This window comes from Rhodococcus sp. FW305-130, assembly GCF_058788335.1.
The window spans coordinates 1,010,979-1,067,366 of record NZ_JBYTAP010000001.1 but is presented as its reverse complement, the minus strand read 5'-3'; the positions used below and the strand labels follow the sequence as shown (position 1 = coordinate 1,067,366).

At 62.5% G+C, this 56,388-nt stretch carries 56 protein-coding genes and 1 pseudogene (1 of these 57 cut by a window edge); 21 read left to right on the top strand and 36 right to left on the bottom strand.

Translation table 11 applies throughout. From position 1 onward, the window contains the following. Nucleotides 1-150, bottom strand: the 5' portion of a protein-coding gene (locus AC3WQS_RS05220) for a hypothetical protein (protein WP_306490524.1). 42 nt of this gene lie to the left of the window's left edge; the window shows 150 of its 192 coding nt (coding positions 1-150); the start codon lies at nt 148-150; its stop codon lies beyond the left edge, outside the window. Between the two features lie 55 nt (nt 151-205). Here AC3WQS_RS05220 and AC3WQS_RS05215 point away from each other — a divergent pair, with 55 nt between their 5' ends. Further along, nucleotides 206-514, top strand: a complete 309-nt coding sequence (locus AC3WQS_RS05215; RefSeq protein ID WP_283301934.1) for a hypothetical protein — start codon at nt 206-208, stop codon at nt 512-514. Nucleotides 515-529: 15 nt separating this feature from the next. On the opposite strand, the gene AC3WQS_RS05210 is transcribed toward AC3WQS_RS05215, so the two are convergent. The 7 genes from AC3WQS_RS05210 to AC3WQS_RS05180 form a co-directional block, all read right to left on the bottom strand. Then, nucleotides 530-1,204, bottom strand: coding sequence for a pyridoxine/pyridoxamine 5'-phosphate oxidase (locus AC3WQS_RS05210; RefSeq protein ID WP_046378961.1), 675 nt, complete (start codon nt 1,202-1,204; stop codon nt 530-532). 25 nt (nt 1,205-1,229) lie between these two features. After that, on the bottom strand, nt 1,230-1,730 hold the full coding sequence (locus AC3WQS_RS05205) for a nuclear transport factor 2 family protein (RefSeq protein ID WP_020970307.1): 501 nt from the start codon (nt 1,728-1,730) through the stop codon (nt 1,230-1,232). Nucleotides 1,731-1,827: 97 nt separating this feature from the next. After that, nucleotides 1,828-2,469 carry a TetR/AcrR family transcriptional regulator gene (locus AC3WQS_RS05200; RefSeq protein ID WP_020908585.1) on the bottom strand — a complete coding sequence of 214 codons (642 nt, stop codon included), beginning with the start codon at nt 2,467-2,469 and terminating at the stop codon, nt 1,828-1,830. A gap of 21 nt (nt 2,470-2,490) precedes the next feature. Next, the gene (locus tag AC3WQS_RS05195) at nt 2,491-4,227 is read right to left on the bottom strand and encodes an ABC transporter ATP-binding protein (protein WP_483634183.1); all 1,737 of its coding nucleotides are present in this window, start codon (nt 4,225-4,227) and stop codon (nt 2,491-2,493) included. Next, nucleotides 4,224-6,089, bottom strand: coding sequence for an ABC transporter ATP-binding protein (locus tag AC3WQS_RS05190; RefSeq protein WP_492711584.1), 1,866 nt, complete (start codon nt 6,087-6,089; stop codon nt 4,224-4,226). Before AC3WQS_RS05190 ends, AC3WQS_RS05195 begins: the two co-directional genes overlap by 4 nt. Continuing rightward, entirely contained in the window at nt 6,086-6,955 is an 870-nt protein-coding gene (locus AC3WQS_RS05185; RefSeq protein WP_492711585.1) for an ABC transporter substrate-binding protein, read from the bottom strand. The genes AC3WQS_RS05190 and AC3WQS_RS05185 overlap by 4 nt, the downstream gene beginning before the upstream one ends. Nucleotides 6,956-7,010: 55 nt before the next feature. After that, nucleotides 7,011-8,393, bottom strand: a complete 1,383-nt coding sequence (locus AC3WQS_RS05180; protein ID WP_046378963.1) for an MFS transporter — start codon at nt 8,391-8,393, stop codon at nt 7,011-7,013. Between the two features lie 84 nt (nt 8,394-8,477). Here AC3WQS_RS05180 and AC3WQS_RS05175 point away from each other — a divergent pair, with 84 nt between their 5' ends. Beyond that, the gene (locus AC3WQS_RS05175) at nt 8,478-9,116 is read left to right on the top strand and encodes a TetR/AcrR family transcriptional regulator (protein WP_046378964.1); all 639 of its coding nucleotides are present in this window, start codon (nt 8,478-8,480) and stop codon (nt 9,114-9,116) included. Between the two features lie 71 nt (nt 9,117-9,187). Then, nucleotides 9,188-10,162 (top strand): ABC transporter substrate-binding protein, encoded by a 975-nt coding sequence (locus AC3WQS_RS05170; RefSeq protein WP_492711586.1) that lies wholly within the window; start codon nt 9,188-9,190, stop codon nt 10,160-10,162. 1 nt (nt 10,163) lies between these two features. On the opposite strand, the gene AC3WQS_RS05165 is transcribed toward AC3WQS_RS05170, so the two are convergent. From AC3WQS_RS05165 to AC3WQS_RS05145, 5 genes are read right to left on the bottom strand one after another with little or no spacing between them, the layout of a single operon-like run. Continuing rightward, nucleotides 10,164-11,204, bottom strand: coding sequence for an ABC transporter substrate-binding protein (locus AC3WQS_RS05165; RefSeq protein WP_046378965.1), 1,041 nt, complete (start codon nt 11,202-11,204; stop codon nt 10,164-10,166). Then, nucleotides 11,201-12,052 carry an ABC transporter ATP-binding protein gene (locus AC3WQS_RS05160; RefSeq protein WP_044479581.1) on the bottom strand — a complete coding sequence of 284 codons (852 nt, stop codon included), beginning with the start codon at nt 12,050-12,052 and terminating at the stop codon, nt 11,201-11,203. Before AC3WQS_RS05160 ends, AC3WQS_RS05165 begins: the two co-directional genes overlap by 4 nt. A gap of 23 nt (nt 12,053-12,075) precedes the next feature. Next, complete coding sequence (gene fepG / locus AC3WQS_RS05155; RefSeq protein WP_042952533.1) at nt 12,076-13,125, bottom strand: iron-enterobactin ABC transporter permease; 1,050 nt, start codon at nt 13,123-13,125, stop codon at nt 12,076-12,078. Beyond that, the gene (locus AC3WQS_RS05150; protein ID WP_020970315.1) at nt 13,122-14,249 is read right to left on the bottom strand and encodes a Fe(3+)-siderophore ABC transporter permease; all 1,128 of its coding nucleotides are present in this window, start codon (nt 14,247-14,249) and stop codon (nt 13,122-13,124) included. Before AC3WQS_RS05150 ends, fepG begins: the two co-directional genes overlap by 4 nt. Continuing rightward, nucleotides 14,246-15,133: a siderophore-interacting protein gene (locus AC3WQS_RS05145; protein WP_020970316.1), complete on the bottom strand. Its 888-nt coding sequence runs from the start codon at nt 15,131-15,133 to the stop codon at nt 14,246-14,248. Before AC3WQS_RS05145 ends, AC3WQS_RS05150 begins: the two co-directional genes overlap by 4 nt. Nucleotides 15,134-15,391: 258 nt before the next feature. On the opposite strand from AC3WQS_RS05145, the gene AC3WQS_RS05140 reads away from it, so the two are divergent. Beyond that, on the top strand, nt 15,392-17,050 hold the full coding sequence (locus AC3WQS_RS05140; RefSeq protein ID WP_230544055.1) for an ABC transporter ATP-binding protein: 1,659 nt from the start codon (nt 15,392-15,394) through the stop codon (nt 17,048-17,050). Further along, complete coding sequence (locus AC3WQS_RS05135; RefSeq protein WP_020970317.1) at nt 17,047-18,804, top strand: ABC transporter ATP-binding protein; 1,758 nt, start codon at nt 17,047-17,049, stop codon at nt 18,802-18,804. Before AC3WQS_RS05140 ends, AC3WQS_RS05135 begins: the two co-directional genes overlap by 4 nt. A 43-nt stretch (nt 18,805-18,847) precedes the next feature. Here the strand turns inward: AC3WQS_RS05135 and AC3WQS_RS05130 are convergent, their stop codons facing one another. Beyond that, nucleotides 18,848-19,672, bottom strand: a complete 825-nt coding sequence (locus AC3WQS_RS05130) for a helix-turn-helix domain-containing protein (protein WP_003946247.1) — start codon at nt 19,670-19,672, stop codon at nt 18,848-18,850. Nucleotides 19,673-19,811: 139 nt separating this feature from the next. Here AC3WQS_RS05130 and AC3WQS_RS05125 point away from each other — a divergent pair, with 139 nt between their 5' ends. Continuing rightward, nucleotides 19,812-21,302, top strand: coding sequence for an acetyl-CoA acetyltransferase (locus tag AC3WQS_RS05125; protein ID WP_097387080.1), 1,491 nt, complete (start codon nt 19,812-19,814; stop codon nt 21,300-21,302). A gap of 66 nt (nt 21,303-21,368) precedes the next feature. On the opposite strand, the gene AC3WQS_RS05120 is transcribed toward AC3WQS_RS05125, so the two are convergent. Beyond that, complete coding sequence (locus AC3WQS_RS05120) at nt 21,369-22,607, bottom strand: HNH endonuclease signature motif containing protein (protein ID WP_492711589.1); 1,239 nt, start codon at nt 22,605-22,607, stop codon at nt 21,369-21,371. Nucleotides 22,608-22,881: 274 nt separating this feature from the next. Here AC3WQS_RS05120 and AC3WQS_RS05115 point away from each other — a divergent pair, with 274 nt between their 5' ends. Beyond that, the gene (locus tag AC3WQS_RS05115; RefSeq protein ID WP_019744692.1) at nt 22,882-23,379 is read left to right on the top strand and encodes a TetR/AcrR family transcriptional regulator; all 498 of its coding nucleotides are present in this window, start codon (nt 22,882-22,884) and stop codon (nt 23,377-23,379) included. On the opposite strand, the gene AC3WQS_RS05110 is transcribed toward AC3WQS_RS05115, so the two are convergent. From AC3WQS_RS05110 to AC3WQS_RS05095, 4 genes are all read right to left on the bottom strand, one after another. Further along, a complete protein-coding gene (locus AC3WQS_RS05110) occupies nt 23,376-25,184 on the bottom strand; it encodes an ABC-F family ATP-binding cassette domain-containing protein (RefSeq protein ID WP_003946255.1) in 1,809 nt (602 codons plus the stop codon). The genes AC3WQS_RS05115 and AC3WQS_RS05110 overlap by 4 nt on opposite strands. Then, nucleotides 25,184-26,119 (bottom strand): 4-(cytidine 5'-diphospho)-2-C-methyl-D-erythritol kinase, encoded by a 936-nt coding sequence (locus tag AC3WQS_RS05105; protein WP_060939748.1) that lies wholly within the window; start codon nt 26,117-26,119, stop codon nt 25,184-25,186. The genes AC3WQS_RS05110 and AC3WQS_RS05105 overlap by 1 nt, the downstream gene beginning before the upstream one ends. An 81-nt stretch (nt 26,120-26,200) precedes the next feature. Then, nucleotides 26,201-26,977, bottom strand: coding sequence for an ABC transporter permease (locus AC3WQS_RS05100; RefSeq protein ID WP_019744694.1), 777 nt, complete (start codon nt 26,975-26,977; stop codon nt 26,201-26,203). A 37-nt stretch (nt 26,978-27,014) separates the two neighbouring features. Continuing rightward, nucleotides 27,015-28,010 (bottom strand): ABC transporter ATP-binding protein, encoded by a 996-nt coding sequence (locus AC3WQS_RS05095; RefSeq protein ID WP_097387078.1) that lies wholly within the window; start codon nt 28,008-28,010, stop codon nt 27,015-27,017. 96 nt (nt 28,011-28,106) lie between these two features. Between AC3WQS_RS05095 and AC3WQS_RS05090 the strand changes: the two genes are divergently transcribed. Further along, nucleotides 28,107-29,075, top strand: coding sequence for a helix-turn-helix transcriptional regulator (locus tag AC3WQS_RS05090; RefSeq protein WP_492711591.1), 969 nt, complete (start codon nt 28,107-28,109; stop codon nt 29,073-29,075). Nucleotides 29,076-29,172: 97 nt separating this feature from the next. Here the strand turns inward: AC3WQS_RS05090 and AC3WQS_RS05085 are convergent, their stop codons facing one another. Continuing rightward, complete coding sequence (locus AC3WQS_RS05085; RefSeq protein ID WP_003946232.1) at nt 29,173-29,376, bottom strand: cold-shock protein; 204 nt, start codon at nt 29,374-29,376, stop codon at nt 29,173-29,175. A gap of 314 nt (nt 29,377-29,690) precedes the next feature. Here AC3WQS_RS05085 and AC3WQS_RS05080 point away from each other — a divergent pair, with 314 nt between their 5' ends. From AC3WQS_RS05080 to AC3WQS_RS05070, 3 genes are read left to right on the top strand one after another with little or no spacing between them, the layout of a single operon-like run. Continuing rightward, entirely contained in the window at nt 29,691-29,900 is a 210-nt protein-coding gene (locus AC3WQS_RS05080) for a heavy-metal-associated domain-containing protein (protein WP_003946267.1), read from the top strand. Nucleotides 29,901-29,907: 7 nt separating this feature from the next. After that, nucleotides 29,908-30,822 (top strand): DUF8832 domain-containing protein, encoded by a 915-nt coding sequence (locus AC3WQS_RS05075; protein ID WP_020908605.1) that lies wholly within the window; start codon nt 29,908-29,910, stop codon nt 30,820-30,822. Further along, nucleotides 30,822-33,083: a heavy metal translocating P-type ATPase gene (locus AC3WQS_RS05070; RefSeq protein WP_205906573.1), complete on the top strand. Its 2,262-nt coding sequence runs from the start codon at nt 30,822-30,824 to the stop codon at nt 33,081-33,083. Before AC3WQS_RS05075 ends, AC3WQS_RS05070 begins: the two co-directional genes overlap by 1 nt. 58 nt (nt 33,084-33,141) lie before the next feature. On the opposite strand, the gene rsmA is transcribed toward AC3WQS_RS05070, so the two are convergent. Genes rsmA through AC3WQS_RS05055 form a run of 3 tightly spaced genes read right to left on the bottom strand, consistent with a single transcriptional unit; the run spans nt 33,142 to nt 36,336 of the window. Further along, nucleotides 33,142-34,041: a 16S rRNA (adenine(1518)-N(6)/adenine(1519)-N(6))-dimethyltransferase RsmA gene (gene rsmA, locus AC3WQS_RS05065; protein WP_003946263.1), complete on the bottom strand. Its 900-nt coding sequence runs from the start codon at nt 34,039-34,041 to the stop codon at nt 33,142-33,144. A 9-nt stretch (nt 34,042-34,050) separates the two neighbouring features. After that, the gene (locus AC3WQS_RS05060; protein WP_020908607.1) at nt 34,051-35,178 is read right to left on the bottom strand and encodes a resuscitation-promoting factor; all 1,128 of its coding nucleotides are present in this window, start codon (nt 35,176-35,178) and stop codon (nt 34,051-34,053) included. Between the two features lie 33 nt (nt 35,179-35,211). Beyond that, complete coding sequence (locus AC3WQS_RS05055; protein WP_492711592.1) at nt 35,212-36,336, bottom strand: resuscitation-promoting factor; 1,125 nt, start codon at nt 36,334-36,336, stop codon at nt 35,212-35,214. Between the two features lie 236 nt (nt 36,337-36,572). Here AC3WQS_RS05055 and AC3WQS_RS05050 point away from each other — a divergent pair, with 236 nt between their 5' ends. Together AC3WQS_RS05050 and AC3WQS_RS05045 are read left to right on the top strand one after the other, a co-directional pair. Then, nucleotides 36,573-38,021 (top strand): amino acid ABC transporter substrate-binding protein/permease, encoded by a 1,449-nt coding sequence (locus AC3WQS_RS05050; protein WP_019744701.1) that lies wholly within the window; start codon nt 36,573-36,575, stop codon nt 38,019-38,021. Further along, a complete protein-coding gene (locus tag AC3WQS_RS05045) occupies nt 38,018-38,785 on the top strand; it encodes an amino acid ABC transporter ATP-binding protein (RefSeq protein WP_019744702.1) in 768 nt (255 codons plus the stop codon). Before AC3WQS_RS05050 ends, AC3WQS_RS05045 begins: the two co-directional genes overlap by 4 nt. Before the next feature lie 36 nt (nt 38,786-38,821). Here the strand turns inward: AC3WQS_RS05045 and AC3WQS_RS05040 are convergent, their stop codons facing one another. Then, nucleotides 38,822-39,211 (bottom strand): DUF6578 domain-containing protein, encoded by a 390-nt coding sequence (locus AC3WQS_RS05040; protein WP_020970326.1) that lies wholly within the window; start codon nt 39,209-39,211, stop codon nt 38,822-38,824. A 77-nt stretch (nt 39,212-39,288) separates the two neighbouring features. Further along, nucleotides 39,289-40,116, bottom strand: a complete 828-nt coding sequence (locus tag AC3WQS_RS05035) for a TatD family hydrolase (RefSeq protein ID WP_492711593.1) — start codon at nt 40,114-40,116, stop codon at nt 39,289-39,291. A gap of 21 nt (nt 40,117-40,137) precedes the next feature. Here AC3WQS_RS05035 and metG point away from each other — a divergent pair, with 21 nt between their 5' ends. Together metG and AC3WQS_RS05025 are read left to right on the top strand one after the other, a co-directional pair. Next, the gene (gene metG, locus AC3WQS_RS05030; RefSeq protein WP_019744705.1) at nt 40,138-41,736 is read left to right on the top strand and encodes a methionine--tRNA ligase; all 1,599 of its coding nucleotides are present in this window, start codon (nt 40,138-40,140) and stop codon (nt 41,734-41,736) included. 81 nt (nt 41,737-41,817) lie between these two features. Continuing rightward, on the top strand, nt 41,818-43,065 hold the full coding sequence (locus tag AC3WQS_RS05025) for a DUF2786 domain-containing protein (RefSeq protein ID WP_202022975.1): 1,248 nt from the start codon (nt 41,818-41,820) through the stop codon (nt 43,063-43,065). On the opposite strand, the gene rsmI is transcribed toward AC3WQS_RS05025, so the two are convergent. Beyond that, nucleotides 43,062-43,892 (bottom strand): 16S rRNA (cytidine(1402)-2'-O)-methyltransferase, encoded by an 831-nt coding sequence (rsmI, locus tag AC3WQS_RS05020; protein ID WP_021332320.1) that lies wholly within the window; start codon nt 43,890-43,892, stop codon nt 43,062-43,064. The genes AC3WQS_RS05025 and rsmI overlap by 4 nt on opposite strands. Nucleotides 43,893-43,915: 23 nt before the next feature. Between rsmI and AC3WQS_RS05015 the strand changes: the two genes are divergently transcribed. Continuing rightward, nucleotides 43,916-45,475, top strand: coding sequence for a dolichyl-phosphate-mannose--protein mannosyltransferase (locus AC3WQS_RS05015; protein ID WP_024487795.1), 1,560 nt, complete (start codon nt 43,916-43,918; stop codon nt 45,473-45,475). A gap of 54 nt (nt 45,476-45,529) precedes the next feature. Here the strand turns inward: AC3WQS_RS05015 and AC3WQS_RS05010 are convergent, their stop codons facing one another. From AC3WQS_RS05010 to AC3WQS_RS04995, 4 genes are all read right to left on the bottom strand, one after another. After that, nucleotides 45,530-47,164: a BCCT family transporter gene (locus AC3WQS_RS05010; protein ID WP_019744709.1), complete on the bottom strand. Its 1,635-nt coding sequence runs from the start codon at nt 47,162-47,164 to the stop codon at nt 45,530-45,532. An 84-nt stretch (nt 47,165-47,248) separates the two neighbouring features. Beyond that, a complete protein-coding gene (locus AC3WQS_RS05005) occupies nt 47,249-47,680 on the bottom strand; it encodes a DoxX family protein (protein ID WP_020908616.1) in 432 nt (143 codons plus the stop codon). A gap of 48 nt (nt 47,681-47,728) precedes the next feature. Then, entirely contained in the window at nt 47,729-48,088 is a 360-nt protein-coding gene (locus tag AC3WQS_RS05000) for a GntR family transcriptional regulator (RefSeq protein ID WP_020970329.1), read from the bottom strand. Between the two features lie 25 nt (nt 48,089-48,113). Further along, nucleotides 48,114-48,797, bottom strand: a complete 684-nt coding sequence (locus tag AC3WQS_RS04995; protein WP_020970330.1) for an SDR family oxidoreductase — start codon at nt 48,795-48,797, stop codon at nt 48,114-48,116. Between the two features lie 94 nt (nt 48,798-48,891). Here AC3WQS_RS04995 and arsC point away from each other — a divergent pair, with 94 nt between their 5' ends. Beyond that, nucleotides 48,892-49,245 carry an arsenate reductase (glutaredoxin) gene (gene arsC, locus AC3WQS_RS04990; RefSeq protein WP_020970331.1) on the top strand — a complete coding sequence of 118 codons (354 nt, stop codon included), beginning with the start codon at nt 48,892-48,894 and terminating at the stop codon, nt 49,243-49,245. 10 nt (nt 49,246-49,255) lie between these two features. On the opposite strand, the gene arcA is transcribed toward arsC, so the two are convergent. Then, nucleotides 49,256-50,473: an arginine deiminase gene (gene arcA / locus AC3WQS_RS04985; protein WP_492711601.1), complete on the bottom strand. Its 1,218-nt coding sequence runs from the start codon at nt 50,471-50,473 to the stop codon at nt 49,256-49,258. Between the two features lie 99 nt (nt 50,474-50,572). On the opposite strand from arcA, the gene AC3WQS_RS04980 reads away from it, so the two are divergent. Further along, nucleotides 50,573-51,061, top strand: a complete 489-nt coding sequence (locus AC3WQS_RS04980; RefSeq protein ID WP_020970333.1) for a heme-binding beta-barrel domain-containing protein — start codon at nt 50,573-50,575, stop codon at nt 51,059-51,061. Between the two features lie 5 nt (nt 51,062-51,066). Beyond that, nucleotides 51,067-51,546, top strand: a complete 480-nt coding sequence (soxR, locus tag AC3WQS_RS04975) for a redox-sensitive transcriptional activator SoxR (RefSeq protein WP_019744715.1) — start codon at nt 51,067-51,069, stop codon at nt 51,544-51,546. Here the strand turns inward: soxR and AC3WQS_RS04970 are convergent. From AC3WQS_RS04970 to AC3WQS_RS04960, 3 genes are all read right to left on the bottom strand, one after another. Further along, nucleotides 51,532-52,014, bottom strand: coding sequence for a DUF2505 domain-containing protein (locus AC3WQS_RS04970; RefSeq protein ID WP_020908621.1), 483 nt, complete (start codon nt 52,012-52,014; stop codon nt 51,532-51,534). The two genes, soxR and AC3WQS_RS04970, sit on opposite strands and share 15 nt — an antisense overlap. A 48-nt stretch (nt 52,015-52,062) precedes the next feature. Next, on the bottom strand, nt 52,063-52,908 hold the full coding sequence (locus AC3WQS_RS04965; RefSeq protein WP_020908622.1) for an SDR family oxidoreductase: 846 nt from the start codon (nt 52,906-52,908) through the stop codon (nt 52,063-52,065). A 142-nt stretch (nt 52,909-53,050) separates the two neighbouring features. Next, nucleotides 53,051-53,194 (bottom strand): hypothetical protein, encoded by a 144-nt coding sequence (locus tag AC3WQS_RS04960; RefSeq protein WP_162267916.1) that lies wholly within the window; start codon nt 53,192-53,194, stop codon nt 53,051-53,053. Nucleotides 53,195-53,686: 492 nt separating this feature from the next. Between AC3WQS_RS04960 and AC3WQS_RS04955 the strand changes: the two genes are divergently transcribed. Next, entirely contained in the window at nt 53,687-54,103 is a 417-nt protein-coding gene (locus AC3WQS_RS04955; RefSeq protein WP_003946231.1) for a helix-turn-helix domain-containing protein, read from the top strand. Between the two features lie 42 nt (nt 54,104-54,145). On the opposite strand, the gene AC3WQS_RS04950 is transcribed toward AC3WQS_RS04955, so the two are convergent. After that, on the bottom strand, nt 54,146-55,147 hold the full coding sequence (locus AC3WQS_RS04950) for a hypothetical protein (protein WP_020908623.1): 1,002 nt from the start codon (nt 55,145-55,147) through the stop codon (nt 54,146-54,148). Beyond that, entirely contained in the window at nt 55,144-55,644 is a 501-nt protein-coding gene (locus AC3WQS_RS04945) for an ImmA/IrrE family metallo-endopeptidase (protein WP_003946241.1), read from the bottom strand. Before AC3WQS_RS04945 ends, AC3WQS_RS04950 begins: the two co-directional genes overlap by 4 nt. A 178-nt stretch (nt 55,645-55,822) precedes the next feature. Between AC3WQS_RS04945 and AC3WQS_RS04940 the strand changes: the two are divergent. Next, nucleotides 55,823-56,388: pseudogene (locus AC3WQS_RS04940) on the top strand (hypothetical protein); the annotation flags it as partial.

The window sequence follows — 56,388 nt, the reverse complement described above, 5'->3', positions numbered from 1 at the left end:
AGCCAGTAGTTCCGCGAGTAATGGTTCTGCGAGCAACCTTTCCACGGGTAACGGTTCTGCGAGCAACCTTTCCACGAGCAACGGTTCCAGCAGTGCCACCGCCACAGCGGATTTTCTGTCGACCGCACCCAAGCAATCGGATGCATTCACGTTTCCGCTTCCTGCCCGAACCACGGCCGCACACAGCAGCGGAGAGGACCTTTCAGTGCCAGCTTCAACACGCGAATCATCGAGGACACTCGAGACTCGGAGTCGCACCGTCGTACGGCGCGACGCGATGGGCGTAGCCGCCGTTCGAGTGGCCGGTCGACTCACCCACACCGAACTCATCGCGAATCAGGCCTCACCCTCGAGCACGCATTCCTCCGATCCCACGATGGATCTGGACGAGTTGCTCACGATGCTCGGCAGCTACCTGTTGTCCTCGGGGTTCGAACATCCCGAAATCCACGCCAAGCTCGGTGGACAGTCGATCGTCGTCAACCTCGTGTCGCCGGAGATCAGCGCCAGCTGATCTCGACCCAGCTGTTCAGGGCCACAGCACTGCTCGTGTCCATGCTCGGTCCGAGCCGCGCCGGTACAACCATCGCTGATGCCGACGCCCGGAGTCTGCCTGCCAGAACTCGACAGACTCCGGCTCGAGGCACCACGCACGCCAGTCCTTCGACACGAACCCCGGGTCGTCACTGATTCTTGCTTCCGCAGCGGCTACCGAGGCGTCGTACGCCCCTAAGTCTTCGAGCACCTCGCTCTGCTTACTTGCCGTCGCCACCGCCCTCGCAGTGACGGAGCGTTCGACGAAGTCTCGGCTTCGAAGTGCGTCGTCGCCCTCGCGAACCAACCCGCGAATCCGGACCTGCTGGCCCGTCTCACGCCAGTAGAAGGCGAGCGATGCTCGCGGATTTTCTTTCAGCTCAATGCCTTTCGGCGAAGCAGCTGAACCAGAAAACCAGAACCCGCCCTCGGTCACGTCCTTGAGGATGAGGAAGCGGGAATCGGGCATACCGTCACTGTCGACGGTCGCGAGCGCACACACGTGTGGCTCGACGACGCCGAAGGCCACGGCCGCACGGAGCCAGTCGAGGAACAGCTCTCCCGGCTTTTCCGGAAAATGTTCAGGCGCGGGCGGCGGAGTTCCGGTCAGTGCGGGGATTCCGCGAATCCACGTCCGTACGTCAGGCAGCGAAAAATCTGCATCAACCATGAGCCGACTCTAATCGCCGGCGGCCTCAGGAGACGTTGCGAACTACCGAGTCGCCGAACGACGGTTGCTGCAGCAGCGCCCACTTGTTGGACGTCAATCGGAAACTCGGCATGTCGGCGAGCGCCACCACCGATTCCCAGGTCCGCTCGTAGCTCGTGTGGGAGATTCGCCATTCACCGTCGCTGCAGCGGGTGTATCTGTCGTGATAGAAGGCCGATCCGCGAAGAAGCATGCCGTCTTCGGGGATCACCACAGTGTCCGCGAGGCACCAGATCCCGGTTGCGGTGTCTCCGTCGACGTCGATCTCGGGTTGCCCGCACTGATGTTCAGTGATGACGTGTGATCCGAGGGTGTTCTCGAGGAAGGAGACGAACGAATCTCGGGAATCGAAACTGAGTTGTTCTCCGTAGATCGCGGTGGCGTCGACGGTCAGAGTGTCGGCAAATTCGACCCACGATTTGGTGTCCAAGGCGCGTGCGTATCGGTACTTGAGTCTTTGGATGAGAACAATCGCTTCGAGATCCATGATCCCCGCCTCCCGGTGCAGCAACCACCCGTCCTATGTGTGCACATTAGCCTGTATCACGCCGAAACGGGCATTACTCTCAAAGCTAGTAGAAATGTCAGCCGATAACACGCTTTTCCAGGCCGTCGAGCATGATCGTGATCTTCTCGTCCAACCAACCTCGCCCGTGCCACGTCGATTCGTCGCCGATCCCCTCGACCAACGACTCCGACGCATTCCAACTCTCCTGATACGCCTGGCGCGCAGAACGCGAATCCGCGGAGCTCACGGTCTTGTCCATTGCCGCCATCATTGCGAACTGCGTCATGGTCACCTCGGAGATGAAGTCCACCGCCAGGACCGCGTCGTGTGGTGTGAAACCCTGCGCAGTCAACGAACCGACCAGTTTCTCCACGATCTCGATTATCGCCGGTGGCGTGCCCGGAACTGCGAGACCGACCTGGGCTAGACCTGGATAGCGCTCGAACGAGGACCACAGAACGTCGCACAAATCCTTCAGAAACTCACGCCACGGACGATCCGTGTCCGGCCATACAGTCTGACGCACAACGTGATCCGCGCAAGCCCGCAGCAGCGCTTCACGGTCCGCGAAGTAGCGATAAAGTGCAGAATGACTGACGCCCAGACGTTTTGCCACACTAGGCATGGTCAATTCACTCAGATCACCAGCCAGGGCGGCCTCGACGATGTCCACTGTCGACAACGTCGGCGGCCGCCCCGTCTTCTTTCCGGTTTGCATTCTGCTCAGCCTGCCACCTGCTCAGCCCGCTACCAACCGCCATCCCGACGCACGGTGGCGCTGGTTCCAGAACGCGGCGTAGTTCCCACCGGCTGCGAGCAGAACTTCGTGGGTTCCCACTTCGACGATCGAGCCGTCGTCACCGAGCACGATGATCTGGTCTGCGGCCACGACGGTCGACAGTTTGTGAGCGATGACCAGCAGTGTGCTTTCATTGGCGAGTTCCTGCATCGCACGCTGTACATGGGCCTCGTTCTCGGGATCGAGCGCGGCCGTCGCCTCGTCGAGCAGAACGATAGGTGCGCGTTTGAGGAGTGCGCGCGCGATGGAGACCCGCTGCCGCTCTCCACCGGACAGTGCCGTCCCACCCTCACCGACACGGGTGTCCCAACCCCGCGGAAGTCGCTCGACGATTTCCGCGACGCCCGCGATCCGAGCCACGTCGAAGACCTCATCGTCCGTGGCTTCGGGGCGACCCAGGCGGATGTTCGCGATCAACGTGTCGTCGAAGAGGTACACGTCCTGGAAAACCAAGGACAACTGCGACATCAGATCGGCACTCGTGAGGTCCCGCACATCGACGCCGCCGACACGTACCACCCCCGAGTCGACGTCGTAGAAGCGCGAGATCAGCCGAGTGACGGTGGTTTTGCCAGACCCTGACGGACCGACCAACGCCGTCAGCGACTTCCGCGGCACCTCGAAGGAGATGTCCCGCAGCACCTGCCCACCGTCCGCGTAGCCGAAGTCGACGGCGTCGAACTGCACGGCCGTCTCCCCCGTCGGCTGCCCGCTGGTATCGGGTTCTACCAGTGGTTCCACTTCGAGGATCTCGGACATCCGACGGATTTCGTTGCGTGCCATTCTGATTGCACCGCCGAACTCGCCGATCTCACCCAGCGGTTGGATGAACCGTGCGGTCAGGCCGAGTAGCGCGATCAACGTGACAGGGTCGATGTCGCCGCCGAGCGCGAGGAATGCACCCAGGATGATCACGGCAGAGAAGACGAATTGCAGGGCGATCCCGTTGACCACGGACCCGATCACCACGAACCACAGTTGTGAACGACCCGCAGTGTGTTGCGCTTCGATCGCGTCGTCGAGCGGTTCGTACACCCCGTGGGTGCGTCCGAAAGCACGCAGGACCGGTTGGCAACGAGCGTATTCGAGCACTCGATTGTTCGATTCGACGGCTGCGGCATGTGCCCGATCGTCGGCCTTCGCAGTCATCGTCGAGGCAAATCTGGCTGCCGCGAACAGAATCGGAACGCTGACCATCAGTGCCAGCCCGAGCCGCCAGTCGAAGAACAACATGCACACGACAATGGTTGCCGGGCTGGCGATTCCGGAGATGATCGGTGTCATGAGGTGCGCAGCCGCCCCCATCACCGAGATGGTGCCCTTGCTGGCAACCTGCGATACCTGGCCGAGTCGGCCGGCGCCGAACCAGCCGAGCGGCAGAGTGACGAGATGATCTCCCAGGCGCAGATGCATAGTCCTCAGCAGCGTGAGGGCCGACTCGAATCCCTTCATCGCCTGCAGGTAATGCGCAATCGAACTGATCACGGCGCACACGGCCATTGCGGCGAGCCACCGAAGGAAACTGCCCCAGTCCTGATCGAACAGTGCCTGCACCGCCGGGACCAGTAGCGCCACTGCCAAACCTTGCATCACGCCGTACAACACTGCCCACACCAGGAACTCGCGATAACGGCCCTGATTCTGCGGGCCGAGTATCCGGAAGAGGTCGCGAATCATGAGTTGGCCTTTCCTGCTGCGTCAGACGTACCAGCGATGCTGTCGGCCCGACTGTGACTCGCCCACATCCGGGCATAGGTTGAACCACTCGCCACAAGCTGATCGTGTGTGCCCTTCTCCACGATCCGTCCGGCATCGAGAACCACGATCTGATCGGCGCTCACGATCGAAGCCAACCGGTGCGCGATCACCAGCACGGTGCGCCCCACCGTCAAGCGCGACAACGCCTCCTGGATATCGGCTTCGGACTCCGGATCGGCGAAAGCGGTTGCTTCGTCGAGCACGAGAACAGGAGTGTCCGCGAGAATCGCACGCGCAATGGAGACCCTTTGGGCTTCACCACCCGAGAATCTGGCGTCGACCCCGACCACGGAGTCGTAGCCTCTCGGGAGCGCTTCGATTCGGTTGTCGATCTGCGCGGCTGCGGCAGCGGCCTTCACCTCAGCCGAAGTCGCCTGCGGTCGGGCAAGCCGAATGTTGTCGAGCACGGTCGCTTCGACCAGCTGCACGTCCTGCAGAACGAATCCGACGTGGCGGTACAGCTCGTCGGTCGCCACGTCCCTGACGTCGGCACCACCGATGGCCACGGATCCGGCACGCACGTCGTGGAACCTCGGAACCAGCGTTGCCAGCGTCGACTTACCCGAACCCGAAGGTCCGACCAACGCCGTCACCGTGCCCTCCGGCAGCGTCAGATCGATGTCGGTCAGAACGTCGGCGCCGTCGTCGTAGGCGAAAGAAACTCCGGAGAATCGAACTTCATTCCCCGCGGGACTTTTCGGATGATCGGTTTCCGGCAGCGCCTCGGTCGAGAACAGCGCAATCAGTCGCGCCGCAGCGGCGGCTGCCTCTCGGCGAGCCTGCATACCGAAACCGATGGTCGTCACCGACACCGGAATCACCATCGCGACAAGAGAACTGGTCAGCACATCGATGGGTGACACCCATCCGGAGTGGACGAACCACGAGCCGAGGCCAAGGTTGACCACCAGCACTACCGGTGCGCTCAATGCAATCGAGGCCAGCGCCTCGGTCCGGAGCATCGGGCGAACCCAGCCCTCGTACGAGAGTGCAAATGCCTTGGCGGCGTCGCGGTACCGGGAGTGTGACTGCTTGTCCTGACCGAAGGTCTTGACCACTGCGATACCGGTGACGAACTCGACGATGGTGTTGCTGATGGCCGCGATGCCCTCATTCATCCGGCTCATCTTGACGGCCATGTCCTTGGTCATCGTCGCGTAGGCGATCATGTAGATCGGGAGCGTGGCAATCGCGACCAATCCCAGACGCCAGTCGATCGAGATCACGTAGCCGAGTCCGACGAGCGGCACTGCGATGGCTCCGGTGGTCTCGACGGCGCTGTGCGCAACCAGGTAATGGAGATCGGAGATGTCGTTCTGCGCGGCTTTGCGCACGGTTCCGGACGAGTGGGAGGTGAACCAGCCCAGGGGAAGTCGACCGAGAGTCGCTGCGATTCGACGCCGCAGCACCGCCTGCAGATTCACATCGGCGAAGTGCGTCACGATCAACGCACCGCCTCCGAAGAACGCACGCATACCCAGACCGAAGACGACCACCCACACGATCGTCCAGACACGGGACGAGTCGACGTCACCGCCCACGATCAGCGTCTTACCCAGTTCGGCGATGGCCACGTACGGCACGATGGCGGCGACCGCGGCGATCACCTGCATCACCATCGCGATGGTGGTCCGCGTGCGCACTGGAGCAAGGAGTTCGCGAAGCGCGCTCTTGTGCTCCGCCGCTTCAGCTTTGGCTTGCGAGGCTTCGGCCGCCGCGCCTTGTGATACGTCGGCCTCTTCAGATGAAATGTCTGCTTTCGTGGCCTGTGTCGTCGTCATTTCGAGAACGCCTTCCATCGGGTAACTGCGTCGGCGTCGGATGCGATGCGTCCTTGGAGCTCCGCGCCGGTGAGTGTGCGATCGGCAAGTGCCTCGAGGTCTTCGAGGATCCAGTAGACCGCGAAGGGATAACTGCCGAACCAGAGTTCGCCGCTGACGTCTGCCGTGCGCCCGGCCTGCACCGCAGGGATCTCGTTGAACAACGGATTTGCGTGTACCAGTGCGCCGTCGTAGATGTTTCCCGAGGTCACGACCATCGCGTCCGCCGCGTGCTGCCCGACCTCCTCGCCCGACACCGAAGACGTGGCAACACCTGTGTTCGGTCCGATCTTCGCGTCGAGTTCGGCTTGTGGACGCCTGAAACCGGCTTCCTCGATGATCGAGGACATCGGCGACTGTGGGATGACGGTGTAGATGCCGCCGGAGAATCCCACCAGCACGGACAACATCTGCGGTTGCGCCTCGACCGTTCCGGATACTTCGGCAAATTTGGTCTCGAGCCTCGACACGATTTCGCGAGCTTCGGACTCTCGACCCAGAGCAGTCGCCGCGGTATTCAGAACTTCGCGCCACGGCGCCGCATAGGCGAGCACCGTCGTCGGGACAATCTCGTTGGCCTGAGCCGTGATCGACGTCAGCGACCCGACGTCACTGAGCAGGATTCTGTCAGGATCGACTGCTGCGATCTGTTCGACGTCGGGTGACTCGAAGAACGTCGGTTTGTCGACGACCTCTATGCCCTCGCTCTGCAAGATCTCCTTCGCCGCCTGTGATTGCAGGGTGGCAAAGACCGTATCGGGCTTGACCCCGAGCGTGAGCGCGTTGAGTGCTGCGAACTCGTCCAGTGCGCCCCACTGCTGCCGCATCCTTCTCTCCCCGCTTTAGTTACATACTGTCTCGATTAGGGGAGCCTACAATAACTCAAGCCGTTTGTGCAGCCCTCGTCACCGGAAGTGCGAACGCCGGCAGACACGCGACAACACTGATGACTGCGCCCATCACGAACGCCGCCCCGAACGAATCACCGGAAATACCGATCGCCAGGACTGCTGTGGTCACCGGCGCACCCACCGCCGACCCCACGGTCCTGATCACGCTGTTGACACCACTGGCCGCTGCCATCTCCGATGGCGGCACGATCGAAGCAACCAACAGAGCACAGACCGCGAACCCCACGCCGTTCCCCAACCCGACGAGGGAGAAGAACAGCACGATCGCAACCACCGAACTCGGCCAGATTGCAAGTCCGATCGCGCCCGTCGCCATGAGTGCCAGCGCTGTCACCGCCGGTACTCGCGGCCCGTATCGCCGCGCGAGAGCCGGCGTCAAACGCCCGCCGAGAAAGACGAGTACAGCGGCAGGCAAGAGCGCCAACCCGGTCTGCACGACAGTGAATCCGCTTCCGTACGTAGACGTGTCCGGCGCCTGGAGGATCCGCGGCAGGCAGAGGTAGAAGATGTACGGCACGAATCCGAACACCAGAGTGAGTGCGCTGGTGATCATCATCGGTTTGTCCCGAAAGACTCGCATGTCGACAATCGGCGCGTCGTGGCGGGAATCGACGGCAATCAGTGTCGCGAACGAAACGAACGCGATCACAACCAGACCCCAGAATCCGAGCGACAGAACTCCCCAGTCGGAGGCTTTGGTGATCGCCAGGAGCAGGCTCACCAACCCGAACGCGAGTGCTCCGGCACCGGCCCAGTCCGTCGGCATACCCGGCCGGCGATGCGAACCCGGAACCACGGCCACCACCGCGACCAATGCGAGCACGATCAAGATCCCGGTGATCACGAACAACCACTGCCAACTGAGATACTCGAGAATGACACCGCCGATCACCAGTGCACTTCCGGCACCGATTCCCAAAGTCCCAGCGAGCCAACCTATCCCCGAAGACAACTCGGGGCCCACTACCGTTCTCCGCAGTACTGCCATCGCGAGCGGGAAGCTCGCCATACTCACTCCCTGGACGGCCCGAACGACGAGCAGCACCCCGATGTTCGGCGCTGCCGCGGCGGCGAATGTGGCGATGGCAAAGATGATCAGAACGATCACCAGAACTCGCTTGTCGCCGAACCGGTCACCCATTGCCCCGACGATCGGAGCCATCACCGCGGCCGCCAACAGATAGGACGTAAGAATCCACCCGGTCACCGCCACGGACGTGTCGAAATGCTCACCCAACACCGGCAACGCCGGTACCAGCATGGTCTGCATGAGCGAGTAGACGAGTACCGCTCCAGCCAGGGCTGCGATCACCCGGCTCCCGGATCGCGTGGGCGCCTCTGCCAAGGTCGTCATCGACACCTTCCTCCAATCATGAATCGAATCGGAACGGAACACTCCGTTCCGATTGAGTAAACCATGCATTGCTAGCCTGTGGGAATGGCGAAAGAGAATGCGAGCCTCCCCGGACGCGCCCGAGAAGCCGCAGACAACGACGTCACCGTGCTGCGAGCAGCGCGCGAGATTTTTGCCGAACAGGGTTGGAATGCACCGGTATCGGCGATTGCCGCACGGGCCGGAGTGGGCGTCGGCAGCATCTATCGCCGATACCGAGGCAAGGAGGAACTGGCGCAATCCCTGCGCGTCTGGGCGATCGATCACCTCGCCACCCTTGCCCGAGAGTGCGTGAGCACCGCGAAAACCGATGAAGCCGTATTGAAGACGTTCTTCTCGCGATATCTCACCGAATCGGTGGGACCGCTCATTCCGGTCCTCGGCGGCAGACTGCCCGAACACGCCGAAGTCACTCGTGCCGCCGAAGAATTGGAGGACGCACTGCAATCCATGGTCGACGTCTGCATCGACGCTCACGAAGTCCCGCCCAGCTTCACTGCTGCAGACGTCATGCTCATGACAGTGCATCTGCGGCCGACTCTGCCGATCGATGGCGATCGAGCCACCGAAATACACACGCGCTATCTCGACTTCATGCTCGACGGACTTCGTGGCGGAACACCTCAACCATCGATCACTCCCCCGTCCTGGAGCGAATGGCTTCAGATGTGGCAGGGCACCTGACCCGGAGAACACCCGAACGGAACATCAGGTTAGGCTTACCTAGCTTAGTTCGCCATGTTCGGAAGGTTTTCATGAAACTCACCCGCCGGTTCGCCGGATTCGCCGCACTACCCGCCGTCGCCACACTCCTACTCACCGGTTGCGGAAGTAGCGACGCATCACCTTCTACCGAGACCAGATCTGCCGACCAGTCCTGGAGTTACACAACGGGATACGGAAACACGATCACCCTCGATCACGCCCCGGAGCGGATCGTCGTCGACGCATATTCCGCAGCGGCGCTGTGGGACTACGGTATTCGGCCGGTCGGCATCTTCGGTTACGGCGTCGGCAATCCCGACGTCACCGATCATGCCGACGAGTCGACCATGACGGTCGTCGGCCGTGAAGGCGAACTCAGCGCGGAAGCACTTGCGGCACTGGACCCCGACCTCGTCATCGGGTACGGCAACAGTGACGACCCGACGCGATGGACTTGGTGGGACGAGCCGATGGGCAACACCGTCAACAATGTTGCACCGTTTGTCGGCGTCAAGTTCTCCGGAGCCTCGACACCGGACGTGTTGAGCGAATACGCCTCACTCGCCGAAGCTCTCGACGGGAACACCGACACAGCCGCAGCACGCGAGGGCAAGGAAGCATTCGAATCCGGTGCAGAGCGAATCCGAACTGCCGCGGCCAAGGTCAACGACATCGAAGTCCTCGCCCTGAACGGTGACAGCTCCGAGTTGTACGCAGGCACAACGGCGCTCGCCCAGTTCGGTTATCTGAAGGAACTCGGCGTGAAGTTCACCGGACCGGGAGGCGACAAAGGCTGGGCCGACCTCAGCTGGGAGCAGGTCCCGGATTACCCGGCGGACATCGTGTTCCAGTTCGCGAAGTCGGCAGAATCATTCGCAGTATCACCCGTGTTCGTCAAGCTGCCCGCGGTGACCGCGAACCAGGTGATCGACTTCGACGACAAGCGTCCCAACACCTACGCCAATTACGGCGCCTGGTTCGAGCAGGTTGCACAACTACTCGACCAGGCCCGCAACGTCGCCTGAATTACTGCCCAGCAGTGATTCGCCCGGCCGCTTCCTCGAGAACGTCGAGGAAGATGGCCGCGGTGAGCGCAAATCCTTGGTTGTATCGCGCGTCGCTGGTCAACACGTTGCCCGCTTGAACTGCAGGCAACCGCTGCCATGTCGGCTGCGTCTTGATCGCGTCGAGTGCTTCCTGATCGCGAGCTTGGGCGATGATCACATCCGCCGGAGCCAAGGTGTCGAGTTGCTCGAACGACAACTCGAACGAGTTCTCTGCATTGTCGTCGTCACGGAAAAGCACGTCCAGGCCGGCATCGATCGCAACACTGATCCGCAGATTCCGCTGATGCACAAGGAATCCGGTCGGCGTCTGAACGCCGAATACGATCTTCTTTCCGCCCAGCTTCTCCTGCAACATGGGTCGCAGTCTCGCGAGCTTGTCGTCGTACTCCGCGATGGAAGCCTCGGCGATTGCCACACGGTCGAGTTGGCTCGCCTGCGCCATCAGCGCACCTCGCCAGTCGACCGGGTGTCCGGCGATCGGTTCGACGTCGTCGCCGACCACCAACAGTGGCGCGATCGAAGACAAGCGCTCGGTGCCGTACCAGTCACTCGTGTAACCGATCGCAGTGATCACGATCAGATCGGGTTCGAGAGCGAGCAGAGCCTCGAAATTGGTGGAGAAATCGCCGGCTACGTTGACGAAGCTCGCGTCCTCGATGGTACGGCCGGGAAACTGGAATCCTGCCTTGGCATCGGGGAACCAGAAGTTCCCCGAACCGACGATCGGGTAGTCCATCATCATCGCGAATTCGAGGTCGACGCGGCCGTCCAGCACCACAACGCGCTTGGGGTCGCGCGGAACGTCGCCGCTGAACTCGCCCCACGTGTACGGGAGAGTGTCACTGGCCGAGTCCGACTCGGCATCGGAAGTTCCACACGCACTCAGCGCCAGTGCTGCAGCCACACCGGCTGCGCCACCGAAGAATCGGCGCCGTGAAATGCGGTCGACGATCTGAGCCCACTCCGAATCGGTGACCTGCGTATCCAGGACGAGTGTCATACCTTTGCTCCTTCGATGTTTCGCTGACGCTCGCGTCCCAGCGGAATGACAAGTGGTGTGTGGGAAACCGGATCGTCGATGATGCGGCACGCCATGCCGAACACCTCCTGCACCAGTTCTTCGGTGATGATCTCCGCGGGCGGGCCTTCGGCGACCACGGCGCCGTCCTTCATCGCGATGATGTGAGTTCCGTAGCGGCACGCGTGATTGAGATCGTGAAGCACAGCCACCAGCGTGTGCCCGTCGTTCTCGTTCAGATCGCGGCACAACTCCAGAAGCTCGATCTGATGCGCGATGTCGAGGAACGTCGTCGGCTCGTCCAGCAGCACCAACGGAGTCTGCTGCGCGAGAACCATCGCGACCCAGACACGTTGGCGCTGACCACCGGACAGTTCGTCGACCGGCCTGGCAGAGAGATCCGTGACCTTGGTTGCCTCCATCGCCTTGATGACGGCGGCCTCGTCCTCTCGCGACCACTGGCGGATCAGCTTCTGATGCGGATAACGTCCTCGCGCAACCAGATCTGCGACCTTGATACCGTCCGGGGCGATGGATGTCTGCGGCAGAAGCCCGAGCCGCCTCGCAACTTCCTTGGCCGGGTACGACGTGATCGCTTTGCCGTCGAGAAGAACCTTGCCGGTGGTCGGCTTGAGCAACCGGGACAACGCACGCAGAAGTGTCGACTTGCCGCAGGCGTTGGGACCGACGATGACGGTGAAGCCACCGTCGGGGATCTCGACGTCGAGGTGCTCCGAGATGACGCGCTTGTCGTACCCGATCGTGACGTCCTCGGCGCGAAGCCGATTCGTCTTCTCAGCCACGACGCCCGCCGCACTTGCCTCGTTCACGCTGTTCCTCGTTCCTTCACCGATCACTGCTTACGGGCCTCTCGCGCGAGAAGCCATACAAAATAGATGCCACCGATGGAGACGGTGACGACGCCGACCGGCAACTGTGTCGGTGCAAAAGCTCGCTGCGCCACCCAGTCGCTGACCATCAGCAACGCGCCACCCATTGCTGCCGACGGCAGCAGGGTCACTCCGGCACTACCGGTCAATCGCCTCACCAATTGCGGAGCCGCCAGCGAGACGAACCCGATCGGTCCGGCCGCTGCTGTCACCATGGCCGTCAGAGCGACTCCGAGAACAACCAGGGAAAGCCGCGTGGGTTCGGCCCGGATGCCGAGCGCCTTGGCGGCGTCGTCGCCCATCTCGAGCATCTGCATCCGCCTGCCCAACACCAGGATCAGCGGAACGAGGATGGCCAGCACGACGACCACCGGCCACACCTGAGTCCAGCCGAGACCGTTCAACGAACCGGCACCCCACACTGCGGCGGCCATGGCGTCGTCAAGTTTCGCCTTGAGAATCATCCAGGTGTTGACCGAGCCCAACATCGCACTGATGGCGATACCGACGATGATCAACCGGAATCCCTGCACACCACGCTTGTACGCAAGGAGGTAAACCACTGCTGCGGTCGCGATTCCGCCCACCAGAGCACCGACTGCGATCTCGTAGTAAGTACCACCGATGAGGAGGATGACCACAAGAGCGCCCGTGTACGCACCGGAGTTGAAGCCGATGATGTCTGGGCTACCCAACGGGTTCCTGGTGAGCGATTGAAAGATCGCACCGCTCATGCCGAGTGCCGCACCGAGCATCAGCGCCAACAGAACTCGGGGCAGACGCCATTCCACGACAACCATGTGGATGCGCGCGGGAGCCTCGCCGAACAGTGCGCCGAGGACGTCCCCGATCGGCACCTGGTAGTCACCACTACCGAGGGCGATGACACCGATCGCCAGTGCAAGCGCAACGAGGATGAGGCAGACCGTGACCGTGCGGACGTCGATCCGCGCGGACCAGCCTTCTTTGGGTGAGCGCACCACCGTGGTGGGGCGCCCGAAATCGATGCTCACAGACCGCTCACCTTGCTTCGACGCACCAGCATGATCAGCACCGGAGCTCCGATGAATGCCGTGACGATGCCGACCTGAAGTTCACCCGGGCGCAGCACGATTCGGCCGACGACGTCGGAGAAGAGAAGCAGAATCGGCGAGCACACCAACGTGTACGGGAGAATCCATCGCTGATCCGGTCCGACAAACCATCTTGCGACGTGCGGAACCATCAGACCGACGAATCCGATCGGGCCGGCCGCCGCTGTCGCTGCGCCACACAGCAAGGTCACCGCGATGACACCGAGGATACGAGTGCGAGTGATGTTGGCACCGAGCGAACGTGCCAGATCGTCACCCAAGGCCACGGCGTTGAGTTGGCGCGCCAACGCGAGCGCCAGGAAGAGCCCGATGAGGATGAAGGGCGCAACGGCCAGAACGATTTCCAAGGAACGTCCGCTGAGTGAGCCGGCATTCCACTGGCGCATCTGGTCGAAGGCGGTCGGGTTGAGCAAGGTGATGCCGGACGAGATGCCGCCGAGCACGGAGCCGATGGCAACACCGGCCAGTGTTAGCCGAATGGGCGTCGCACCACCTCGACCGATCGAGCCCAGCGTGTAGACGATCGCCGTGGCTATCACCGCTCCGAGGAACGCGAACCAGATGTACGACCAGATGCTGGTCAGGCCGAAGACCGCGACGGCAACAACCATCGCAAAGCCTGCTCCGGCATTGACACCGAGAATTCCGGGGTCAGCCAAGGGATTTCGTGTCATCGCCTGGATGAGGCCACCGGCCACGCCGAGCGCCATGCCGACTATCAGACCGAGCAGAGTACGCGGCAGCCGCAGGTCACGGATGATCACGTGATCGTTCGAGTCGTCGTAGTTCACCAGCGCGTCGATGACCGTGCCGAACGGAATGGTCTTCGATCCCACCGCAATGCTCAGAAGGAGCACGGCGGCAAGCACCACCAGGCACACCAGAAGACCCGCCATACGACGAGAGTTGGTCGATACCAGGCCGTCCGGTTGCTTCTGCTTCTCTTGCAGCGACTCGTCGATCAGTTCTTCGGTGTGTTTGTCGACGGCTCTCTCGTCAGCCGCACTCTGGTCGACGGCACTCTTGTCTAATCCAACGGTCACAAGCCGGCGCTCTCTAGAGTCTTCTCGACCTCGTCGCGGATCTCTTCCTCGTCGCGGTCCGATTCCCAGGCCGCATCGAGTGCCGCGCGGACACTCTCGTCGAGGGCCTCGTACTTCGCGTTCCAGACCTCGGCCTTGTACGTCCAGTAGCCGATGACCTTGTACTGCTCACCCGGCAACTTCAGTTCGTGGCGAAGGTACTTGCGGATGTCACGGAGCATCGTGCTCTCGCCTGCCACCCACACGTATCCGAGTTCGGTGGGCAGGTTCATCGCGCGAACCGCGTCCGGGAGCTTCGACGGTGCAACACCGTTGCCACTGCCGACCAGCCAGATGAACTCGACGTCGGCGTCCGAGGTGATCTGCTGCTTGTGCGACTCGTCCACCACCTCGACGATCGCCTTGGCCGACATACCGGCCGGCAACTGTTCGATCAGACGACCGAGTGCGGGGAGTCCGGTTGCGTCGGCGACGAACACCTGCCAGCGTGCGTCGGCCGGCGGCTCGTAGAGGCCACGAGACTCGCCGATCGCCAACTTGTCACCGATCTCGGCTTTCTGCGCCCAGTCGCTGGCGATTCCGCCCTCGTGAACGACGAAGTCGATTGTCATTCGGCTGGTTTCGGCATCGAACCGTCGCACGGTGTACGGCTGGCACGGGGATGGTTCCTCGCCCTCCGGGTACCGCCAACCGCGCGGTGCGTCCGGATCTTCCGCCGGTAGAACGAACTCGCCTGTAGCCGGGACCGGGAAGTGGAGGCGCAGGTATTCGTCACCGGTACCGGTGGTTTCGAAGGCGGTCAGCTCCTCCCCTCCGAACACGATACGAACCATTCCCGGGGTCACGTACTCCTTGTGAAGTACCTCGCCGAACACAAGACTCACAACAATCTCCAACATCGATGGAACATGAACCGGACCCGAACACGAGGATCAAATCCGACTTCCGGACATAGTTAACCCGCGCTAAGTAAGGTAGACCTTAATTTATTGCAGTGTTGTCGATGAGTCGATGCCTTCTCAGCTGCAACGGGGCCAACTACTATCGCAATTCGGCCAACGCAATACATATGGCCTGTTCACGACAAGTATTGGCACCGGTGTGACTTCTGACTACCGCCCACGATCCCTAGCGTGGACCCAGTGCCTTCGACACCACTTCTTTCGGCCGAGACAAACGGTCCCCCAACCGGCCCGGCGATCACGCCGCGCCAGGTAATCACTCGCGCGATCGCTTCCGAAGGTCGCGGAGCCAAGCTGGCGGCGGCGTCCGTCGGCTTCACCGGCCACCAGGTCGCGGAAGCGTTGGTGCCGGTAGTGATCGGTGCGGTGATCGACCGTGCTGTCGCGACCAGCGATGCCGCCGCACTCGGAAAGTGGATCCTCGTTCTCGGAATTCTCTTCACCGGCTTGTTGCTCAGTTGGCGCTTCGCGGCACGCATCTCCGATTCCGTCACCGAGCACGGTGCGCATCGCTTGCGGATGGACATCGCGCGCCGAGGCCTCGATCCGCACGGCATGTCGCCGCGGCGCATGCCTGGCGAGGTCTACTCGATTGCAACATCCGACGCGGGTTCGGTGGCCGGATTCACCCACACGCTGAGCACAAAACTTGCGGCCGCCTGCGGAGTGCTGACCGCCGCGATTTCGCTTCTGGTGATCTCGGTGCCACTCGGCCTGCTCGTCATTCTCGGTACGCCCCCGGTGCTGGCTCTCATGCAGGTGGTCAGTCGACCGCTCGAACGCCGAGCCGAGACCGATCAATGGCAGGGCGCCAAGGCCGGTGCCCTGGCCGCAGATCTGCTCTCCGGACTCCGAATCCTCTCCGGCATCGGCGCCGGAGATGCTGCAGCTCAGCGGTATCGGGGAGCCAGCCGGACTTCGTTGGAAGCAACCCTTCGCGCACAGAGATACCAAGCGATGTACTCCGCCGCCAATGTTGCGATCGCCGGTGCTTTCCTCGCCGTCATCGCGTACGTGGGTGGACGGATGGCAGCGTCCGGGAGCATCTCGGTCGGTGAATTCGTTGCCGTGGTGGGTCTGGCACAGTTCCTTCGCGGTCCGTTGATCGACATCATCTACTTCGGCGCCGGCCTGGCACGGGCGCGTGCTTCCGCCAACCGCGTCGCAGCACTTCTCGGGACCACCGAGGCTGTGACTCCCGCGGGTGCACCTGTGCCCCTGAATCACTCCGAGTTCCTGACGCTGCGCGACGTCGTGTTGGCCGGAGCGTCACCAGTCGATCTCGACGTCAAACGCGGCGAGATCATCGGCATCGTCACCGAGAATGCCGCATGGGCGGATGCGTTGGTCGACGCACTGGCGCGTCGAATCGAGCCTTCGAGCGGAACAATTCATCTCGGCGACAACGCCATTCACGAGCTGCACATCGACGAACTTCGCACTCACGTTCTGGCAGCACCGCACGACGCGGCACTGTTCATCGGCACAGTCGGCGACAACATCGACGCCCTCGCACCGATCGGTCGCCGCAACGACGAGGCCATCGCCGCTGCCGCCGCAGATCAAGTGATCTCGGCACTGCCGCTCGGCCTCGCCACCCGAGTCACCGAGCAAGGGAATTCTTTGTCCGGCGGACAGCGTCAGCGCATCGCGTTGGCGAGGGCACTGGCGAGCGAAGCGCCCGTCCTGGTGCTGCACGATCCCACCACTGCCGTCGACTCCGTCACCGAAGCGCGCATTGCTCGCGGGATCGCCGAGGTACGCGGGGCGCACGCCACAATACTCCTGACCAGCAGCCCCGTGCTGCTCGATATCTGCGATCGGGTGATCGAGCTGTGAACGAACTACTCCCCACCGCAACACCGAAACAAGCTCGCCGCGCGGCACTTCGGTTGATGGGACCCCACCGGATTTCCGCGATCGCAGCAGTCGTCACCCTGACCGCCGCGACCGCGATCGGTCTGCTCACACCGCTGGTCCTCGGCGCCATGGTCGACGCCGTGACCGACGGAGACGGCGACGCTGTCTCTCGCATCGGCACACTGACTCTCGCGTTGGTCGGCATCGCGGTTGCCTCATCCCTTCTCGTCGGAGTGAGCAACTACCTGCTTGCCGGTGTCGGTGAACGTGTTGTCGCCGACCTGCGCGAAGAAGTTGTCGTCCGGGTTCTCGATCTTCCCCAGAGCGACGTCGAACGCGCCGGGCGCGGAGACCTGGTCTCCCGCATCACCGGCGACGTGCGGTTGGTGACTCGGGCCGTATCCGAAGCACTTCCGGTTTTTGCCACCGCGGCACTGACCATCGTGTTGACGCTGATCGGATTGGGTAGCCTCGATTGGCGATTCGCCGTCGCCGCGGTGATCGCCGCACCCATCCAGATCCAGGCGCTGCGCTGGTACCTCTCGAGGTCGGCACCGGTCTACCGCGAGGAGCGGGAGGCAGAAGGTGCACGTGCGCAACAACTCCTGGACTCGCTGAGCAACTCCGACACCGTCGGATCGCTTCGCCTGGCCCAGCCGCATCTCGAACAGATCGAATCTCGATCGATGGCCGCCGTCCGCCTGAGCTTGTTGACCACGCGTCTACGCACCAGGTTCTTCGGCCGGCTCAACATCGCGGAGTTCATCGGCCTGTCCGCTGTGCTGATCACCGGCTTCTGGCTGGTGAAGGACGGTCAGATCAGCATCGGTGCCGCCACCGCCGCAGCCCTGTTCTTCCACCGCCTCTTCGATCCGGTGGGCGCGGTTCTCAGCGTGTTCGACGAATTACAGGAAGGCACAATCGCGTTGGCTCGCCTGGTCGGAGTCACCCTTGCGCCCGTGCCATCCGCACCGACCGATCCGCAGGAACCTGTCGACAGCTCGGCGTCTTTGGAACGCGTCACATTCTCGTACCGAAGCGGCGACGCTCCTGTTCTGCGAGGCATCGACATCACCCTTCCGGCAGGAACCGTCACGGCACTCGTCGGCGCTACCGGAGCCGGAAAATCGACAGTCGCAAAACTGGTCGCGGGGACCTACGAACCGACCGAAGGCGTCGTGAAGATCGGGACGGTGCCCCGGAACGAACTGCCACCGTCGGCCTCTCGGAGCGTGGTGGCCCTCGTGACCCAGGAGGTCCACGTCTTTGCCGGCACGTTGGCCGAGGATCTGCGGCTGGCCGACCCGTCGGCAACCGACAGCGACATCATCGCAGCGCTCGAAACCGTCGGCGCCTCCGATTGGTTGCGGGCACTCCCGGACGGACTCGAAACCGTCGTCGGAGACGGTGGACACCGGCTGACCGCAACACAGGCACAACAACTTGCGTTGGCAAGAATCGAATTACTGGATCCGCCGCTGCTGATTCTCGACGAGGCGACCGCCGAAGCGGGCAGCGCCGGAGCCAAGGTCCTCGACGATGCCGCTCTGGCTCTGACCCGGGGTCGCACTGCTGTCACAGTGGCACACCGACTCTCACAGGCCGTCGACGCCGATCAGATCCTGGTGATGGACGACGGCCGTGTCGTCGAGCACGGCTCTCACGACGAGTTGGTCAACCTCGGGGGTCGGTACGCGGAACTGTGGGAAGCGTGGTCCGCGCCGCGGCGTTGACCGCGACAGTTGCACCGGGCACTTCCGCCCGGTGCAACCCAACTCAAGCGTGCAGGAGATACGGCACCGATTCGGGAGCCACGCTCCCCTTGTTCATCATGCTGCCGGGTGTCCGGCCGGTGACCCGGCGGAACACTGCGACAAAAGCACTCGGAGTTTCGTATCCGACCCGCCTACTGACAACCGAAACCGGCACGCCAGCAGCCAGGTACGTCAGTGCTGCGCGGACTCGAACCTGAATTCGCCACTGCGCAAAGGTCATTCCCGTACCCTGAGCGAACACACGCGTCAGCGTACGGACGCTACCGCCGGCCGTCAGCGCCCATTCGGACAGCGACCGCTGGTCTGCCGGATTGGCGACCAACGCTTCGGCAACGAACAACGCTCGCGGATCGGTCGGCATCGGAACCTCCACCGCAGCAACTTCGAGCGGCTGCAACATGTCGAAGGCCACCCGCTCGGCGCGACTGCGCGCCTCGTCGGGCATGTTCCGCCGATGCATGTGCAGGAGTACCTCACGCAGGAGAGCGCTGACACCGAACAAGCCCGGAACACCCGACGGCGCGGCGTGCGCCTCAGGCCGGAAGTACGTGCAGAAGAACTCGGTACCTGGGCCCGCCTTCACGGCATGCAACGCCCCGGCGGGCAGCCACAGTCCGGCCGAAGGCGGCACCTCCCAGGTGATGCCGTCAGCGACAACCGTGAGCATTCCACCGGAGTTTCCCCAGATCAGCTCATGTTCAGGATGACGATGCGGGGCCCACTGCCGCTGATGAGAGAGCTTCAGAGTCACCGTTGTCATCGAGTAGGGGTGATCGATGGAACGCGGCCCCACGGGCACCGAAATTCTCTCTGCCACAGCTGTCATGAAGACGAGTATAGGACTTTCGTTAGGCATACCTAAATAGGAACCCGAAAATTGTTGACTGTGACCCCAGAGTTACACATACCAGGCTCCCCGATATCGTGACTGCAACTCCCGGCTACGGGTCGGCAACGAGAGGTACATGATGGTTGACGCATCACGAATCCCGGTCATCGTCGGCGTCGGCGATCTGCGCTGGAATCCTGCCGACGGGCACCGCGAACCTCTTGACTTGATTCACGACGCCACCGTCGCCGCATTGAACGACAGTGGACGCGCTGAGCTGGGAACACAGATCGATTCCGTGTTCGCGATCAAGACGGTCAGCTGGTCGTACGACGATCTCCCCGGGCTGCTTGCCTCACGATTAGGCGCGACCCCCACTGTCACCTCTACCTCGCCGATCGGTGGCCACTGGCCGGCGGCACTCCTCGATCGGATCGGCGCGGCCATCGCTCGCGGTGAATCCTCGGCTGCTCTGCTCGTGGGCGGCGAATCGCACGCCAGCAGCACCGCGCTGCGAAAGTCCGGAGTCGCTCCCGACTCGATCGGGTGGACCGCTGCGCCCGGTGGGCCTCCCGGATTCGATCCGGCCGACCTGGGAAGCCCTGAAATGCAGCGCGCCGGTTTCATCGTGCCGACGCGCGTCTACCCGCTCTTCGAGAACTGTTTCAGTGCTTCCGAGGGCCACGGCGCCCGCGAATCGCTCGCCTGGTCCGCGAAGATGTACGCCGCATTCTCGGAACTGGCATCGAAGAATCCAGCCTCCTGGACGTCGGAGATCCGATCGGCAGACGAGATCGGCACCGTCGGACCTGGCAATCGGATGGTCTCCGAGCCGTACCCGCTGATGCTCAACGCCATGCCCTTCGTCAATCAGGCTGCGGCCGTTGTCGTCTGCTCGTTGTCGACCGCCCGCGAGTTCGGGATCGATGAAAGCAAACTGGTGTACCTCTGGGGCGGCGCTGGTGCGAGTGATCCGTTGGACATCCTCAGCCGCAACAGCTTCGACAGCTCGGCCGCGATGCATGACGCCGTACATCGCACACTCGATGGTGCCGGAGTCGGCGCCGACGCACTCGACATCGTCGATGCCTACAGCTGCTTCCCAATCGTGCCCAAGCTGTTGATCCGCGAACTCGGACTTCCCGATACCGCGATCCCAAGCGTCACCGGAGGTCACTCGTTCTTCGGCGGACCGCTCAACAGCTACACCCTGCATTCCGTCGCTGAAGTCACCAGGCGAATTCGCGACGGCGCGAACCTTGCCCTCGTCCACGCCAACGGTGGATTCCTCACATACCAGCACTGCGTACTGCTGTCGGCCGCCGCTCATGCCGACGGGTACGTCGGTGATCCCGACGCACGTGCTTTGACCGCGGAAGCTCCGGAACTGATCACCGATTACCAGGGCACTGCGGAAATCGTCACTGCCTCTGTCGAATACGGTCGCACCGGGGAGCCTGAGATCGGGTTCGTGATTGCAACAACGCCGGACGGCGGCCGCGTCGCCGGTCACACCGGTCCCGAGAATGCCGCCGAACTGACCCAGCTTCGCGGTGACAACCCGGCGGCGATCGGACGGACCGTTCATATCAGCGACGAGAACGGGAAGCTCACGCTCACGTTCTGACGGTCGACAGCCGTGAGCACCGGGGCATGTTTGTGCCCCGGTGCTCACGTCTTCAGTTGTCGCGATTCACGCCGCTGTGGGTGGGCTGTTCCCGCCGATCGGCTGCTGGTGCGGATCAACCGACATCGGTGGATAGAACACCGACTTCCGATCCGGACCGATCTCGACCCGCCACTCCGTATGATGCAGCGTCCGATGATGGTGACCACATAACAAGATCAGGTTGTCGAGATCTGTTGGGCCACCATCACCCCAGTGAACAATATGATGGGCATCGCACCACCCCGACGGAGTCCCACACCCCGGAAACGCGCACCCACCATCCCGGACCGCAAGAGCCCGCCGCTGCGGCACCGTTGCCGTTCTCGCTTCCTTACCGCAGTCGAGCGGAACACCATTCTCATCCAACAAGATTCGGGTGACGGTGCAGTCGCAGGCGAGCATCCGGGCGGTGTCGATACTGATGGGGCCCACCCAATCGGTCCACGCGAATCCCAGCTCCTCGGTGGACGGCAGGAGGTCTTTCAGAACTTTAAGGTCCGTCATGTCTTTCGCGGACGCGGTGACCGTGATGTGCGGTTTCACGCCGCCCTCGATCGGACCCAACCCCGCCCGCTCATACCGGCGCAACAATTCACAAAACCCGTCCGCACGCCGTAATGCCGGAGTACGCGTGTCCTTGACACCGTCCTTCTCCGGCGTCGGCGCCGACAAACTCGACAACAACGTGATCAGACGGGCCCCGTTCACAGCATCCAGATCACCCTTCACAGTGACCCGCCCGTACAAGCCTTTCGAGGCGTAGAACTCGTTCCGCTCCGAATCCTCGCCGACCGGAACACCGTCCTCACGCTTGCCGTACTGCTTCTCGATTCGGCGGATCGCCGCCCGCACCGCATCACAATCCGCGATGTTCTTCGACGCCAGACCAAGCAGAATCCCGCGAGCCTTGTCCACATCCGCCAGGGTCATGTTCTTCGGAGGATGCTGACAAAACGACGCCACCTGCCGCGCCTTCAACGCATCAACATCACCCCGGTGAAACGCATCGCCCACAACAGGTTCGAGCATCAACAACCGCGCCAACCCGACCAGCAGACTGCACTCACCGATCTCGAGATTCGTCGAACCGTGCAACCACTGCGCGATCGCCCGAAAACCCTTCCCCCCGAGAACCTCACGGGAAAACATTTCCACGATCAACAACACCAACCGCGACTGCAACTCGTGTCGGACACGCACCAGATCCAGAACCTCACTCTTAAGGCCCTCGCCATCCAGTTGCCACGCTTCCCGACTGTTCATGCTCAAAGTTTAATCGAACATATTTTCGATAGCCAGAGACAAAGCGGACAACTTCGGGAACATCAAGACTCGAGACCTGTTGAAGTACATCAACATTCACCTAGTCGTCCAATATCACGCGATAGAAGACATACCCCGCAAAACACACAATCGCAACAACACACAGCACGAGCAGGATGTCGAAAAAGACGACCATGCTTCACCCCCAAGTGAGTTCAACCCAGTTCAAGAACTTCTCCACGCGGAGAAGAACGTATCACGGTATCTTCTCTGCGTGGAGAAATCGACGCGAGAAGCACTTCTGGACGCCGGGCTCGACCTGCTGGGCCGGGTTGGGTTTCGAGCCTGGTCGATGAGAGGCGTCGAAGACGAGGCAGGCGTGCCACACGGCAGCGCACGGCACTACTTCGCAAATCAACGTGGACTGATAGTCGAGGTGGTGCGACACCTTCTGGACGGCGATCTTCCTCGCCCAGGCGAGACACCGAAGCAACAAGTGGCCCGGTGGCTGGGGCCTGAATCCGGCCGCACCCGGGCGCGTTACGAACTGATCATCGCCTCATTCCACGATCCCGACCTCGCAGTGGAACTGGTGCGTGGTCGGGATCGGTTTGTCGACATCTTGGTCGAACGCGGCATGACCTCGTCCGATGCAACGGAGTTGGTCGCAGCACTGGACGGGATCGTGCTGGACGCACTGCTACGCGAGCAAGCACCGGAGAGTGTGGATCCAGAGCGAATCTTCAAGAAGTTCGGAGCGAAATTCCCCTAGCCGTCCAGCTCGGCGAACAGCTCCATCCACTGCTCCTCGGCGGCTTCCTTGTCCGCGATGACCTGCTTGAGTTCAGCCCCGAGCTTCTGCAGCTTGTCCGGGTCGGTGGCTGCGTCGGCGAGGGAAGCGTGCAGCTTCTTCTCGCGGTCGTCGAACTTCGCAATGGACCGCTCGAGCTTCGAAAGTTCCTTGCGTGCAGCGCGATCCGCGGCACCGTCGCGGACCTGCTTGCTCTTCGACGCACCACTCGCCGTCGAGGCCACCGACGGGTTGTCGCCGTCCCCCATCGCTGCGCGTCGACGCAGGTAGTCCTCGATACCACCCGGCAGGTTGGTGAGCTTGCGGTCACCGAAGAGAGCCCAAGTGGTGTCACAGATGCGCTCGATCAGGTACCGGTCGTGCGAGATGACCACCATGGTGCCCGCCCAGCCGTCGAGCAGATCCTCGAGTTGCTGAAGCGTGTCGATGTCGAGATCGTTGGTGGGCTCGTCGAGAAGCAGAACGTTGGGCTCGGCCATGAGGACACGCGTCAACTGCAGACGGCGTCGCTCACCACCGGACAGATCACCGACGGGGGTACGCTGACGCGCCGGCGTGAAGCCCAGCCGCTCAGCCAGCTGACCGGCTGATACTTCCTTGTCCCCCAGCGTGATTCGCTCGGCTACGTCCTTGACCGCGTCGAGTACACGCATGTCGGTCGGCAGATCGTCGAGTTCCTGCTTGAGCCAACCGATGTGGACGGTCTGCCCCTGAATGCGCTTGCCTGCTGCCGGCTCGAGTTCACCGGCCAGTGTCCGCAGCAGAGTCGTCTTGCCCGAGCCGTTGACGCCGACCAGGCCTACACGCTCACCCGGAGCGAGACGCCAGGTCAGATCCTCGACGAGTACGCGGCCGTCCGGGGTCTCCAGACGCGCGTCTTCGAGTTCGATGACAACCTTGCCGAGTCGACGCTGGGCGAAGGACGCAAGTGCCACCGCGTCACGAGGTGCCGGAACGTCAGCGATCAAGGCCTCCGCGGCCTCGATGCGGTACTTCGGCTTCGATGTACGGGCCGGCGCGCCGCGGCGCAGCCATGCGAGTTCCTTGCGCGCAAGGTTGCGTCGACGCTCTTCGGAAGCGTCAGCCTGACGCGAACGCTCGGCGCGGGCGAACACCCAGTCGTTGTAGCCACCCTCGTAGCTTTCGACGCCGCCACCGACAACCTCCCAGGTTCGGGTGGCGACGGTGTCGAGGAACCAGCGATCGTGGGTCACGACGACAAGCGCGCTGCGACGCGAGACAAGGTGCTCGGCCAACCACTGAACACCTTCGACGTCTAGGTGGTTGGTCGGCTCGTCGAGCACCAGCAGATCGAGGTCCTGAACCAGAGCCGCAGCGAGAGCCACACGGCGACGCTCACCGCCGGACAGGCCGTCGACCTTGGCGTCCAATGCGGACCGCTCGCCGCCTGCGCCCAAGTTGTCGATGCCGATTCCCGAGAGCACTGAACGAATGCGCGCGTCGCCGGCCCACTCGTGCTGAGCCACTCCGAGCGGCCCCAGGACCACTTCACCGACCGTCGAGCCTGGAGGCAACACACCGCGCTGCGTCACGACGGCCATGCGCAATCCGCCGACGCGGCTCACGCGTCCCGAATCCGGCTGCTCCACACCCGCGAGGACTTCGAGCATGGTCGTCTTGCCGCCGCCGTTGAGGCCGACGACACCGATGCGCTCGCCTTCCTCCACGCCCAGGGAGACCCCGTCGAGCAACGGCTTGACGCCGAAAGACTTCGACACGTTTTCCAGATTGATCAGATTCGCCATCAGTGCTGTCCCTTTGCCGCATTGTCGAGTATTCGTGCTCCGGGAACGGGTCCGCTCGCCACGCGAACGGTGCGGCACACCCCCGCTCCCGCAAGTTCTGCGCTCACTTCCACCGCGGACTGTGCGTCGGCGCAGAGAAAGGCGCACGTCGGTCCGGAGCCGGAGACGATGCCGGCCAAAGCGCCGGCTTCGACACCCGCTCGCAGCGTCCGTCGTAGATCCGGGTTGAGTGAGAGTGCTGCCGCCTGCAGATCGTTTCCGAGCAGCGGAGCGAGCACATGAGGGTCACCGGTGGTGAGCGCGTGAATCAACTCGTCAGCGGTACCCAATCGATTCGGTGTGCCTTCGGCGCGAAGCTTGTCGAGTTCCCGGAAGACAACCGGCGTGCTCAAGCCTCCCTTGGCCAGCGCCAACACCCAGTGAAAGGTGCGGCGCGTCAAGACGGGGACAAGTTGTTCACCGCGACCGGTTCCGAGGGCAGTGCCACCGTGCAGCGAGAACGGAACGTCACTCCCGAGACGTGCCGCGAAGGCGTCGAGATCAGGCCGCGAGAAGTCGAGTTTCCACAACGAATTGAGCGCAACCAACGCGGCTGCCGCGTCGGCGCTCCCGCCGGCCATACCGCCTGCGACGGGAATGCCCTTCTCGATGACGATCTCGACATTCGAAGCCACGCCACCCTCGGCGGCCAGCATCTCGGCGGCGCGCCACACGAGATTGGTGCGATCGGTCGGTACGGCCGCGGCGTCGTCGCCGATCACCCGCACGGTCAAGGTGTCCGCAGGCGCCACCGTGACGGTGTCTGCCAGCGACAATGCCTGAAAAACGGTCGTCAGTTCGTGATAGCCGTCGTCTCGCAGGTCCCCGACGGCAAGGTGGAGATTCACCTTGGACGGGGCCCGGACAACTACGGGGCGAGGAACGACGGAGAGCACAAGGAACAACAATAGGCGCTGCGAACACCTGGGCGAAAACCTGCGACCGCCGCACCCCATCCGACAGCAAGCACACCCACGCTATTTCACCGCGCGCACGCCTATCCCCAGCCCGACCACAGCCACGCTGACGGCAGCGAAGATTCCTGCCAGAACGCTGCCCGACGCGAAGTCACCGGCAAAGAGAGCCCGCTCGGCGTCTACGACGTAGCCCAGCGGATTGATGTTCACGAGGACCTTCATCCAACCTGGTGCGTCATCGAGTGGAAGCATGGTTCCCGACAGGATCAGGAGCGGGAACATCAGCGTCTGCTGAACGACCCAGAACATCCAATCCTGCTCCCGCACAGCCAGAGCGAGAGCGTACGAGAGCGCACCGAGTCCGACGCCGAACACTCCCAGCAGGACGATTCCGAGCGCAGCGCCCGCTGCATTGACGTCCAATCCGAGCGGTAGCGCAACAAGGATGATCAGAATCGCCTGCGCCGCAAGCGGAACCATCTCCTTGCATGCCCTCCCGATCAACAACGAAGAGCGTCTGAGCGGAGTCACCAACATTCGCTCGTGGGATCCCTGCTGCATCTCCATCAGAAGGTTGGAACCGGTCATCGTCGTGCCGAAGATCGCGATCATCACCAATACACCGGGGATGAACCAATTCCATACGCCGTCACCGGTACCCGGGACCCCTTTGAGCAGAGGCCCGAACAGGGCCAACAGGATCAGCGGCTGGATGAGGCTGAAGATGACGCTGACCGGGTCACGCAACATCGGTCGCAGTTCACGGCCCATCACGATCGCGCTGTCTCGAACAATGTTGCCGTGCGCGCTACGTGGGGTATCGAGTGTGATTGTCATGGCGGATTCCTGTTCGTCGTAGTTCTTCGTCGTAGTTCTAGGAAGCAACCGCGGCGGCGCTCTCGCGCAGGCTGCGGCCGGTGAGAGTGAGGAAAACGTCGTCGAGAGTCGGCCTGGTGATGTCGGCAGTAACTGCGCGGGCGCCGCGGGCATCGGCTTCACGCAGCAATACCGGAAGCGTCGAATCACCCTCGCCGGCACGGATACTCACCGAGCTTGCCTCGACCGTGACGTCACGCACAGTGACAAGTTGCTCGGCCACCGACGCCGCGATGGCGGCCGCTTCGGCGTTGTCGAACGTGAGCAACAAATGATCTCCGGCAAGATCGGCCTTGAGTGCGGCAGCGGTGTTGTCCGCGATGACAGTGCCTTCGTCGATGACGATGACCCGCTCTGCCATCGAATCCGCTTCTTCGAGGTAGTGCGTGGTCAGCACGATCGTGGTGCCCATCTCGCGCCGCAACCGCAGGATGTGGTCCCAGAGGTTGGCCCGACTCTGCGGGTCCATGCCCGTGGTCGGCTCGTCGAGGAACAGGAGCGGTGGGCGATGGACCAGGCCCAGAGCGATATCGAGCCGCCGTCGCTGCCCGCCGGACAGCGTACTGACCTTTCGAGTACCCAACTCGGTGAGTTCGAGATCACGCAGCAATTCGTCGGCCCGGACCTGCGACTCGCCCTTGGGCATTCCGTAGCACAACCCCTGCGTCACCAACTCGTCGCGAACCCGCTGGTTGTGGCCGGCTCCGTTCCCCTGTCCGACGTATCCGAGGCTGGAGCGCACCTCGTTTCGTGCCGCAGCGATGTCGAATCCTGCGATCCGCGCAGTACCGGATGTGGGCTCGAGCAAGGTGGTCAGCATGCGCAACGTCGTCGATTTTCCGGCACCGTTCGGTCCAAGCAAGGCGACCAACTCGCCCTCCGCTACATCGAGAGTGACTCCCTTGACCGCTTCCACGAGCTTCTTGCCCTGGGCGAAGTGCTTGGTGAGCGCCTCCGTCTCGATCATCGGTCTGCCGTTGTTGATGCGACTCATGATGTGCCCCAATTTCTTCTCGACTGGTCGGATGTGGACCAACCTAATTTCAATTGAGGACGCATTGGGTCCTAAATGTTTGGCAGACTTCTTGCCATGAAGGAGACATCGGCTCGCCTACTGCGGTTGCTGTCACTGCTCCAGACACGTCGAGACTGGTCCGGTGCCGAACTCGCAGACAAGCTCGCGATCACCCCGCGCACAGTCAGACGTGACGTCGACCGCCTCCGCGATCTCGGCTACCCGGTCGACGCGACGGTCGGCGTCGGCGGTGGATATCGCCTGGGAGCGGGCGCGGAGATGCCCCCGCTACAGCTCGATGACGAAGAAGTGCTCGCGGTGGCGCTCTCGTTGCAGTCCGGAGCGACCGGCTCTGTGGTCGGCATCGGCGAGGCTTCGATGCGCGCGCTGGCGAAGCTGCGGCAGATCATGCCGTCGAGGCTGCGACACCGTCTGGAGTCGCTGTCGATCGACGTCGTGCCACGCGAGCCCGCCGCGAGCGCAGTCGATGCGTCGGTACTGTCCGCCATCGCGTCCGTATGCCACAACCACGAGCGTTTGAGATTCGACTACAGCACTCACGACGGCACCCAGAGCCGACGCGAGGTGGAACCGTACAGGCTCGTACGGTCGGGTGTTCGGTGGTATCTGGTGGCTTGGGATCTATCTCGCGAAGACTGGCGGTCGTTCCGCGTCGACCGGATGGAACCCAAGATTCCCACCGGTCCGCGGTTCACGCCGCGGGAACTACCGGCCGGTGGCGCGGCAGACTTCGTTTCGCGCGGCGTCGCCCGGGCTTATTCCTCCACGCGCGCAACAGTTCTACTGCATGCACCCGTCGAGCAGATAGCACCAATGGTCAATGAGCAGTGGGGATCAGTGGAGTCCACCGACGAAGGGCGTTGCGTCATAGTGCTTTCGGGCACTTCCCTACGGTCGATCGCAATGTGGCTCAGGGCTTTCGACGTCGATTTCACCGTTGTGAATCCACCCGAACTCCGCGAGGAATGCCGCGCGATCGCAGCAGAAACCGCAGTGGCCGCTCAGCGTTATCTCGATGCGTGAGAGCACTTTTCACCCAAAATGCAACAAGACCCCAACTCCGAAGAGTTGGGGTCTTGTCAGTACGTCATGCGTCGGTTGCCCGACTCACATGGACGTCTTAGACGATGGTAACGCCGGTGGCCTGCGGGCCCTTGTTGCCCTGACCGATCTCGAACGCCACGCGCTGGTTCTCCTCGAGAGTGCGGAAGCCGCCACTCTGGATCTCGGAGTAGTGAACGAAGACGTCAGCACTGCCGTCTTCGGGAGCGATGAAGCCGAACCCCTTCTCGGAGTTGAACCACTTCACGATGCCCTCTGCCATGTAAATCTCCTCTAACACAGTGTCAACAGGCAGTCGCTTCGACCGCCCGGGTCACTTACTACGACCGTTCTGAGACAAATCCGTGGAGGATGTCCAAACGCTCGCAACCTAACCATTTGCGAGCGTGGAAACACAAACACAAACACTTACGACCAACACAAGTAGACCACACATCCGCCCTGTTGTCTTCCCTGAGGCCTTCGTCACTGCCCAACCCGTTGACAGGCATACCCCCTGGGGGTACCTTCAGTCCCAGGGAGATACCTACACCGGGTATCCGTAAAATGAGTTTTACACAAGCGAAGGGATCTGCGATGACCACCGCCGAATACACCGTTTCCGGAATGACCTGCGGACACTGCGTCGGATCCGTCAAGGAAGAGATCGGCAACATCGCGGGCGTAACCGCGGTGGATGTCGAATTGGCGAGCGGACGCGTCGTTGTCACCAGCGATGCCCCCGTCTCCGCAGCCGACGTCGTCGCAGCAGTCGACGAAGCCGGCTACGCAGTCGTACCAAGCTGAGTCAGCCGTGCGCACCTCGACAACACTTGCCACCTACGCCGTAGGGTTGGTCGCCGTCTTCGGCGCCGCCCTCGGCGTGGGGGCCGCAATCGGAAGCCCGATAGACATGTCCACTACCCAGCACAGCACTCACGAATCAACCGCTGAATCGATGCCAGGCATGGATTCGGCGACACCCGCAGGGCTCGAAGTCTCTTCCGGCGGATACACACTCACCGACGTGACCGCACCCGGTCGAGCTGGGGAGCCGGGAACCTTGACCTTCCGGATTCTCGACAGCACCAACAAGCCCGTCGTCGATTTCGACCTCCTGCACGAGAAGAAGCTCCACCTCATCGTCGTCCGAAACGACACCAGCGAATTCCGCCACGTACATCCTTCTCTCGCCGCAGACGGCACCTGGTCGATCGACTGGACCTGGCCCGTCGCCGGCACCTACCGAGTCTTCGCGGACTTCGATCCCACCGACGGCACCCAACTGACACTCGGCCGAAACTTCGACGTGGCAGGCGAATTCACTCCTGCGCCGCTGCCCGCGAAGAGCGCGACCGCAACCGTCGACGGATACACCGTGACTCTCGACGGTGATCTGACCACTGCCGGCGGCCCGATCACGCTGAGCGTTGCTCGCGACGGAGCCCCGGTCACCGATCTCGATCCGTACCTCGGTGCCTACGGTCATCTTGTTGCGCTTCGCACCGGCGACCTCGCCTACCTGCACGTTCACCCCGAGGGTGAACCGGGCGACGGCGTCACTTCTCCCGGTCCTGACGTTTCCTTCCACGCACAGGCGCCGAGCGAAGGCACATACCGACTGTTCCTCGACTTCCAGCACGAGGGCGTGGTTCGCACCGCCGAATTCACTGTTGATGCAGGCACTTCCGCAGCTTCAGTTCCAGACAATCACGAGGGAGGGCACTGATGACGTCACCGACTGCGGTCGACAATGCTGCCAACTCGAGCAGCGTCGAACTCGCGATCACCGGAATGACCTGCGCCTCCTGCGCGTCACGAATCGAGAAGAAGCTCAACAAGATCGACGGCGTCACAGCCACGGTCAACTACGCGACGGAAAAAGCCAAGGTCACCTTCCCGGACGGGGTACCCGTCGAAGATTTGGTCACTGCCGTCGAGAATGCCGGTTACGCTGCCGCGCTCCCGAAACCGCCCAGCGCGCCAGACACCGTCGACCCGGATGCGGAAACCCCGCAGGATCGTGATCTGCGCGAGCTTCGTACCCGCCTGATCATCTCGACTCTGCTCTCCGTGCCGGTCATCGCGATGGCGATGATTCCTGCGTTGCAGTTCGACAACTGGCAGTGGCTCTCCCTCACGCTGGCCGCACCGGTCATCGTGTGGGCGGCCCTTCCCTTCCACCGGGCTGCCTGGGTCAACCTGCGTCACGGCGCCGCAACGATGGACACGCTCATCTCGCTGGGCACCATCGCAGCGTTCGTCTGGTCGCTGTACGCACTGTTCTTCGGCACCGCGGGCGAAGCGGGAATGAAACACGCGTTCAGACTGACGGTCGACCGGATGGACGGCAGCGCCAACATCTACCTCGAGGTTGCCGCGGGCGTCATCACGTTCGTGCTCGCCGGACGCTACTTCGAGCACAAGTCCAAGCGCACGTCCGGCGCCGCACTACGCGCGCTCATGGAACTCGGCGCAAAAGACGTCGCGGTATTACGAAACGGCGTCGAAGTACGAATCCCCGCCGAAGAACTGGCAGCGGGCGACTCCTTCATCGTTCGGCCCGGCGAGAAGATCGCCACCGACGGCATCATCACCGAAGGCCGCTCAGCCGTCGACATGAGCATGTTGACCGGCGAATCCGTCCCGGAGGAGGTCGGTGTCGGAGACACCGTCGTCGGGGCCACCGTCAATGTCGGTGGAACCTTGACCGTCGAGGCCACCCGAGTCGGGAGCGACACCCAACTCGCCCAGATGGCGGCACTGGTCGAAGACGCCCAGAACGGCAAGGCCGAAGTTCAGCGCCTCGCCGATCGAATCGCCGGCATCTTCGTACCGGTCGTCATCGCGATTGCCGTTGCGACACTGGGCTACTGGCTCGGTACCGGCAACCCCATCGAGATGGCATTCACCGCTGCGGTCGCCGTCCTGATCATCGCGTGCCCCTGTGCTCTCGGATTGGCAACGCCCACAGCTCTGTTGGTGGGCACCGGCCGCGGAGCCCAGATGGGAATCCTCATCAAGGGACCCGAGGTGCTCGAATCGACGCGCGCAGTCGACACCGTCGTGCTCGACAAGACGGGAACCGTCACCACCGGTCAGATGACATTGCTGGACACCGTGGTGGGCGAAGGAACAACCGTCGACGAGGTCCTTCGGCTGGCCGGCGCCCTCGAACATCGCTCCGAGCACCCCATCGCCGCTGCGATCGCGAAGGGTGCGACCGAAGCCGTGGGCGAATTGCCTGCGGTCGAGGATTTCGTGAACGTCGCCGGTCGCGGCGTGCAGGGAATGGTCGAGGGTCATGCCGTTGTCGCCGGCCGAGACGCGCTGCTCGCCGACTGGTCGATGCCGTTGCCGGAAAATCTCCGTGACGCGAAAGCTGAAGCAGAGAAGGCCGGGCGCACCGCAATCGCGGTGGGCTGGGACGGCAAGGCGCACGGCGTCCTCGTGATCGCCGACGCGGTCAAGGACACGAGCGCCGAAGCAATCGCGCAGTTGAAGGCACTCGGCCTCGAACCGGTTCTGCTGACCGGTGACAACGCCACCGTCGCCCGCACCGTGGCGGATCAGGTCGGGATCAGCACCGTCTTCGCCGAGGTCATGCCGGCGGACAAGGTCGACGCCGTCAAGAAGCTGCAGGCGGAAGGACGCGTCGTAGCCATGGTCGGCGACGGCGTGAACGACGCGGCGGCCCTGGCTCAGGCCGATCTCGGTCTGGCGATGGGCACGGGCACCGACGTTGCGATCGAGGCCAGCGACATCACCCTGGTTCGAGGTGACCTGCGGTCGGCAGCCGATGCAATTCGACTGTCTCGCAAGACGCTCAAGACCATCAAGGGCAACCTGTTCTGGGCATTCGCCTACAACACGGCTGCGATCCCGCTGGCTGCGGCCGGCCTGCTCAACCCGATGCTGGCCGGTGCCGCAATGGCATTCAGCAGTGTGTTCGTGGTGAGCAACAGCCTGAGGTTGCGGCGGTTCAAGTAAGGGGGCAAGCCCCTGTGCGCGGTTAGGGAGTCCCTGCACTCCTTAACCGCGCACGGGGCTATTCGCCTCCAGCCAGCCGAACGAAGGCTGCTGCGTCGAGCATCTCGCCACGCGTCTGTGGCTCGATGCCGGCAGCGAGGAGCCGTCGCTCGGCCTCGGCAGGCGAACCTGCCCACCCGCTGAGCGCGGCACGCAAAGTCTTGCGGCGCTGCGCGAATGCGGCGTCGATCGCCGCAAAAACCTGCTTGCGGTGTTTCTCGTCCATCGGCCACGGCGGCTCCGCGTACCGATCGATACGAACCAGTCCGGATTCCACCTTCGGCACCGGCCAGAACACGTTGCGTCCGACGGCACCGGCGCGGCGAACCTCGCCAAAGAAGTTGGCCTTGACGCTGGGAACGCCGTAGATCTTGCTTCCCGGATCAGCCGCCAGGCGATCGGCAACCTCGGCTTGCACCATCACGAGTGCGGTCCGCAGACTCGGGAGCGATGCGAACAGATGCAACAGCACCGGCACCGCGACGTTGTACGGGAGGTTCGCGACAAGCGCGGTCGGCTCGCCTGGAATCTGTGAAGGCAGCACACGCATCGCGTCCGCTTCGACGACGGTCAGTCGATCGGCAAGCTCCGGCGCTCGCTCGGCGACCGTCTTGGGAAGGCGAGCCGCAAGGTTGGGATCGATCTCGACCGCGATCACACGATCGACGACGTCCATCAGCGCCATCGTCAGCGAACCGAGACCCGGCCCCACCTCGAGAACGACATCGTCACGAGTGACGCCTGCCGTGGTGACGATGCGTCGCACGGTATTGGCGTCGTGAACGAAGTTCTGCCCCAACTGTTTCGTGGGCCGGACACCGAATTCCTCGGCGAGAGCGCGCACCTCGACCGGACCGAGCAGGGCTGCCTGCCCGCGCGGAGTAGCGATGGGTTCGTTCGATTGTTCGGCGTCTGACACCAGTAGAACTTATCCCAGTCCGAGGCGACCCGAGCACGACGGCCATGCGCCCCAGCCCTGAGTGCGCTGCGTTTGCGTCGCGATCGCGATCTGCTCTTCACGGGTTGCGAGGTCGGCGCGAGGCGCATACTTCAACCCGCCCTGCCGTTCCCACGTGTTCTGGTCGAACTGCACGCCGCCGTAGAAACCGTTGCCGGTGTTGATAGCCCAGTTGCCGGTGGCCTCGCACTGTGCGAGCGCGTCCCACGTCGAACCGTTCTCCACGGGCGGCACCTCGGTGCCCGGCTTCGTTCCCACGCGCACGACCTTCGGCTGCGCCGGTGTGGTGATCGTCTCCGATACCTGTGTACGTCCGGCCTCGACACCGTTGACGAGATTCACGGCGAACGTCACGTCACGCACGCCGGGAACGCCCGGATTCTCGACGATCGTGCGACTCTGGTTCATCGTCGGATCCTCGATGCGCTGATCCGGCGGATCGAGCGGCAAGGTCTCGACTTTGTTCTCGGTGCGGTTGCGCGTCACCGTGACCTCGAGGCCCTCGGTCAGCGGAGCGTCGGCGGCGGGAACCACCGTGTCCGACTGCTCGAGCGGAGTGCCGTTGGCCGTAAGGAACTCGCCCACCGTCGGTGCCGCGATACGCACGTCGGCCGCCGCGTTTGCGCCGTCGACCAGTTTTGCGACGACAGGTGTCAAGACGTCGAGCGCGGCGCCGTCGAGCGGGAGACGCTGCGAGCGCGACGCCGACACGTGCACATCCGCTGAGACATCCAACTGCTTGAGCGCGTCGTCGACGGTCAAGGCGGTGGTCCAGAGCTTCTGCGGCTGACCGTCGACCGTCAGCGTGATCTCACGAGCACGACGGAGCACCACGGTGTCGCCGTCGGACAGCGACGCGTCGGCCGCGGGAGCAACCGCGTCCTTGTCACCGATCGGGTAACCCGCGTCCTCGAGAGCGCCGTCGACGTTGGTCGACATGGTGCTCAGGTGAATCTGCTCACCGTCGACGTCGAGAGTGATGGTCTTGTGCCGGACGACGGCCAGAACGCCACCCACGAGAACCGTCAGGAGAAGAGCGGCAATCGCCGAGTACAACAACGGCGACCTGGTCGAGTTGATCTTGGCGAACGGTGACATGGGTTCCTGAGTTCTGTGTGGAGTGTCGGCGCGTCAGCGCAGGCCCAATTTGCTGGTGCAGGACGGCCACGCACCCCAGCCCTGACCGGCGCGGACCTTCTCGCCGATCGCGATCTGCTGTTCACGTGATGCGAGGTCGGCGCGCGCTGCGTACTGACCGCCGCCGAATGCTTCCCAGGTGCTCTGGGTGAACTGAAGTCCTCCGTAGAAACCGTTGCCCGTGTTGATGGCCCAGTTTCCGGTCGCTTCGCACTGAGCAATGGAGTCCCACGTCGACGCATTGGACACAGCGGGCGCGGAAGTCTGCTTGGTTCCGACCTTCACCACTGCTGCGACCGGTTCCTTGATCACGGTCGCGGACAGTTCGGTTCGTCCGGCCTCGACGCCGTTGACGGTCTTGACCTCGACGGTGGCCGTGCGCTCGCCGGCAACACCCGGGTTTTCGACGACGGTCTTGTCCTTCTCGAGCTCGGGATCTTCGACCTTGTTCTCGGGCGGCGCGATCGGCTGCGTCTCGACGCGAGTGTCCGTGCGGTCGCGGGTGACCTGAATTGTCAGGCCGTTGGTAACGGGTGTGTCAGCGGTGGGAACCACCGAGTCGGCCTGCTCGAGCGGCGCATTCTTGGCCGCGAGAAGATCACCGACGGTTACGGCGGCGAGCTTGATCTCGGCCGCCGGAGCACCACCGTCGCTGACGCTGACGGTCTTCGGGCTGACGACGTCGAGCTCGGTGCGTTCGAGGGGCAGACGATGCGAGCGCGAAGCCGAGACTGCGAAGTCGTCGGAAACATCTACCTGCTTCAGTGCCTCGTCGACCGTCAATGCCGTGGTCCAGATGGTCGTCGGCTGACCGTCCACGGTCAGCGCCAACTCACGGGCACGTCGCAGTACGACGGTATCGCCGTCGGACAGTGAGGAATCGGCGCTGGGAGCGAGCGCGTCCTTGGGATCGACCGGGTATCCGGCGTCCTCGAGAGCGGTACCGACGCTGCTCGACATCGTGGACAGCGAAATCATGTCGCCGTCGACGTCGAGGGTGATCGTCTTGTGCCGAACCACGGCGAGCGCACCTCCGACAATGAGCGTCAGAAGCAACGCACCCACCACTGAATAGAGAAGTGGTGACCTCGTGGAGTTGATCTTGGCAAAAGGCGACACAGGAAATCCCAAGGCAGACGACGTTCGATCACAATACGGTAACGACCGAGCGTTGTATCGGCAACCAAATCACAACGAAATGCGACTTTTGTCACGGAACGGCAACGGCGTGTCGTGTGTTCTGCACTTTCCGGCTCCGATACCCGTGTATCGATTCAGCTCTGGGCGCAGTATGTTCTCGTCTGGTTCAAAGCAGTCCGGCGATCCCGGGCGCGACAGAAGAAAGCTGGGCGATAGTGCGAAGAAGATTCGACAGACCACGTAATGCCAGGTGGCCGATCCTGGCCATCCTGCTGGCGCTGATCGCAGCGCTGTTCGCCCCCGGAATCGCGAGCGCGCAACCCGGTCGCACCTACACGATCGCCACCGATCTGACATTCGCCCCGTTCGAATTCGAGAACGAAGACGGCAAACTCGTCGGCATCGACATCGATCTCCTCAACGCGATCGCCGAGGACCAAGGTTTCAAGGTCGACATCAAGCAGCTCGGCTTCGACGCTGCGCTTCAGGCCGTGCAGGCCGGGCAGGCCGACGGCGTCATCGCCGGCATGTCCATCACCGACGCCCGCAAGCAGGTTTTCGACTTCTCCGACCCGTACTTCGAGTCGGGCGTGCAGATGGCGGTCCTCGAGACCGACAACGACGTGAAGGCGTACGAGGATCTGAAGGGCAAGCGCGTCGCGGTCAAGAACGGCACCGAGGGCGCCAGCTTCGCCGAGTCCATCAAGGACCAATACGGCTTCACCACAGTCTATTTCGCCGACTCCGCCAGCATGTACGACGAGGTCCGCACCGGAAACTCCGTCGCAGTCTTCGACGACTACCCCGTCCTCGCCTACGGCATCACTCAGGGCAACGGCCTCAAGACGGTCACCGAAAAAGAGGTGGGTGCGAGCTACGGCTTCGCCGTCAACAAGGGCCAGAACGCCGAACTGCTCCAGATGTTCAATGCTGGACTGCAGAACCTGCGCGACGACGGCCAGTACGACGAAATCGTCTCGACCTACCTCGGCCAGGGCGCGTCGACGTCGGACAACTCCATCATCGGCTTGATCAAGAGCACCTATCCCCAGCTCCTCAAGGGCCTGTGGTTGACGATCGTTCTCTCGGTCGTCTCGATCGCGATCGCTCTGGTCCTGGGTGCGATCTTCGGTCTCTGCCGCGTGTCCACCAACATGTTCGTCCGAGGTATAGGCACGACCTACGTCGACATCTTCCGCGGCACACCGCTGTTGGTGCAGGCGTTCTTCATCTACTTCGGCATCCCGGCAGCCCTGCATTTCCAGATGTCCGCCTTCACCGCAGGCATCATCACGCTCTCGCTCAACGCCGGCGCGTACATGGCTGAAATCGTCCGCGGCGGCATCTTGTCCGTCGACAAGGGACAGATGGAGGCGTCACGAAGCCTGGGCATCAGCTACATGAAGTCGATGCGAAAAGTCATCATGCCGCAGGCAATTCGCACGATGATCCCGTCGTACATCAACCAGTTCGTCATCACCCTCAAGGACACGTCGATCCTGTCGGTCATCGGACTCGCCGAGCTCACTCAGACAGGGCGCATCATCATCGCGCGCAACTTCCAGTCGTTCAACATGTGGCTGATCATCGGCGTCATGTACTTCATCATCATCATGGCGCTCACCAAGCTGTCGAACCGCCTCGAGAAGAGGATCAACAAGTGACCGAAACAGCCGTCAACATGGGCAAGTCCGACACCGAGGTCAAGATTTCGGTCAAGGGACTGAAGAAGTCGTTCGGCGACAACGAGGTCCTCAAAGGCCTCGACGTCGACATCAAGAGCGGTGAAGTGGTCTGCGTCATCGGGCCTTCCGGTTCGGGTAAGTCCACCTTCCTGCGCTGCCTCAACCGCCTCGAAGACATCACCGCCGGCTCCGTGCGCGTCGACCAGTTCGACCTCACGAACAAGGACGTCGACATCGACAAGGTGCGCCAGCACATCGGGATGGTGTTCCAGCACTTCAACCTGTTCCCACACATGAGCGTCGTCGAAAACGTGATGCTCGCCCCGGTGCAGACCGGGCGATCGACCAAGGATCAGGCTCGCGAGATCGCCGTCAAACTGCTCGGCCAGGTCGGTCTCGCGGAGAAGGCAGATGCCAAGCCCGCCAGCCTGTCCGGTGGGCAGAAGCAACGCGTGGCCATTGCCCGCGCACTGGCGATGAGCCCGGACATCATGCTCTTCGACGAGGCCACCAGCGCTCTCGACCCGGAGATGGTGGGAGAGGTTCTGCAGGTGCTTCGTGACCTCGCCAAGCAGGGCATGACCATGGTCGTCGTAACCCACGAAATGGGCTTCGCCCGTGAGGTTTCCGATCGAGTCATCTTCATGGCCGATGGATACATCGTCGAAGAAGGCAAGCCGGAGAACCTGTTCGGCAACCCCCAGCAGCAGCGCACCCAGGACTTCCTGGCGAAGGTCCTGTAGGGGCAAGCCCCCTGTGCGCCTTTTTGGTAGTGGGGACTACCGGAAAGGCGCACGGGTGGTGGCCAATTCGACGACAACGGCCGTCTCCATCCAGCCACGCCGACCGGCAACCAGCGACGACATTCCGCGAAAATGTGGTGGGACCTTCTCGACTCGAACATGATCGGTGCTTCCAGGCACCAACACCCAGTGTCTGGGTTCTTGTTCGACAAATTCCCCGCGCTCGAGTCGGATCGAGAGAACGATCCCGGCAGTAGGTTCCACGTCGTCGGGAAAGATTCCTCCATGAACCGACCCGTCGAACCACAGCGAGTCAGGTATCGGGTGCAAAGCCCACGAAGATTTTTCGCCGACCACCGGCAACGGTGCACAGCACTCGAATTCCCACGTTTCGATGCGGACTGTGACCACGTTGTAGTCATTCATCTGAAATACCCCGCGCAGTAGACGGACCGGGACACGACGATCCCGGGCGCGGAGTTACCTGTCGAACCAGAATAGCGTCAGATCTTGTAGACGCGCTCCGCTGTCGCCGTGGACGCCGCTGCCAGGGCCTGCGGATCCTCGCCGCGGATGTCTGCGAGTGCACGCACTGTGTACGGCAGGCAGTACGACTCGTTAGGCGCACCGCGGAACGGGTGCGGCGTCAAGAACGGCGCATCCGTCTCGACGATCAGCTGATCCGACGGCACCAACAGCGCGGCCTCACGCAGCGCCTTCGCATTCTTGAAACTCACGGTTCCCGAAAAACTCAACACGTACCCGGCGGCGATGCACTCCCGCGCCATCTCCGAATCCGAGGAGAAGCAGTGGAACACCACTGTCTCCGGCGCGCCTTCCTCGTTCAGCACCCGCAGCAAGTCCTGGTCGGCTTCGCGGTTGTGAATCATCAGCGTCTTACCGAGACGCTTCGCGAGGTCGATGTGCCACCGGAAACCGTCGACCTGCTCCTCGATCGTGGCGCACCCTTCGAGCTTGCCTGGCCAGTAGAGATCCAGCCCGGTCTCCCCCACCGCGACGACCCGCGGATCGGACGCCAATCGTTCGATCTCGGCCCTGGTGTCGGCATCCAGGACGTTCGCCCTGGTCGGATGGATTGCGACGGCTGCGTAAACCCTCGAATCCCAGTTCGCAGCGTCGACGGCAAAGCGTGCAGCATCGAGGTCGTCGGCCACCGTGACGACCCGTCCGACGCCGACGGCCTCGGCTCGATCGACTATTTCGGCCACGGTCGCAGCGTCGTGTGCGCCGCACGCGTCGAGGTGCGTATGGGCGTCGATCAGAGGCGACAAGGGCTCAGGGGTATCGGGGGCGGGACGGTCTTTGCTCACGCCCGATAGAGTAAGCCCACCATGACTGTGCCTGCCTCACCCTCCCAGACCCCGCGCCCGGACTCCGCCGCCCCGGAAGGCGCGGAACGATCGCCGTTCTACATCACGACAGCGATCGCGTATCCCAACGGCGCTCCGCACATCGGCCACGCGTACGAGTACATCTCCTCGGACGCGCTCGCCCGCTTCAAGCGTTTGGACGGTCATGAAGTGTTCTTCATGACCGGTACCGACGAGCACGGTCTGAAGATGCAGCAGACAGCGATCAAAGAGGGCATCGACGTACGCGAACTCGCGGCTCGAAACTCCGACGTGTTCCAGAACCTCGACAAGGTCCTGAACATCTCGTACGACCGGTTCATCCGCACCACAGACGCTGATCACCAGGTCGCCAGCAAGGCGATCTGGGAGAAGATGGCCGCATCGGGCGACATCTACCTCGACACGTACTCGGGTTGGTACTCGGTTCGGGACGAGGCCTTCTACACCGAAGCCGAGACCACGCTTCTGGAGGACGGCACCCGTCAGTCCACCGAGACCGGCACCCCGGTGGAGTGGACCGAGGAGTCGAACTACACCTTCCGTCTCTCGGCGTACGGGGAGCGTCTCCTCGCGCTGTACGAAGAGCACCCCGAATTCATCGCCCCCACGACTCGCCGCAACGAGATCGTCAGCTTCGTCAAGGGCGGCCTCAAGGACATCTCGATCTCGCGCACCACGTTCGACTGGGGCGTCAAGGTGCCGGGCGACCCGGACCACGTCATGTACGTCTGGGTAGACGCCCTCACCAACTACCTGACGGGCGTCGGATACCCGAACGTCGATTCGGAGGAGTTCAAGAAGTTCTGGCCCGCGAGCCTGCACATCATCGGCAAGGACATCACGCGGTTCCACACCGTGTACTGGCCGGCATTCCTCATGTCTGCCGGCATCGAACTGCCGGAGCGGGTGTTCGTCCACGGCTTCTTGTACAACAAGGGCGAGAAGATGTCGAAGTCCGTCGGCAACGTCGTCGACCCCATCGCGATGGTCGATCAGTACGGCCTCGACGCGGTCCGCTTCTTCTTGCTCCGCGAGATCTCGTACGGTCAGGACGGCAGCTACAGTCACGAAGCGATCGTGACGCGCATGAATGCTGATCTCTCGAACGAACTCGGCAATCTCGCGCAGCGTTCGCTGACGATGGTCGCGAAGAACTGCGACGCCCAGGTACCCACCCCCGGCGAGTTCACCGAGGACGACCTGGCGATGCTGGCATCGGCGGATGCCCTGCTCGCCAAGTGCCGCAGCGAGTTCGACGTGCAGGCTCTGCATCTCGCACTGGAAGCCATCTGGGGCGTTCTCGGCGAGACCAACCGGTACTTCTCCAAGCAGGAACCGTGGGTTCTGCGTAAGACCGATCCGGCACGCATGGCGACGGTTCTGTACGTGACGCTCGAAGTGGTCCGTATCGTCGGGCTTCTCGTTCAGCCGGTGATGCCCGACGCGGCGTCACGCATCCTCGATCTGCTCGGCCAGAGCGAAGAGAACCGGCAGTTCGCCGACATCGCGGTACGCATCGACGCCAACCGGAAACTGCCTGCTCCGGCGCCAGTTTTCCCCCGCTTCGTCGAGGAATGAGCTAAGCGAGAGTGCCGCACGTGGGGTCCGAGATATCCGGTTACAGGCGGATGTGTCGGACCCCACGTGCACACTCCAGCCATGACGACGAATAGAACATACATTCGAACCAGCGCTTCGGCGCAGACACTGCCATGGAACGGAGCGCGGGTGTCCACTCAGGAGGTCAGCCCTCAATCCGTTTCCGCGGTGCGAGATCTCGTTTCCGAACTGTCCGCGGCGTACGACCGCGGATGGCAGCCGGCGGATCTGATTCATCTGGCGCGTCGAAGCAAAGAAGCGTCCGACGCCGATCTCGCCGCCACCACCATCCTGTTCGATGCGAAAGCGTCGCGCGCCTCCGATCGCGCACCGCTCGAATGGGTGGGGCAGTTGCAGACGATCGGCGAGCAGTATGCGAAGTCTCGACGCATCGCTTCTCGAATCACCGTGGACGACGACGTTTTTCGCTCCCTCGCGGCCGGCCTTCTGTTCCAGGATCCCTACTTCCTTGTTTCGCAGATCGTCGACGTTGCGCGATCGTGGATGCGCCTACCTCAGTGGACGGTGTTGCTCGCGCCACCATCCACCTGGCCGTCGCAACGGACCGACACCAGCTATGCCGGCGTCGGCGATACCGAGGTCGACGCCAAGGTACTCAAGCGAATTCGTGGATTACTCGCCAAAGCGGAAGCCACCAACTTCGCGGAAGAAGCCGAGATTTTCACCGCGAAGGCTCAGGAGTTGATGACCCGGTACGCCATCGATTCCGCGCTGCTCCACTCTCGCGCCGGGGTCACCGACACATCCGTGAATGCCCGACGCATTCACATCGAGAACCCGTACGTGAAGGAAAAGGTTCACCTCCTGACCGAGATCGGCGAATCGAATCGAGTCAGGACTGTCTGGTTCAGCGACATTGCACTCGCGACCGTCGTCGGCACTCCGGTCGACCTTCAGCAAGTCGATATGCTGTTCACTTCCTTGCTCGTACAGGCAACCCGTGCAATGCAATTCGCCGACTCGAGCAATCGTGGCGGCTCACGCACCACCTCGTTCCGCAAGGGATTCCTGGCCGGGTTCGCCAGCCGCATCGGACACCGCCTGCGTGACGCCGGCACCAAAGCCACCGCCGAAGCGGCCGACGCGGCATCGATGGACGTCGCGGATCTTCTGCCGATCCTGGCCACCACTTCCGAGGCCGTCGACGCCGAATTCGATCGATTGTTCCCGACAACCCGCAAAACTCGCGGACGGTCCGTCGACGCCGAAGGCTGGCACGCCGGCCAGGCCGCAGCCGACGACGCCAACCTGCGTCCCGGCGCACCCGCCGTGAACCGCTCCCGCTAGTCCTTTCGAGCGGCCAGTACCGTCTCGTACAACTCACGCTTGGAGACTCCGGCCGTTGCGACCAGAGCACACGCGTCCTTCAATCGTGCTCCCCCCTCGACCAGCCTTTCCACCTCGTCGACCAGATCGGCAGGATCAGATGCCACCAGTACTGCGCCTTCGAGCACCACCGTGATCTCTCCGCGAACGCCCTCGGCCGCCCAAGTAGCTAACTCTCCGAGAGTGCCGCGCTTCACTTCCTCGTAGGTCTTGGTCAATTCCCGGCACACGGCCGCGCGGCGATCGGGCCCGAGAACTTCCACCGCATCTGCGAGGCAGTCGGCAAGGCGATGGGGTGCTTCGAAGAACACACACGCTCGCTGCTCGGTTGCCAGGGCCGAAAGCCAGGTCTTGCGCTGCCCCTGCTTTCGCGGCGGGAATCCGTCGAAGCAGAACCGCTCCACCGGCAAACCCGAGAGTGCCAGCGCCGTCGTGACCGCCGACGGGCCCGGGAGACACGTGACGGCGAGGTTCTCGGCTACGCAGGCGGCAACGAGGCGATATCCGGGGTCACTGACCGACGGCATGCCTGCATCGGTGACCAGCAGGACGGTCTTGCCTTCGGCCACGTCGGCGACCAACGCGGGCAGCCGCGAAATCTCGACCTGGTCGTAGAAACTGACGATCTTCCCGGTGATGGTTACCTCGAGCGCGGACGCCAGAGACTTGGTGCGTCGTGTGTCCTCCGCAGCGACGACGTCGGCGGTTGCGAGAGCAGACCGAAGACGCGGGGACGCGTCACCGACATCTCCCATGGGTGTTGCGGCGAGTACCAAACGACCAGTCATACCTGACAGCCTACGATTGCCAGGTGACTGTGCAGACGGACGAGCGGCCAACGCCCGCCACGAGCGATCGGGTAGTGCGTAGTCCCGGCCCGCTGGTACCGGATCCTGATTTCGGCCCGACCGACAGATTGCGCGGCTGGATCGTCACCGCTTTCATCACCGCCATCGCGGCGATCACCCGCTTCACGATGCTCGCCTACCCGACCGACGCCGGCACACCTGTATTCGACGAGAAGCACTACGTTCCGCAGGGCTGGCAAGTTCTGACCGGCGGTGGCATCGAGGACAATCCCGGTTACGGATTGGTGGTGCACCCGCCGATCGGTAAGCAGATGATCGCGATCGGCGAAGCACTCTTCGGTTACAACGGTTGGGGGTGGCGATTCTCGTCAGCCCTGGTCGGGACGCTGATGGTCCTGCTGATCATCCGGATCGTCCGCCGCATGACGCGGTCCACGCTGATCGGGGCGATTGCCGGAATCCTGCTCATCGTGGACGGCGTCACCTTCGTCTCCTCACGCCTCGGGATGCTCGACATCTTCCTGGCATTCTTCGTCCTTGCGGCGCTCGGATGCCTGGTGGTCGATCGCGACCAAGTCCGCGAACGAATGGCGAAGGTATACGAGGAAGGTCGAATCGGCGATTCCGCCTGGGGTCCACGGCTGGGTTTCCGGTGGTGGCGGTTCGGCGCCGGCATCCTGCTCGGTCTGGCATGCGGAACCAAGTGGTCCGGCATGTACTTCATTCTGTTCTTCGGATTGCTCAGTGTTGCCTTCGACCTGTCAGCGCGCCGCGCATACCGCGTGCAGCGCCCCTGGGTCGGCACCGCAGTTCGCGACATCGGTCCGGCTCTGTATGCGCTGGTGGTCATTCCGCTCGGTGTGTACCTCGCGAGCTACTGGGCCTGGTTCACCAGCGAGACCGGCGTGGACCGTCACGCCGTCGGTAACGAGATCGGTGAGGGCGGCACGTGGAGCTTCATTCCCTCCGCACTGCGTTCACTCTGGTACTACAGCGGAAACGTTCTCCAGTTCCATGCCGGTCTGACCAACTCCGCCGGAAACCACCACCCGTGGGAGTCGAAACCGTGGACGTGGCCGATGGGGCTACGACCGATGCTCTACTACTACGCCGACGGCGAGCAGGTCACCGGTTGCGGGGCCGCCAGCTGCGTCAAGGCCGTGATGCTGATCGGCACACCGGCGATGTGGTGGCTGGCACTACCGATGTTGGCGTGGGCGATCTGGCAGACGTTCGTGCGCAGGGACTGGCGATACGCCGTGGTCCTGACGGGCTACGGCGCCGCTTACCTTCCGTGGTTCGCGACGCTCGACCGCCAGATGTACTACTTCTACGCAGTTGCACTCGCCCCGTTCATGGTCATGGGATTTGCGCTGGTCCTCGGCGATGTTCTGGGCAAGGCGAGCGCGTCCGTCGAGCGTCGTACCACCGGACTTCTTGCGGTCAGTCTGTACATCGGTCTGGTCGTGGCCAACTTCGTCTACCTCTGGCCGATACTCACCGCCATGCCGATCACGCCGGAATCGTGGCAGAACCATCTGTGGCTGCCTAGCTGGAAATAGTGGGACAGACGAAGGAGGCACCGAACCTGGTTCGGTGCCTCCTTCGCTTCACGATTACTCTGTCGGCTTACCGACGCGACGTCCCCGCCTCGGGCGTAGGAGAGCACGTTTCTGCTCCTTCGCCGCAATGATGATCGGGTCGTGCGAAAGATCCTTGTACAGCGAGAAGCACAGTCCGATCATGACCAGCACGAACGGCGCCGCAGCGATGATCGTCATGGTCTGCAAGCCGTCGAGCGCTTCGGAGCCACCGGTCCACAGCAGAAGCGCTGCGACGCCACCGGTCAACATGCCCCAGAAGACCACAACCCAGCGACTCGGTTCGAGCGTTCCGCGCTGCGAGAGCGTCCCCATCACCATCGACGCAGCGTCTGCGCCGGAAACGAAGAACACTGCCACGAGCAGCATGACGAGGACAGTCGTCACTCCGGCCAACGGCAAATTGTCGAGCATGCCGAACAGTTGAGCCTCTTCCGAGCCTCGGCCGGACAAGCCGATTCCGTCACGTTCCTCGCCGATGCCCGCGCCGCCGAAGATCGCGAACCAGAGCAAGCTGACAGTCGTGGGAACGGCGATGACGCCGACGATGAACTGGCGGATCGTGCGGCCGCGGCTGATGCGTGCCAAGAACATGCCGACGAACGGCGTCCAAGACACCCACCATGCCCAGTAGAAGATCGTCCACGACGAAAGCCACGCGCCCGTTTCAGGATTCGACGACGCACCCGTGCGGGCGGACATCTGGGCGAGGTCGGAAACGTATGCGCCAATGGTCGTCGGGAGCAGATTGAGAATCAGCACGGTCGGCCCGAGAACGAACACGAACAGCGCCAAGATCAGCGCGAGCACCATGTTGATGTTGGAGAGCCACTGAATTCCCTTGGCCACACCGGAAACTGCCGAAGCGACGAATGCCAGGGTCAGCACCGCAACGATGGCCACGAGCAGGAATACGCCGGCTTCTTCCATCCAGCCGACTACCTCGAAACCGGAGCCGATCTGAAGTGCGCCGAGCCCCAAAGATGCTGCGGTACCAAAAAGTGTGGCAAAGATCGCCAGGATGTCGATGACCTTGCCGATCGGCCCTTCGGCCTTGCGACCGAGCAACGGAATGAAGGCCGAACTGAACAGTTGCTTGCGTCCTCGGCGATACGACCCGTATGCAATGGCAAGGCCCACAACGGCATACATCGCCCAAGGATGAAGACCCCAGTGAAACATGGTGGTGGCCATGGCAGTTCCGACGCCACCGTCGGTGCCGGGAGGCGGAGTCACGTAGTGCGCAAGCGGTTCCGCGACACCGAAGAACATCAGGCCGATCCCCATGCCGGCGCTGAACATCATCGCGATCCAGCTGACGGTTCGGAACTCGGGCTTCTCACCGTCCTTGCCCAGCGGAATGTCGCCGAATCGACTGACCGCGAGGTAGATGGAAAACAGCACGAAAGCCGAAGCTGCGAGTACGAAGAGCCAGCCGATGTTCGTCACCAACCAGCCGAGAACACTTCCGGTTACCGAATCGAGGTTGTCGGGAGCTACGAGGCCCCACACGACAATAGCCAGCACCGCGGCAGCCGCCACGGAAAACACCACGTAGTCGGTCCGAACGCCTACTCGAGTAAAGCCCGTCTCCGGGCGCTCTTCGTTGGCCCCGGAATCTTGTTCGGATCGATCAGATTTCGTCACCATAGATGACTACGTTCGTCACTTTATGGGCCAAAAGCAAGCCGGAAGGCGGGCTCAACGTCCGTTGAACCCGCCTTCTCACCCCGATCAAGCTGGGGTTTTAACCCAACCGTTGCCCTTGCCGATCAATCCGTCGATGCTGATGCGTCCTGCGCCGATCACAGCGATCAAGAGCGATCCGACACCGAGTGCGACGACAAGTTCGTAGCCACCGTTGTCGATGAAGACACCCTTGTCCGCGTGCACGATGAAGAACGCGCCGACCATGTCGAGGAACAGCAGCGCGCCGACGAGCGGGGTCAACAGACCCGCGATGAGCAAGATTCCGCCGCCGAGTTCGATGGATGCAGCCACAACCGCAGAAATCTTGGGGAGCGGGGCGCCCATCCCTTCGAACGCGGCCTGCGTTCCGGCGATCTTGTAGGTGAAGAACTTCTGCCAACCGTGGGCGATGAAGATGATCCCGAGGCCGACACGGGCGATGAGGAGTCCGAGGTCACGAGCAATCGACGAATTCATGAGCCAAGACTGACAGCTTTAAGTTGAAGCGTCAACTTAAACTTTGTGTCATGCACCTCTCAATGCCGACTCCACCATGGCGACGATCTCACTGTCGGAGTACCCGAGCGAGCGGACCCTATGCGCAAACGCGGTCGCCGCCTGCTCGGCCTGCGCCTGCACCGGATCGGTCCCCGAAGCGATGAATGTCCCTTGCTTTCCCCTCGTTTCGATGACGCCCTGATCGCTGAGCGCGCGATAAGCCTTCGCGACGGTGTTGGCCGCCAATCCCAGCTCCGAGGCCAACGCTCGCACCGTCGGGATCTTGGTTCCCGCGATCAATCCGCCACCGTGAACCTGCTCGATAATCTGTTGCCGCAGTTGGTCGTACGGAGCTGTGGAGGAATCGTGTTCGATTGCGATCTTCATCGTCACCCTCGTCGTATCTTCTCGGTCACAGGCCCTCGATCGCCTCGCGGATCGTATGCGGGCCGGAGGTCAGAACCAATGTCTTGCCGACGCTGGACGGCGCATCGATGAGCGCTTCGACGACCGCGGCTACATCGGCTCGAGGCACAGAGCCTCGATCGACGGGCGGCTGCGCAAGCAATACTTCGCCGGTCGGGTCGTCGTCCGTCAGAAGGCCTGGCCGAAGAATCGTCCAATCCAGCGAAGACCTTGTCTTCAGGTCTTCCTCCGCTGCCGTCTTCGCCCGCAGGTAGGCGGCAAAAACCTCGTCGGTGTTCTCCGGTATTTCGTCACCAGCACCCATGGCGCTGATCTGAATGAACCGACGCACTCCCGCTTTCTCGGCGGCATCGGCCAACAGCACCGCCGCAGCTCGGTCGACGGAGTCCTTGCGCTCGATCGAGCTACCAGGTCCGGCGCCCGCGGCGAAGACCGCGACGTCGGCACCGTCGAGTACCTTCGCAACTTCCTCGACCGTGGAGGATTCCAGATCGATCACCACGGGGAACGCGCCGAGTGTGCGGACCGCACCCTCGTGCGCGGAGTTGCGGATCAGCGCTACCGGCCGATCACCATGTCCTGCCAGCAGGTACGTCAGGTGCTGCGCGATCTTGCCGTGCCCGCCGGCAATGACCACGCGTCGTTCGTCCACACTTCGATGTTCCGTCATCGTTTTCTCCTCACACGTCGGTACTTCAAGTGCAGCACTCCGGAGCGGCCCGTTGTTCCCCTGTTTGTCCCACGAGTTCGGACGCAGAGGCAGAATGACGAACATGGCATCTGCAACCATCTTCCACAATCAACGGTGCAACACCTCGCGGACCGTTCTCGGGCTCATCCGGGAAGCCGGCATCGAACCCACCATCGTCAAGTACCTCGATACTCCGCCTACCCGATCCGAGCTGGAAAAACTCATCGCCGACGCCGGCCTCGAGCCCAGTCAAGCGGTTCGCAAGCGCGAAACGCAGTACAAGGACCTCGGACTCGCCGACGCTTCCGAATCCGAGATCCTCGACGCGATGATCGAGCACCCAATTCTGATCGAACGCCCATTCGTCGTCACTGACAAGGGCACGGTGCTCGCGCGTCCGGCAGCCAAAGTGGAAGAGATTCTCTGACGTCTACCGCTCACAGCGGATCGCGGGCGATCGGGCAGGACATGCAGCGAGGTCCACCGCGACCGGAGCCCAGTTCGGAACCCGCGATTCGCAAAACCTCGATACCCGAGGCCTCCAGCCTGGCATTCGTTTCGACGTTGCGCTCGTAAGCGACGACGACGCCCGGTTCGACGGCCAACGTGTTGTTGCCGTCGTCCCATTGCTCACGCTCGGCAGTGACCGTGTCGAGTCCGGTGTCGATCACTCGAAGTTTTCCGATTCCCATGGCGTCGGCTGCCGCTTCGAGGAACGGCGTCGCACCGCGAATACTCACCCCGTCGTCTTCCTTGCGAAGGGTGAACGCTGCCAATGTGTCCTGAATGGCCGGATACATGACGACCGCGTCGGCCGCGACCATGGTGCAGACCGTGTCGAGATGCATAGACGCTCGGCGTTGCTCGATCGGAACAACCAACACCGTGTGGGCGAGACCGTCGTCGAACACGCTACGCGCCAATGCTTCTGCGCCGGCGGGTGACGTACGTTCACCGACACCGATCGCGATCACCCCCGGCGCGAGAAGCAGCACGTCACCTCCCTCGACAGGAGCCGTGTGCGACTCGTACGCGCGGCGCACGCCTTTGAATCGAGGGTGATGCGCGTAGACGAGATCCGTGATCGAGGATTCGCGAGCTCGCGCTGACAACGCCAAGGACGTGATGATGACCCGTGGCCCGACCCAGAACGACGAATCGCGGGTGAAGAGCAAGTTGGGCAGCGGGTCGATCACGAAGTCACCGCCGTGATGCATCCTGCGCACCAACGAGGTCGAGCCGGCGTCGATCGGCAGCTCGTCGAACGTCATTCCGGCAGTAAGGATCGACGACAGCTCCTTCGGCTCTACCTTTCGCAGGTACGCAGCCAGGTGTTGCCCGAGCGCGTGGCCGATCTTGCGTGCGTCGACGGCGGCCGCGATTCCCTGGATCCTCGCTGCGCCACTGACCTCGAGCGCCTCGGTGAGGAGATCGGACAAAAGCAGTACCTCGACGCCGCGCTCACGAAGGACGGTCGCAAACTGATCGTGTTCTTCCTGCGCGCGGTCCACCCACGGCAACGCGTCGAAGAGCAGCTCGTCGTTGTTGCGCGGAGTCAATCGTTTCAACTCGTCGCCCGGACGATGAAGAATGACCGATCGCAATCGGCCCACCTCGGAATCGACACCGAGGGGGACGGAGCCAGAAGCGTTCATGAGTGAACACTAATCCCGTAGGCCCCACCCAGCAGGGATGAGCAGCTGCCATATCTTCCCGCGTAACGTCTGATCCGACGCAGGCGAGAGGACCACGCAATGAGTAGCACGGATCAGGCGGCGCTGGGCGGCGCCGGAATCGACAGGTTCACCGGGCGCTGGGTCGGCGCTGGAGCCGGACATTTCCCCACCATCGACGACTTCGAGTACTCCGAGGAGATCGAGTTCGCTCCGACTCCGAAACCGTTTGTCACCTACTCGTCGCGCACTCGAGGGCTCCCCGACGGCCGACCACTTCACATGGAATCGGGATACCTGCGCCCGACACCTGGTGGTGAGCTCGAACTGCTGGTCAGCCAGCCCACCGGTTTTGTCGAGATCCATCGCGGCACCGTCGACTCCGAAGGCACTCTCGCCTTGACCCGTCTCACGCTCGCAGCATCGCCCGACGCAAAACCGGTTCACGACGTCCGGCGAGTCATGCGCGTCCAAGGCGACACCCTGACCTACGACTTGTGGATGGCGCACGGCGACACCCCGCTGACGCATCATCTCCACGCCACCCTCCACCGGGCGACGGACCGGTAGTCGCCATGGAGATGCCGTCGTGGAAAGCCAAGGAACTTACGCCCGGCCAGCTCTCCGAGCGCAGCGGTGTCGCCGTCTCGGCCCTGCATTTCTACGAACGAGAAGGCCTCATCGTCAGTCGCCGGACCAGCGGCAACCAGCGTCGATACCAACGAGACACGCTTCGACGTGTCGCCTTCATCAGAATCTCGCAACGCGTCGGCATTCCGCTGTCGGAAATCCGGGAAGCCCTCGGCACACTTCCTGAAGGCCGTACCCCGAACCGCGCAGATTGGGAACGGTTGTCGACCGGATGGCGGCGCCACCTCGATCTCCGCATCGAGCAACTGGAACGACTACGCGACAATCTCACCGGTTGCATAGGTTGCGGGTGTCTCTCATTGGAAGGATGCGCCCTCGCAAACCCTCACGATCAACTCGCTGCCGCCGGCCCAGGTGCACGCGTTCTGGAGGTGGATTTCGGCGCCGACTCAGGCGAGAAATGACTCGACAGCGTCCCGATCGCGCCCCAGCAAGTCCTCGACGGTCTTCTTCAGCAACTTCTCGATCTGGCCGCCGATGATCGGCATCTTCACTTCGGCCGTCCCGTCGACGACCAGTCGCGTACAGGACTCGGCGGCGGTGAGGTCGAGCGTCGTCTCGATTCGTATCGGCAGTCCGTGCGCGATCCCGGTGACCGACCCTGCGGCCTTCCCGCCAGACAGAGGCCCCCAGTGGTCGACCCGTGTCAGACCGAGTCGACTCGGCGCAACCTTGGCGACCAGGTTAGGGAGGGAGGCGGAGTCGATTTCCTCGGACACGGATACTTCGATCGATCCGTCTCCAACTTCGATGTCCGAGGTGGCATAAAGGTCTCCGAGTCGGACTTTCCAATAACTCGGGTCTGTCAAAGTTCGATGCACGTCGTCGATCGGATATTTGAATTCGATATCGAAGTGAAAACTCTTCGGCATGACTTTGGTCCCTATTCGACTAGATAAAAGTCCCGTCGGAGTTAATGCTCATCGCTTGAGCAATTTACTGAACTGGTCGTTCGCTTTTTGCATCACGAACTCGTAAGGCGGGGCGAATTTGCGGGCCCACCAGTATCCGAATCGAATGTCATTGGACGTATACACGAGGTACGTGTTCTTCTCGATTCCCCGCAGAATGCACGAGGCCACCTTCTCCGGGGAGACCGCGCGCTTCTCGAACCGGTGCGTGAGCTTTTTGACCCGCGGGTCATCCCGGTCGATACCCGCGATCTCCACGGTTCCCACCAAAGGCGTCTTCACCCCACCAGGCACAACCAGACTGACGCCGATTCCGTGCCGCTTCAGATCGAATCGCAGCACCTCGGAGACCCCACGAAGGCCGAACTTGCTCGCACTGTAAGCGGCATGCCACGGCAGTGCCAAGAGCCCAGCGGCCGAAGACACATTGACCAGGTGCCCACCCTTGCCGGCGCGGATCATGGGCGGAACGAACGTCTCCATGACATGGATCGGTCCCATCAGGTTGACGTCAACCATCGACTTCCAGTGCCGATGCTCGAGGTTCTCGATAGTTCCCCACGCTGAAATGCCGGCGATATTCATGACGACATCCATCGGAGAGAATTGAGTGTGAATCTCGGTACCGAATTTCACAACCTCGTCGTAATCCGAGATATCGAGTGCCTTGGCCAAACTGACCGTGCCGCCTCCGGCACCAACCATTGCGGCAGTCTCTTGCAATCCACGGTCGTTGATATCAGTGAGAAACAATTCGGCTCCGGCCTCGGATACCCGCAGTGCAGTTGCGCGTCCTATCCCACTACCAGCGCCGGTGATCAGGCATTTCTTACCCTCGAGCGACCTTACTGACATGGATCGACACTCCCCCGCACTCGTACTGTGGACATGCGGGAAAGTCTACGCACGCGTTGTGCGGCCGCCCCGAAACACGCATTGCGGCCGTGAGCATGCCAGAACCCACGACCTCGGCGGCAGCCGCCGAACCCACCGACAGCTACAGACGCTGAGCCATCTGCTCTTGATAGCCCCTGACCGTACGGTCGAGTTCTTCCGCCGCTACATCGTCCCCACGCTTGCGTGCGTCGTGGGCTCGATCCTGGATTTCACGGATCGCGCGGCGCAGTTCGTCATCGCTCATCGTGTGTTTCATATCACAATTCTGCACCTACGCAGGGGGTTTAGCTAGCGCAGATTGCATTCCGGCAAACCGTTCAAGGTTCAACCCCGAAGTGATTCGAGCAACATCGCGAACAGTCGCCATAATTGCAACCGCATCACTCCACACCGTCACTGAACTGCGGTTTTCCTTTCGGAACACATATGAAAAACCAGGCTAACGCTTAGCTAATATCGCCAAAACGGGTAAAAGGTTTGATACTGGGCACATTAACCAAGTAATGGAAGGTTCGAATAGCGCGACCGTAGCTGCACAATCTTCGTGCGGCCGATACTCAATGTGCGCTGAGACATAGCTGAGCACTCAATGGCCGAACGAAACGAATCTCGGACACATTTGACAACTGGTCCACTAAACAGACTACGGTGAGCTACCGATCGGTTATCCGCGTGATACCGTAGGATTCACTGAACGGACAATTGCTAGCTAGAGAGGATTACGGGGCGGTTCACAATGGCTGACTTTGCAGAACGATTGAACAAACTGTTCGACAGTGTTCATCCTCCGGGGCGCAAACCCCACACCAACGCCGAGGTTGCGGCAGCGCTCATCGAAGACGGCCATCAGATCTCCAAGCCGTACATCTCGCAGCTCCGCTCGGGACAGCGCACCAACCCCTCGGACGAGACAGTCGCTGCGTTCGCCCGGTTCTTCAAGGTGAAGCCCGACTACTTCTTCAACGACATCTACGCTGCCAAGATCGATCACGACCTCGAACTGCTCTCGCAGCTCCAAGGTTACGGCCTTCGCCGCCTCTCGAGCCGCGCATTCGACCTGTCGGAAGAATCGCAGAATCTGCTCACCACGATGGCTGAAAAGCTCCGCGCGAGTGAGGGTTTGCCAGAGGTTCCGCCCGACGCGTCACGCTGATGCGAATGTGCTGAAGCACTGAATTGACATGGAGTAGGTCGACTACGATCGTCGACCTACTTTTGTCGTTTCATCGAGTTCCTTCGCCAACAACAACACCCATCGGCGCGCCGACATCTTCTCAGGTGGCGCAATCCATCTGGTGTCCAACACATCCGAGGCCAATGGATCCGCGATCCACCCCGCAAGTATTCCTGCATGGGCGGTAACTGCCCGGGGCGGTTCCTGACCACCGACGTCGAACATCCCGGCGCCGGACTGTATGTACATCGCATCCATGATCTGGGCGATCATGTCCGATGCCCGGAGTACTGACGTACTTCCGGCACTGTCCGCGTCGACAACCTCGGGGAATCGCTTCACCAGAAGCGCATGCATCCGCCGTAGGCGATACAAGTCTCGTCGTGCGCGCAACCACGTCTCGAGAAGCACCCACGTGATGCCCAGCGCTATCAGAACACTCGAGGCAGCGATGAACCACACCCCTGCGCCCGTCCAGATATCCGATTCGAGTGCGCTGGTGCCACCGATCGATTCGACCAGCATCACGACGACCACGACAAGCAAGACCGACGAACCTGTCACGATCAATGCGATTCCGCGCCCCAACGGCGCCCAGGCAACGTGCCGTAGCCCCGTCGAAATGACAAGGGACAGAGCGACGATGATAAAGATCAGAGCCGGCGCTGGGTATCCGAAGAAAACCGCGATCGCCACCAGCAGCCCCACCGAGTACAGCACCGTGGCGAGACCGCGCATGGCTGGACGCGACATCACCGGCCAGGCAGACACGGCGCCGACTGCGCTGGCCGCGGACAACGCGGTCCACAAGACGATGACGATCATCGCTGCGGCATGTTGCTCCGGCGCAATACGATCGACGATGTCCCACACCGCAGGCACCATGACCGTCGACGACAATGCGACCGAGAAGCCGGCGAAGACCATCGACATTCGCAACGGCGTCGCGGTGCGCGCGACAACTCGACCCAGTCTCGCGCCGGCTGCAACCCAGACGAGAAGGGCCACAGCCCAAAAGATCATCCGATCGCCTCGTCGTACCGCAACACCGACAGCGGTGTCCCACGGCCACTCATCGTTCGCAGACGCATGATCAACATCGACGCGAACGTCTCGGCTTCCCACTCCGCGATGTCATCCATCGGCACGGGTTCGTTGCGCCGCAGAGAACGTTGACTCAACATGTAGGCGATCAAATCGTCACTGACCTCGAGCGTCGCCTCGGCGATCTCGGCACCCTCGTGCCGAAACACTATGTGCCCCAACTCATGTGCCAGAGTTCGCTCGACATTGGGTAGCCCGGGAGCCAAAACGATGACGTCGTGGTCGTCGTAGGCCCGGCGCTGACCGCACACTCCGGTGGCGAGAGGGGTTTCCAGATCGATCTCGATCGGGCGCCCGCGCTCTCGGGCGACTGTCTGCACCACCGTAAGCAGTGACACAGCCTCCGACGACGCTGCTGCGTCACATACGGCATCCACCGCGGCCAGAACGCGGCGATGTGAACGTCTGTCCGGCACGACTCACGCACCTCCCTGTGATCCGGGTGCCAGGAATTCGGCACGTGCGGCAGCCAAACGTGCCTTCTGCAACGATGCTCCGCGGAAAGTCATTGCTCCCGCACCGGCCGCTACGACTGCCATTCCGCCCACACCGCCGGCGACGGCGGCAGCGTTGAGAATCGGCGGAAGGCCTTGAGTGAACGCCGTCGGGAATGCCTGCGGGTTCTCACTGGGACTCGCGACGTTCGGAGCGTTCGACGGTACCTGGGGAGCTACGGGAGCCGGTGCGGCCAGAACCTCGGGCGCGGACGGTGCTGCGACTGCGCCCGGCGCAGCGTTCGCCGGTCCACCGGCAGAGGGTGCAGGTGCTCCGCCGCCCGCTGACGGCCCCTGCGGATCAGACGGTCCAACCGGCGGAACCGCGGCCTCCGAGGATGGCTCGGAACTCGACTGCGACTCGGAAGGGGACTGCGTCGTCTCGGAGGCTGCTTCGCTAGATGAACTCTCAGTCTGCGAAGTTGCGTTGGTCGCAGGGGAAGCGCTGCTGCTCGGACGTTGCGACGCCGAAGGGTTGGTCGAGGCCTCAGTTGTCGTGGGCTCAGCCGTCGTCGTGGGCTCAGTCGTCGTGGGCTCAGCCGTCGTGGTCGGCTCAGTCGTCGTGGGCTCAGTCGTCGTGGTCGGCTCAGTCGTCGTGGGCTCAGTCGTCGTCGTGGGCTCAGTCGTCGTCGTGGGCTCAGTCGTCGTCGTGGGCTCAGTCGTCGT

What these genes read in the sequence shown, in the direction of transcription:
- AC3WQS_RS05210 (WP_046378961.1), bottom strand. Translation starts at nt 1,204, where the DNA reads ATGGTTGATGCAGATTTTTCGCTGCCTGACGTACGGACGTGGATTCGC.
- AC3WQS_RS05205 (WP_020970307.1), bottom strand. Translation starts at nt 1,730, where the DNA reads ATGGATCTCGAAGCGATTGTTCTCATCCAAAGACTCAAGTACCGATAC.
- AC3WQS_RS05200 (WP_020908585.1), bottom strand. Translation starts at nt 2,469, where the DNA reads ATGCAAACCGGAAAGAAGACGGGGCGGCCGCCGACGTTGTCGACAGTG.
- AC3WQS_RS05195 (WP_483634183.1), bottom strand. Translation starts at nt 4,227, where the DNA reads ATGATTCGCGACCTCTTCCGGATACTCGGCCCGCAGAATCAGGGCCGT.
- AC3WQS_RS05190 (WP_492711584.1), bottom strand. Translation starts at nt 6,089, where the DNA reads ATGACGACGACACAGGCCACGAAAGCAGACATTTCATCTGAAGAGGCC.
- AC3WQS_RS05185 (WP_492711585.1), bottom strand. Translation starts at nt 6,955, where the DNA reads ATGCGGCAGCAGTGGGGCGCACTGGACGAGTTCGCAGCACTCAACGCG.
- AC3WQS_RS05180 (WP_046378963.1), bottom strand. Translation starts at nt 8,393, where the DNA reads ATGACGACCTTGGCAGAGGCGCCCACGCGATCCGGGAGCCGGGTGATC.
- AC3WQS_RS05175 (WP_046378964.1), top strand. Translation starts at nt 8,478, where the DNA reads ATGGCGAAAGAGAATGCGAGCCTCCCCGGACGCGCCCGAGAAGCCGCA.
- AC3WQS_RS05170 (WP_492711586.1), top strand. Translation starts at nt 9,188, where the DNA reads ATGAAACTCACCCGCCGGTTCGCCGGATTCGCCGCACTACCCGCCGTC.
- AC3WQS_RS05165 (WP_046378965.1), bottom strand. Translation starts at nt 11,204, where the DNA reads ATGACACTCGTCCTGGATACGCAGGTCACCGATTCGGAGTGGGCTCAG.
- AC3WQS_RS05130 (WP_003946247.1), bottom strand. Translation starts at nt 19,672, where the DNA reads ATGACAGCTGTGGCAGAGAGAATTTCGGTGCCCGTGGGGCCGCGTTCC.
- AC3WQS_RS05125 (WP_097387080.1), top strand. Translation starts at nt 19,812, where the DNA reads ATGATGGTTGACGCATCACGAATCCCGGTCATCGTCGGCGTCGGCGAT.
- AC3WQS_RS05120 (WP_492711589.1), bottom strand. Translation starts at nt 22,607, where the DNA reads ATGAACAGTCGGGAAGCGTGGCAACTGGATGGCGAGGGCCTTAAGAGT.
- AC3WQS_RS05110 (WP_003946255.1), bottom strand. Translation starts at nt 25,184, where the DNA reads ATGGCGAATCTGATCAATCTGGAAAACGTGTCGAAGTCTTTCGGCGTC.
- AC3WQS_RS05100 (WP_019744694.1), bottom strand. Translation starts at nt 26,977, where the DNA reads ATGACAATCACACTCGATACCCCACGTAGCGCGCACGGCAACATTGTT.
- AC3WQS_RS05095 (WP_097387078.1), bottom strand. Translation starts at nt 28,010, where the DNA reads ATGAGTCGCATCAACAACGGCAGACCGATGATCGAGACGGAGGCGCTC.
- AC3WQS_RS05090 (WP_492711591.1), top strand. Translation starts at nt 28,107, where the DNA reads ATGAAGGAGACATCGGCTCGCCTACTGCGGTTGCTGTCACTGCTCCAG.
- AC3WQS_RS05085 (WP_003946232.1), bottom strand. Translation starts at nt 29,376, where the DNA reads ATGGCAGAGGGCATCGTGAAGTGGTTCAACTCCGAGAAGGGGTTCGGC.
- AC3WQS_RS05080 (WP_003946267.1), top strand. Translation starts at nt 29,691, where the DNA reads ATGACCACCGCCGAATACACCGTTTCCGGAATGACCTGCGGACACTGC.
- AC3WQS_RS05070 (WP_205906573.1), top strand. Translation starts at nt 30,822, where the DNA reads ATGACGTCACCGACTGCGGTCGACAATGCTGCCAACTCGAGCAGCGTC.
- AC3WQS_RS05060 (WP_020908607.1), bottom strand. Translation starts at nt 35,178, where the DNA reads ATGTCACCGTTCGCCAAGATCAACTCGACCAGGTCGCCGTTGTTGTAC.
- AC3WQS_RS05040 (WP_020970326.1), bottom strand. Translation starts at nt 39,211, where the DNA reads ATGAATGACTACAACGTGGTCACAGTCCGCATCGAAACGTGGGAATTC.
- metG (WP_019744705.1), top strand. Translation starts at nt 40,138, where the DNA reads ATGACTGTGCCTGCCTCACCCTCCCAGACCCCGCGCCCGGACTCCGCC.
- AC3WQS_RS05025 (WP_202022975.1), top strand. Translation starts at nt 41,818, where the DNA reads ATGACGACGAATAGAACATACATTCGAACCAGCGCTTCGGCGCAGACA.
- rsmI (WP_021332320.1), bottom strand. Translation starts at nt 43,892, where the DNA reads ATGACTGGTCGTTTGGTACTCGCCGCAACACCCATGGGAGATGTCGGT.
- AC3WQS_RS05010 (WP_019744709.1), bottom strand. Translation starts at nt 47,164, where the DNA reads ATGGTGACGAAATCTGATCGATCCGAACAAGATTCCGGGGCCAACGAA.
- AC3WQS_RS05005 (WP_020908616.1), bottom strand. Translation starts at nt 47,680, where the DNA reads ATGAATTCGTCGATTGCTCGTGACCTCGGACTCCTCATCGCCCGTGTC.
- AC3WQS_RS05000 (WP_020970329.1), bottom strand. Translation starts at nt 48,088, where the DNA reads ATGAAGATCGCAATCGAACACGATTCCTCCACAGCTCCGTACGACCAA.
- AC3WQS_RS04995 (WP_020970330.1), bottom strand. Translation starts at nt 48,797, where the DNA reads ATGACGGAACATCGAAGTGTGGACGAACGACGCGTGGTCATTGCCGGC.
- arsC (WP_020970331.1), top strand. Translation starts at nt 48,892, where the DNA reads ATGACGAACATGGCATCTGCAACCATCTTCCACAATCAACGGTGCAAC.
- arcA (WP_492711601.1), bottom strand. Translation starts at nt 50,473, where the DNA reads ATGAACGCTTCTGGCTCCGTCCCCCTCGGTGTCGATTCCGAGGTGGGC.
- AC3WQS_RS04980 (WP_020970333.1), top strand. Translation starts at nt 50,573, where the DNA reads ATGAGTAGCACGGATCAGGCGGCGCTGGGCGGCGCCGGAATCGACAGG.
- soxR (WP_019744715.1), top strand. Translation starts at nt 51,067, where the DNA reads ATGGAGATGCCGTCGTGGAAAGCCAAGGAACTTACGCCCGGCCAGCTC.
- AC3WQS_RS04970 (WP_020908621.1), bottom strand. Translation starts at nt 52,014, where the DNA reads ATGCCGAAGAGTTTTCACTTCGATATCGAATTCAAATATCCGATCGAC.
- AC3WQS_RS04965 (WP_020908622.1), bottom strand. Translation starts at nt 52,908, where the DNA reads ATGTCAGTAAGGTCGCTCGAGGGTAAGAAATGCCTGATCACCGGCGCT.
- AC3WQS_RS04960 (WP_162267916.1), bottom strand. Translation starts at nt 53,194, where the DNA reads ATGAGCGATGACGAACTGCGCCGCGCGATCCGTGAAATCCAGGATCGA.
- AC3WQS_RS04955 (WP_003946231.1), top strand. Translation starts at nt 53,687, where the DNA reads ATGGCTGACTTTGCAGAACGATTGAACAAACTGTTCGACAGTGTTCAT.
- AC3WQS_RS04950 (WP_020908623.1), bottom strand. Translation starts at nt 55,147, where the DNA reads ATGATCTTTTGGGCTGTGGCCCTTCTCGTCTGGGTTGCAGCCGGCGCG.